The organism is Marivita sp. NO-S04 (assembly GCF_059070475.1).
Map to the genome: position 1 here is coordinate 3007924 of NZ_CM180980.1, position 57025 is coordinate 3064948.

Annotated in this window: 53 protein-coding genes, 1 tRNA gene and 2 pseudogenes (2 of these 56 running past the window's edge); 21 read left to right on the forward strand and 35 right to left on the reverse strand. The window is 59.6% G+C overall.

Features of this window, described 5'->3' with window-relative positions; translation table 11 throughout:
• Positions 1-911, reverse strand: the 5' portion of a protein-coding gene (gltX, locus tag ACK3EW_RS15370; RefSeq protein ID WP_493806871.1) for a glutamate--tRNA ligase. It extends 427 nt beyond the left edge of the window; the window shows 911 of its 1338 coding nt (coding positions 1-911); it begins with the start codon at positions 909-911; the stop codon falls past the left edge of the window.
• Positions 912-1078: 167 nt separating this feature from the next.
• On the opposite strand from gltX, the gene ACK3EW_RS15375 reads away from it, so the two are divergent.
• Positions 1079-2005, forward strand: coding sequence for an MBL fold metallo-hydrolase (locus tag ACK3EW_RS15375; RefSeq protein ID WP_493806872.1), 927 nt, complete (start codon positions 1079-1081; stop codon positions 2003-2005).
• A 42-nt stretch (positions 2006-2047) separates the two neighbouring features.
• The gene (locus ACK3EW_RS15380; RefSeq protein ID WP_439119058.1) at positions 2048-2440 is read left to right on the forward strand and encodes a metallopeptidase family protein; all 393 of its coding nucleotides are present in this window, start codon (positions 2048-2050) and stop codon (positions 2438-2440) included.
• A gap of 48 nt (positions 2441-2488) precedes the next feature.
• Here the strand turns inward: ACK3EW_RS15380 and ACK3EW_RS15385 are convergent, their stop codons facing one another.
• Entirely contained in the window at positions 2489-3886 is a 1398-nt protein-coding gene (locus ACK3EW_RS15385; protein ID WP_439119057.1) for an MORN repeat-containing protein, read from the reverse strand.
• A gap of 155 nt (positions 3887-4041) precedes the next feature.
• On the opposite strand from ACK3EW_RS15385, the gene ACK3EW_RS15390 reads away from it, so the two are divergent.
• On the forward strand, positions 4042-5703 hold the full coding sequence (locus ACK3EW_RS15390; RefSeq protein WP_493806873.1) for an NAD+ synthase: 1662 nt from the start codon (positions 4042-4044) through the stop codon (positions 5701-5703).
• A 17-nt stretch (positions 5704-5720) separates the two neighbouring features.
• Here ACK3EW_RS15390 and hppD read toward each other — a convergent pair whose 3' ends face one another.
• Positions 5721-6815, reverse strand: coding sequence for a 4-hydroxyphenylpyruvate dioxygenase (hppD, locus tag ACK3EW_RS15395; RefSeq protein WP_493806874.1), 1095 nt, complete (start codon positions 6813-6815; stop codon positions 5721-5723).
• A gap of 126 nt (positions 6816-6941) precedes the next feature.
• Between hppD and ACK3EW_RS15400 the strand changes: the two are divergent.
• Positions 6942-7409: pseudogene (locus tag ACK3EW_RS15400) on the forward strand (Lrp/AsnC family transcriptional regulator).
• A gap of 84 nt (positions 7410-7493) precedes the next feature.
• On the opposite strand, the gene ACK3EW_RS15405 reads toward ACK3EW_RS15400, so the two are convergent.
• Entirely contained in the window at positions 7494-8306 is an 813-nt protein-coding gene (locus ACK3EW_RS15405; RefSeq protein WP_493806875.1) for a trypsin-like serine peptidase, read from the reverse strand.
• Positions 8307-8391: 85 nt separating this feature from the next.
• Positions 8392-9153 carry an NAD kinase gene (locus tag ACK3EW_RS15410; RefSeq protein ID WP_085628255.1) on the reverse strand — a complete coding sequence of 254 codons (762 nt, stop codon included), beginning with the start codon at positions 9151-9153 and terminating at the stop codon, positions 8392-8394.
• A 170-nt stretch (positions 9154-9323) separates the two neighbouring features.
• Here ACK3EW_RS15410 and glyA point away from each other — a divergent pair, with 170 nt between their 5' ends.
• On the forward strand, positions 9324-10619 hold the full coding sequence (glyA, locus tag ACK3EW_RS15415; protein WP_493806876.1) for a serine hydroxymethyltransferase: 1296 nt from the start codon (positions 9324-9326) through the stop codon (positions 10617-10619).
• A 316-nt stretch (positions 10620-10935) separates the two neighbouring features.
• Positions 10936-12498, forward strand: a complete 1563-nt coding sequence (locus ACK3EW_RS15420; protein ID WP_493806877.1) for a 2-isopropylmalate synthase — start codon at positions 10936-10938, stop codon at positions 12496-12498.
• 72 nt (positions 12499-12570) lie between these two features.
• Here the strand turns inward: ACK3EW_RS15420 and ACK3EW_RS15425 are convergent, their stop codons facing one another.
• Complete coding sequence (locus ACK3EW_RS15425; RefSeq protein ID WP_493806878.1) at positions 12571-15018, reverse strand: ligase-associated DNA damage response DEXH box helicase; 2448 nt, start codon at positions 15016-15018, stop codon at positions 12571-12573.
• A 101-nt stretch (positions 15019-15119) separates the two neighbouring features.
• On the opposite strand from ACK3EW_RS15425, the gene ACK3EW_RS15430 reads away from it, so the two are divergent.
• Positions 15120-16304 (forward strand): MFS transporter, encoded by a 1185-nt coding sequence (locus tag ACK3EW_RS15430; RefSeq protein WP_493806879.1) that lies wholly within the window; start codon positions 15120-15122, stop codon positions 16302-16304.
• A 25-nt stretch (positions 16305-16329) separates the two neighbouring features.
• Here ACK3EW_RS15430 and ACK3EW_RS15435 read toward each other — a convergent pair whose 3' ends face one another.
• On the reverse strand, positions 16330-16920 hold the full coding sequence (locus ACK3EW_RS15435; RefSeq protein ID WP_493806880.1) for a riboflavin synthase: 591 nt from the start codon (positions 16918-16920) through the stop codon (positions 16330-16332).
• A gap of 107 nt (positions 16921-17027) precedes the next feature.
• Between ACK3EW_RS15435 and ACK3EW_RS15440 the strand changes: the two genes are divergently transcribed.
• The 3 genes and pseudogenes from ACK3EW_RS15440 to ACK3EW_RS15450 all read left to right on the forward strand — a co-directional run bounded on the left by ACK3EW_RS15440 (position 17028) and on the right by ACK3EW_RS15450 (position 21616).
• The gene (locus ACK3EW_RS15440; protein WP_493806881.1) at positions 17028-18335 is read left to right on the forward strand and encodes a capsule polysaccharide biogenesis protein; all 1308 of its coding nucleotides are present in this window, start codon (positions 17028-17030) and stop codon (positions 18333-18335) included.
• 100 nt (positions 18336-18435) lie between these two features.
• Positions 18436-19584 carry a polysaccharide biosynthesis/export family protein gene (locus tag ACK3EW_RS15445; RefSeq protein WP_493806882.1) on the forward strand — a complete coding sequence of 383 codons (1149 nt, stop codon included), beginning with the start codon at positions 18436-18438 and terminating at the stop codon, positions 19582-19584.
• A 7-nt stretch (positions 19585-19591) separates the two neighbouring features.
• A pseudogene (locus ACK3EW_RS15450) lies at positions 19592-21616 on the forward strand (capsule polysaccharide biogenesis protein).
• Here the strand turns inward: ACK3EW_RS15450 and ribD are convergent.
• The 4 genes from ribD to ACK3EW_RS15470 all read right to left on the reverse strand — a co-directional run bounded on the left by ribD (position 21592) and on the right by ACK3EW_RS15470 (position 24548).
• Positions 21592-22704 carry a bifunctional diaminohydroxyphosphoribosylaminopyrimidine deaminase/5-amino-6-(5-phosphoribosylamino)uracil reductase RibD gene (ribD, locus tag ACK3EW_RS15455; protein ID WP_493806883.1) on the reverse strand — a complete coding sequence of 371 codons (1113 nt, stop codon included), beginning with the start codon at positions 22702-22704 and terminating at the stop codon, positions 21592-21594. The pseudogene ACK3EW_RS15450 and the gene ribD overlap by 25 nt on opposite strands.
• Before the next feature lie 9 nt (positions 22705-22713).
• On the reverse strand, positions 22714-23193 hold the full coding sequence (gene nrdR, locus ACK3EW_RS15460) for a transcriptional regulator NrdR (protein WP_085628265.1): 480 nt from the start codon (positions 23191-23193) through the stop codon (positions 22714-22716).
• 170 nt (positions 23194-23363) lie between these two features.
• Positions 23364-24068, reverse strand: a complete 705-nt coding sequence (locus ACK3EW_RS15465) for a DUF1353 domain-containing protein (RefSeq protein WP_493806884.1) — start codon at positions 24066-24068, stop codon at positions 23364-23366.
• A gap of 75 nt (positions 24069-24143) precedes the next feature.
• Positions 24144-24548: a secondary thiamine-phosphate synthase enzyme YjbQ gene (locus tag ACK3EW_RS15470; RefSeq protein WP_493806885.1), complete on the reverse strand. Its 405-nt coding sequence runs from the start codon at positions 24546-24548 to the stop codon at positions 24144-24146.
• Between the two features lie 83 nt (positions 24549-24631).
• On the opposite strand from ACK3EW_RS15470, the gene yghX reads away from it, so the two are divergent.
• The gene (yghX, locus tag ACK3EW_RS15475) at positions 24632-25537 is read left to right on the forward strand and encodes a YghX family hydrolase (protein ID WP_493806886.1); all 906 of its coding nucleotides are present in this window, start codon (positions 24632-24634) and stop codon (positions 25535-25537) included.
• An 80-nt stretch (positions 25538-25617) separates the two neighbouring features.
• Positions 25618-26292 (forward strand): SDR family oxidoreductase, encoded by a 675-nt coding sequence (locus ACK3EW_RS15480; protein WP_493806887.1) that lies wholly within the window; start codon positions 25618-25620, stop codon positions 26290-26292.
• A gap of 240 nt (positions 26293-26532) precedes the next feature.
• Here ACK3EW_RS15480 and ACK3EW_RS15485 read toward each other — a convergent pair whose 3' ends face one another.
• The 6 genes from ACK3EW_RS15485 to ACK3EW_RS15510 form a co-directional block, all read right to left on the reverse strand.
• A complete protein-coding gene (locus ACK3EW_RS15485; RefSeq protein ID WP_493806888.1) occupies positions 26533-26700 on the reverse strand; it encodes a hypothetical protein in 168 nt (55 codons plus the stop codon).
• A 113-nt stretch (positions 26701-26813) separates the two neighbouring features.
• Positions 26814-27095, reverse strand: coding sequence for an HlyU family transcriptional regulator (locus tag ACK3EW_RS15490; RefSeq protein ID WP_493806889.1), 282 nt, complete (start codon positions 27093-27095; stop codon positions 26814-26816).
• Between the two features lie 3 nt (positions 27096-27098).
• Positions 27099-29087 carry an RNA polymerase sigma factor RpoD gene (rpoD, locus tag ACK3EW_RS15495; protein ID WP_493806890.1) on the reverse strand — a complete coding sequence of 663 codons (1989 nt, stop codon included), beginning with the start codon at positions 29085-29087 and terminating at the stop codon, positions 27099-27101.
• Positions 29088-29199: 112 nt separating this feature from the next.
• Positions 29200-31146: a DNA primase gene (dnaG, locus tag ACK3EW_RS15500; RefSeq protein ID WP_493806891.1), complete on the reverse strand. Its 1947-nt coding sequence runs from the start codon at positions 31144-31146 to the stop codon at positions 29200-29202.
• A gap of 74 nt (positions 31147-31220) precedes the next feature.
• Positions 31221-31523, reverse strand: a complete 303-nt coding sequence (locus ACK3EW_RS15505) for a hypothetical protein (RefSeq protein ID WP_493806892.1) — start codon at positions 31521-31523, stop codon at positions 31221-31223.
• Between the two features lie 66 nt (positions 31524-31589).
• The gene (locus tag ACK3EW_RS15510) at positions 31590-33026 is read right to left on the reverse strand and encodes a Glu/Leu/Phe/Val family dehydrogenase (protein ID WP_439119909.1); all 1437 of its coding nucleotides are present in this window, start codon (positions 33024-33026) and stop codon (positions 31590-31592) included.
• 296 nt (positions 33027-33322) lie between these two features.
• On the opposite strand from ACK3EW_RS15510, the gene ACK3EW_RS15515 reads away from it, so the two are divergent.
• Positions 33323-34867, forward strand: a complete 1545-nt coding sequence (locus ACK3EW_RS15515) for a pilus assembly protein TadG-related protein (protein WP_493806893.1) — start codon at positions 33323-33325, stop codon at positions 34865-34867.
• Here the strand turns inward: ACK3EW_RS15515 and tnpC are convergent.
• The 3 genes from tnpC to tnpA form a co-directional block, all read right to left on the reverse strand.
• Positions 34794-36431: an IS66 family transposase gene (gene tnpC / locus ACK3EW_RS15520; RefSeq protein WP_493806894.1), complete on the reverse strand. Its 1638-nt coding sequence runs from the start codon at positions 36429-36431 to the stop codon at positions 34794-34796. The genes ACK3EW_RS15515 and tnpC overlap by 74 nt on opposite strands.
• A 62-nt stretch (positions 36432-36493) precedes the next feature.
• On the reverse strand, positions 36494-36841 hold the full coding sequence (gene tnpB, locus ACK3EW_RS15525) for an IS66 family insertion sequence element accessory protein TnpB (protein WP_037967155.1): 348 nt from the start codon (positions 36839-36841) through the stop codon (positions 36494-36496).
• The gene (gene tnpA / locus ACK3EW_RS15530) at positions 36838-37218 is read right to left on the reverse strand and encodes an IS66-like element accessory protein TnpA (RefSeq protein ID WP_493806895.1); all 381 of its coding nucleotides are present in this window, start codon (positions 37216-37218) and stop codon (positions 36838-36840) included. Before tnpA ends, tnpB begins: the two co-directional genes overlap by 4 nt.
• Positions 37219-37304: 86 nt before the next feature.
• Here tnpA and ACK3EW_RS15535 point away from each other — a divergent pair, with 86 nt between their 5' ends.
• The 3 genes from ACK3EW_RS15535 to ACK3EW_RS15545 are packed head-to-tail and all read left to right on the forward strand — an operon-like array spanning position 37305 to position 38838.
• Positions 37305-37550 (forward strand): hypothetical protein, encoded by a 246-nt coding sequence (locus tag ACK3EW_RS15535; protein ID WP_493806896.1) that lies wholly within the window; start codon positions 37305-37307, stop codon positions 37548-37550.
• Positions 37547-38086, forward strand: a complete 540-nt coding sequence (locus tag ACK3EW_RS15540; protein ID WP_493806897.1) for a TadE/TadG family type IV pilus assembly protein — start codon at positions 37547-37549, stop codon at positions 38084-38086. Before ACK3EW_RS15535 ends, ACK3EW_RS15540 begins: the two co-directional genes overlap by 4 nt.
• Positions 38086-38838 carry a TadE/TadG family type IV pilus assembly protein gene (locus tag ACK3EW_RS15545; protein WP_493806898.1) on the forward strand — a complete coding sequence of 251 codons (753 nt, stop codon included), beginning with the start codon at positions 38086-38088 and terminating at the stop codon, positions 38836-38838. Before ACK3EW_RS15540 ends, ACK3EW_RS15545 begins: the two co-directional genes overlap by 1 nt.
• Before the next feature lie 3 nt (positions 38839-38841).
• Here ACK3EW_RS15545 and ACK3EW_RS15550 read toward each other — a convergent pair whose 3' ends face one another.
• From ACK3EW_RS15550 to ACK3EW_RS15565, 4 genes are all read right to left on the reverse strand, one after another.
• Positions 38842-39318: a hypothetical protein gene (locus tag ACK3EW_RS15550; RefSeq protein ID WP_493806899.1), complete on the reverse strand. Its 477-nt coding sequence runs from the start codon at positions 39316-39318 to the stop codon at positions 38842-38844.
• Between the two features lie 46 nt (positions 39319-39364).
• Complete coding sequence (locus ACK3EW_RS15555) at positions 39365-40315, reverse strand: NAD(P)-dependent oxidoreductase (RefSeq protein WP_493806900.1); 951 nt, start codon at positions 40313-40315, stop codon at positions 39365-39367.
• A 98-nt stretch (positions 40316-40413) separates the two neighbouring features.
• A complete protein-coding gene (locus ACK3EW_RS15560; RefSeq protein WP_085628281.1) occupies positions 40414-42213 on the reverse strand; it encodes an ABC transporter transmembrane domain-containing protein in 1800 nt (599 codons plus the stop codon).
• 273 nt (positions 42214-42486) lie between these two features.
• Positions 42487-42560: transfer RNA gene (locus ACK3EW_RS15565), tRNA-Gly, on the reverse strand.
• 72 nt (positions 42561-42632) lie between these two features.
• Between ACK3EW_RS15565 and ACK3EW_RS15570 the strand changes: the two genes are divergently transcribed.
• Genes ACK3EW_RS15570 through ACK3EW_RS15585 form a run of 4 tightly spaced genes read left to right on the forward strand, consistent with a single transcriptional unit; the run spans position 42633 to position 44838 of the window.
• Entirely contained in the window at positions 42633-43328 is a 696-nt protein-coding gene (locus ACK3EW_RS15570) for an SDR family NAD(P)-dependent oxidoreductase (RefSeq protein ID WP_493806901.1), read from the forward strand.
• Positions 43329-43354: 26 nt separating this feature from the next.
• Positions 43355-43495 (forward strand): hypothetical protein, encoded by a 141-nt coding sequence (locus ACK3EW_RS15575; protein ID WP_493806902.1) that lies wholly within the window; start codon positions 43355-43357, stop codon positions 43493-43495.
• Positions 43496-43498: 3 nt separating this feature from the next.
• On the forward strand, positions 43499-43909 hold the full coding sequence (locus ACK3EW_RS15580) for a UPF0149 family protein (protein ID WP_493809744.1): 411 nt from the start codon (positions 43499-43501) through the stop codon (positions 43907-43909).
• Positions 43906-44838 (forward strand): IS5 family transposase, encoded by a 933-nt coding sequence (locus ACK3EW_RS15585; protein WP_493806415.1) that lies wholly within the window; start codon positions 43906-43908, stop codon positions 44836-44838. The genes ACK3EW_RS15580 and ACK3EW_RS15585 overlap by 4 nt, the downstream gene beginning before the upstream one ends.
• A gap of 21 nt (positions 44839-44859) precedes the next feature.
• On the opposite strand, the gene ACK3EW_RS15590 is transcribed toward ACK3EW_RS15585, so the two are convergent.
• From ACK3EW_RS15590 to ACK3EW_RS15620, 7 genes are all read right to left on the reverse strand, one after another.
• Entirely contained in the window at positions 44860-45621 is a 762-nt protein-coding gene (locus ACK3EW_RS15590; RefSeq protein ID WP_493806903.1) for a DUF6880 family protein, read from the reverse strand.
• Positions 45599-46279: a glutathione S-transferase gene (locus tag ACK3EW_RS15595; RefSeq protein WP_493806904.1), complete on the reverse strand. Its 681-nt coding sequence runs from the start codon at positions 46277-46279 to the stop codon at positions 45599-45601. Before ACK3EW_RS15595 ends, ACK3EW_RS15590 begins: the two co-directional genes overlap by 23 nt.
• Positions 46276-46668 (reverse strand): GFA family protein, encoded by a 393-nt coding sequence (locus tag ACK3EW_RS15600; protein WP_493806905.1) that lies wholly within the window; start codon positions 46666-46668, stop codon positions 46276-46278. The genes ACK3EW_RS15595 and ACK3EW_RS15600 overlap by 4 nt, the downstream gene beginning before the upstream one ends.
• A 240-nt stretch (positions 46669-46908) precedes the next feature.
• Positions 46909-47985: a tyrosine-type recombinase/integrase gene (locus ACK3EW_RS15605; RefSeq protein WP_493806906.1), complete on the reverse strand. Its 1077-nt coding sequence runs from the start codon at positions 47983-47985 to the stop codon at positions 46909-46911.
• A gap of 256 nt (positions 47986-48241) precedes the next feature.
• Positions 48242-48979 carry a maleate cis-trans isomerase family protein gene (locus ACK3EW_RS15610; protein ID WP_493806907.1) on the reverse strand — a complete coding sequence of 246 codons (738 nt, stop codon included), beginning with the start codon at positions 48977-48979 and terminating at the stop codon, positions 48242-48244.
• Positions 48979-50139, reverse strand: a complete 1161-nt coding sequence (locus ACK3EW_RS15615; protein WP_493806908.1) for a M24 family metallopeptidase — start codon at positions 50137-50139, stop codon at positions 48979-48981. Before ACK3EW_RS15615 ends, ACK3EW_RS15610 begins: the two co-directional genes overlap by 1 nt.
• Positions 50136-51179, reverse strand: a complete 1044-nt coding sequence (locus tag ACK3EW_RS15620) for a pyridoxal-phosphate dependent enzyme (RefSeq protein WP_493809745.1) — start codon at positions 51177-51179, stop codon at positions 50136-50138. The genes ACK3EW_RS15615 and ACK3EW_RS15620 overlap by 4 nt, the downstream gene beginning before the upstream one ends.
• A gap of 135 nt (positions 51180-51314) precedes the next feature.
• On the opposite strand from ACK3EW_RS15620, the gene ACK3EW_RS15625 reads away from it, so the two are divergent.
• Complete coding sequence (locus tag ACK3EW_RS15625) at positions 51315-52967, forward strand: thiamine pyrophosphate-binding protein (RefSeq protein ID WP_493806909.1); 1653 nt, start codon at positions 51315-51317, stop codon at positions 52965-52967.
• A 6-nt stretch (positions 52968-52973) separates the two neighbouring features.
• Here the strand turns inward: ACK3EW_RS15625 and ACK3EW_RS15630 are convergent, their stop codons facing one another.
• The 4 genes from ACK3EW_RS15630 to ACK3EW_RS15645 form a co-directional block, all read right to left on the reverse strand.
• Positions 52974-54185 (reverse strand): APC family permease, encoded by a 1212-nt coding sequence (locus ACK3EW_RS15630; protein WP_493806910.1) that lies wholly within the window; start codon positions 54183-54185, stop codon positions 52974-52976.
• Between the two features lie 117 nt (positions 54186-54302).
• Positions 54303-54929 (reverse strand): ABC-type transport auxiliary lipoprotein family protein, encoded by a 627-nt coding sequence (locus ACK3EW_RS15635; RefSeq protein WP_493806911.1) that lies wholly within the window; start codon positions 54927-54929, stop codon positions 54303-54305.
• Entirely contained in the window at positions 54926-56665 is a 1740-nt protein-coding gene (locus ACK3EW_RS15640; RefSeq protein ID WP_493806912.1) for an MlaD family protein, read from the reverse strand. The genes ACK3EW_RS15635 and ACK3EW_RS15640 overlap by 4 nt, the downstream gene beginning before the upstream one ends.
• Before the next feature lies 1 nt (position 56666).
• Positions 56667-57025: the end of an ABC transporter ATP-binding protein gene (locus ACK3EW_RS15645; protein WP_439119897.1), read on the reverse strand. 424 nt of this gene lie beyond the right edge of the window; 359 of the gene's 783 nt are visible here — the last part of the coding sequence; its start codon lies off the right edge, out of view; it ends in the stop codon at positions 56667-56669.

Consider the following 57025-nt stretch of genomic DNA (forward strand, 5'->3'; position numbering starts at 1 on the left):
TCTTCGAAATCGAACTTCGTCGGCGCAGAGCCAAACTGGCTTAGGTCAAACCCATCCGAGATCTCTTCGAGCGACAATCGCAATTCCACCGGCTGCGACGAACCCAGCCGCGCCATCAGGCTCAGCAATGCCTCTGGCTCAATGCCCTGCTCGCGTAAATCGCGCAGCGCCAGTGTGCCCAGGCGCTTGGACAGCGACTCGCCCTGCGGCCCCGTCAGCAACGAATGGTGCGCAAAGGACGGCACGGTGCCACCCAGTGCGCGGATGATCTGAATCTGCGTTGCTGTGTTGGTCACGTGATCCGACCCGCGCACCACATGGGTCACACCCATTTCGGTGTCATCGACGACGGACGCAAGCGTATAGAGGATCTGCTTATCCGCCCGGATCAGCACCGGATCGCTGACGCTGGCCGCATCAATCGAAATGTCGCCAAGGATGCCATCGGTCCACTCGATCCGTTCCTGGTCCAGCTTGAAACGCCAGACGCCATCGCCCCGTTCGGCGCGCAGTTTGGCCTTTTCATCATCGGACAAGGCCAGCGCCGCACGATCATAAACCGGCGGTTTGCCCATGTTCAGCTGCTTCTTGCGCTTCAGGTCCAGTTCAGTCGGTGTCTCGAACGCCTCGTAGAAACGCCCCATCTCGCGCAGCGTGTCGGCTGCCGCGTGGTACTGATCCAACCGCTCGGACTGCCGCTCAACACGGTCCCATGTCAGGCCCAACCACTCCAGGTCATACTTGAGCGCATCGACATATTCTTCCTTTGACCGCTCCGGGTCCGTGTCGTCGATCCGCAGGATGAATGTCCCACCGGACTTGCGGGCGATAAGGTAGTTGAACAAGGCGGTGCGCAGGTTGCCGACATGGATGTAACCAGTGGGTGACGGGGCGAAACGGGTGGTTGTCATGGACTGTGTCTCCTGTTGACCGCGCTTTCACACAAAGGGATGCTTTTGTCCAGAAAGCCCCGCACCAATGCTCTGCACGATTGCACAATCACGAAGGCGTGAAGGAACAAGCTTTGGTCGGTTTTGCAGCTACACTTCTTTCCAGATTAAACAGGGGAGCGACCAATATGTCCGAATTTTCCATGTCACGCCGCAGCCTTCTTGCCGGGGCCGCCGCCCTTCCGATGGCAGCAGGTCTTGGCATCACAAAGGCAAGCGCCGCCGGTCACATGCAAGGGGCACAGATTCCCCGTGTAAACCGTTTCGGCGTCGGCGATTTCGAAGTCACCACGATGCTCGTCGGTAGCCGCACAGTGGAAGAACCGCAAACGATCTTCGGCATGAACGTCAGCGCCGAAGAATTCGCAGCCGCTTCTGCAGAAGCGCGCATTCCGATCGACAAGGCGCAGTTCTTTTTCACGCCGACTCTTGTCAACACAGGCTCCGAGCTGATCCTGTTCGACACCGGCCTCAATGGGGCAGCCACTGCACAAGCGGTCGAAATGGCAGGCTATACTGCCGATGCCGTCACCCATGTCGTTTTGACCCACATGCACGGTGACCACATTGGCGGCTTGATGACCGACGGTGCAGAGACTTTCAGCAACGCCGCCTACATCACCGGTCAGGCGGAATTCGACCACTGGTCGGGCACCGACAACGAAGGCTTTGCCAACAACGTCAAACCGCTGGCGGAAAAGATGTCCTTCCTTGGCGATGGCGACAGCGTCACCTCGGGCATCACGGCGATGGCCGCGTTCGGGCATACGCCGGGTCACATGACCTTCATGCTCGACAGCAATGACCAACAGCTTCTGATCCTTGCCGACCTGACCAACCATTATGTCTGGTCGCTGGCGCATCCCGATTGGGAAGTCCGCTTCGACATGGACAAAGCCGCTGCTGCTGCATCGCGCCGCAATGTGCTGGGCATGCTGGCCACCGATGCCGTGCCGTTCATCGGCTACCACATGCCCTTCCCGGGTGTGGGCTATGTCGAAACCCGCGGTGACGGCTTCCACTACGTGCCGCACAGCTACCAGCTTCTGCTCTGATCCTGGCTTGACGCGGTCGCCCAACGGAGTGCTGATGCACGGATGACCGCGCAAGACGACATCGACGACATCACACGCTATGCCGAGGCAGCCCTGAACGGGCTGCCTTTGCCGTTTCGCGACCTATGCCAAGACGTTCTTCTGCAGGTCACCGACTGGCCACCCGACGATGTTCTGGCCGATCTGGAGATCGACGATCCGCTGGAACTGACCGGGCTCTATGACGGCATCCCCCTGACCGAGAAATCCGCCGGTGATCCGTCGCCCTTTCCCGATCAGGTCTGGCTTTATGCCGAACCCATCCTTGCCGAATGGCGCGACCGAAAATCAGTGACGCTTCAGGATTTGGTAGCCCATATCGTCGTGCATGAAATTGCGCATCACTTTGGCTGGACCGATGACGAGATTGCCGAAGTGGACCGCTGGTGGGAATAGCGCCGCCACAGTTTGCAAACCCGCGCACCGAGTTTGCAAACCCTCACGTCACCCGTCGGTCAGCGCCCCGTTGACCCATTCACCAGTGGCGGTTTCACCCGAGCCATAGCGCATCGTGCCAGTGCCCTGACGTTTGCCGTCTAGGAACGTGCCCTCGTAGACATCGCCATTGGCATAGGTCGCGGTTCCCTGACCGCTGATCTCGCCATTTTGCCAGTCTCCGACGTACTTGAACCCGTCGGCCATGGTGATCTCGCCCTGCCCATGACGCTGCCCGTCCGCAAACTGGCCAACATAAACGGTGCCATCAGTGTAAGTCGCCGTGCCCTGCCCGTGGCGCTGCCCGTCCAGCCATTCGCCTTCGTATTTGTAGCCGTCAGGGTATGTCATGACGCCATAGCCGTGGTTGCGTGCGTTCTTGAAGTCGCCCTCGTACACAAGCCCATTGGCATAAACCGCACGGCCCTTGCCGTCGATCACACCATCGATCCAATCACCTTCGTAGGTCGACCCATCCGGATAGGTGATCTTGCCCTCACCATTGGCAAGATCGCCCCGGAACTGGCCTTCGTAGACAGAGCCATCGGGATAGGTGACCTTGCCGATCCCTTCGATCTGCCCAGCCACCCATGCGCCTTCGTAACGGTAGCCGTCGGTGCCAACGAACGTGCCTTGCCCGTGGCGGAGATCGTCCTTGAACTCGCCTTCGTAGACATCGCCGTTGGCATAGCGCACCGTTCCTTGCCCGTCGCGGCGTCCAGCGACAAGCTGGCCCTCGTAAACATCACCGTTGGATTGGGTCAGCGTGCCGACCCCATCGATCTGCCCGTCTTTCCACATTCCGTCATAGACCAAACCGTCTGGCATGGTCAGTTTACCCTGCCCTTCGCGGTCACCATCCGCGACGCGGCCCTTATAGGTCGACCCATCGGGATAGGTGATGGTCCCGTTGCCTTCCTTGACGCCGTTGATCCAGTCGCCTTCGTAGACATAGCCGCCCGGGCTTTGCATCGTGCCACGCCCATGATGCAGCGCATTGCGGAACGATCCCTCGTAGCGCACGCCATTGGCATAAAGCGCCACGCCCTGCCCGGTGATCTTGCCGTCGAGCCACGAACCTTGATAGGTCGACCCATCTGCAAACACGATCTTGCCGATCCCCTCGGGCTTGCCCTTGTTGAACTGGCCTTCATAGACCGAGCCGTTCGGGAACCGCGCCACACCGTCGCCGCGAATCTCGCCCTCGACCCAGTCACCGGTGTATTCATACCCGTTCGGCAAACGGTAGGTGCCGGTGCCATGTTGCAACCCGTTGAGGAACGTCCCCTCGTACACGCCGCCATCATCGTATTGCTTGGTCTGCACCTCGCCGTCCTGCGCCACAGCGCCCTGTGCGAGGATAAGTGCGACGGCCGCACCCAGAATGACTTTGCTGCCCGGTCTCATTTGTTCGCTATCCCACTCATGTCCGTTGCCATGACCCTGTCCCCGAAACCTATGCGAGCAGGCGGGGTCAGACAATGTCTTATCCCACAAGTGGCTTTCCCTCGCGCGGGGTTCTGCTATGTCACCCGCGATATCGGCAAAGGAAGGACCGCCCCATGTCGGATCGGTTTCGCATCACTCTGGCGCAGTTGAACCCCACCGTGGGCGATCTTGCCGGCAATGCCGCCAAGGCCCGCGCTGCGTGGGAAGAGGGCAAAGCCGCCGGGGCCGATCTTGTCGCGCTACCCGAGATGTTCCTGACCGGGTATCAGGCCCAAGACCTGATCGTGAAGCCCGCCTTCGTGGCCCATGTTCAATCTGAACTGACCGCACTGGCCGAGGCCTGCACAGACGGACCCGCACTTGCGATTGGAGGTCCAAGCGTTGGTGAAGATCTTAAGCTGCACAACAGCTACTTCGTCCTGCAGGGCGGCAAGATCGCTTCGGTCGTACACAAGTACTTCCTGCCGAATTTCAATGTCTTCGATGAAGTGCGCCTGTTTTCGCGCGACATGATGCAGGGACCGGTGGCGGTGAACGGTGTCCGGATCGGCATGCCGATTTGCGAGGACGCATGGTATCCAGACGTGGTCGAAGCGCATGAGGAAAGCGGCGCGGAATTCATCCTTGTGCCAAACGGCTCCCCCTATTTCCGCGACAAGTTCGAGACCCGCCTGAACCACATGGTCGCCCGCGTGGTCGAATGCGGACTGCCGCTGATTTACCTCAACATGGTCGGTGGACAAGACGATCAGGTCTTCGACGGCGGATCGTTTGTGCTGAACCCCGGCGGTGTGCCTGCAGTGCAATTGCCGACCTTCGACGAAGTCATCAGCCATGTCGACCTAGAGCGCACCGACAATGGCTGGCGCGCACTGGATGGCGATTTCACCCAGCATCCCGATGCGATGGAACAGGATTACCGCGTCATGGTCACCGCGCTGCGGGATTACATGGCAAAGACCGGATTCAAGAAGGTTTTGCTGGGCCTTTCCGGCGGGATCGACTCTGCCATTGTCGCGACAATCGCAGTAGATGCTCTGGGCGCAGAGAATGTGCGTTGCGTGATGCTGCCATCCGAATACACGTCGCAAGGATCTTTGGACGATGCAAAGGCAGTGGCCGAGAACTTGGGCTGCCGGTACGATTTTGTACCAATTGGTAAAACCCGCGATGCTGTCACCGAAACGCTCGGCCCATTGTTCGAAGGCACGAAGCCCGATCTGACCGAAGAGAACATCCAGTCCCGCATCCGGGGTCTGCTGTTGATGGCGCTCAGCAACAAGTTCGGTGAGATGTTGCTGACCACGGGCAACAAGTCCGAGGTCGCTGTGGGCTATGCCACGATTTATGGCGACATGGCGGGCGGCTATAATCCGATCAAGGACATGTACAAAACCCGCGTCTTCGACTGCTGCCGCTGGCGCAACGCCAACCATCGCGCTTGGATGATAGGGCCAGAGGGCGCTGTGATCCCCGAGGCGATCATCACCAAGCCACCTTCGGCCGAACTGCGCAAGGATCAGAAGGACAGCGACTCCCTGCCCGACTATCCGGTGCTGGACGGTATCCTGCAAATCCTCGTGGACGAAGACGGGTCCATCGCGGATTGCGTCGCCGCCGGGTACGACCGCGCGGATGCCAAGCGGATCGAGCATCTGCTGTATATCAGCGAATACAAGCGCTTCCAGTCCGCCCCAGGCGCGCGCCTGTCGAAACGCGCCTTCTGGCTGGACCGGCGCTATCCGATTGTAAACCGCTGGCGCGACCCAAGCTAAGGGCCGCGCCGCGTTGGTCAGCTTGCCTTGAGCACACCGCGTTCGATCTGGTCGGCTTCGATGCTTTCGAACAGGGCTTTGAAGTTGCCTTCGCCAAATCCGTCATCGCCCTTGCGCTGGATGAATTCGAAGAAGATCGGCCCAATCACGGTTTTCGAGAAGATCTGCAGCAAGATGCGAGTCTCGCCGCCACCGACCACGCCTTCGCCGTCGATCAAGATGCCGTGTTTCTGCATCCGGTCGATCGGCTCTTCATGGCCGACAACGCGAGACTTGCTGAGGTCGTAATAAGCCTCCGGCGGGGCCGGCATAAACTTGAGCCCGCGTGACGCGATCTCGTCCACCGCGTCGTAGATGTCGCGCGCACCAACCGCGATGTGCTGGATGCCTTCGCCCTTGTAGCGTTTGAGGTATTCCACGATCTGCCCGGTCTCGCCCCGGTCTTCGTTGATCGGAATACGGATGCGTCCGCAGGGCGAAGTCAGCGCGCGACTTAGGAGGCCGGAGAACTTGCCTTCGATGTCGAAGAAACGGATTTCCTTGAAGCCGAAGATTTTGCCGTAGAAGTCGAACCACGTGTCCATATTGCCCTTGTGGACATTGTGGGTCAGGTGATCGAGGTAATGGAATCCCACACCTTCGGGATTGGCGGTGGAGACCCAGTTGAATTCGTCATTATACGGGTTCTGGCCGTAGTATTTGTCGATGAAATAGATCAGCAACCCGCCAATGCCGACAATCGCAGGCACATCCATCGCCTTGTCGTTGCCGTCATAGGGCGTGGCGCCCAGCATCACTGCGCGGTCATAGGCGTGTTTCGCGTCCACGACACGCCATCCCATCGATGGGGCGCAGGGGCCGTGTTCTTCGACAAAACGCATGGCTTGGCTGCCAGGTTCGTTGTTCAGGATGTAGGTGATGTCGCCCTGCTGCCAAAGCTCGATCTGCTTGGTCTTGTGCGTGGCAGTGTGGGTGTAGCCCATCTTGGTAAAGAGCGCCCGGAGCGCGTCGGGGTCGGGGTGCGCGAATTCGACGAATTCGAACCCGTCGGTCCCGGCGGGGTTGTCGTTGGTGATCGTTGCTTTCGGCGCATTGTGCGGGAACGGACCCATGGCATCCTCCTTGTTTTCACATAGATTACGGCGTCAGACATGCGTCGTGCGCTCATAGTTGCACGCGCTTGATGTTAATTACGCGCTGATCTTGCATGATTTCATCAAAAGATGCAGATTTTGCGCATGAATTCGCTTGACCCCAAAGACATCAAACTTCTTGCCCGGTTGCAAAGGGACGGCCAAACTTCGGCGCAGGACTTGGCCGAAGACCTTGGCATGTCGGCATCCCAGATCAGCCGGCGACGTCAGCGCCTCGAAGCCGAAGGCTATATCATGGGCACGCCATGCCGTTTGAACCCCACACGGCTTGGCCTGACGGTGCAGGCGTTTATTCAGGTAGAGACACGCGCCCAGAGCAACGGCACTCATCAATCCATCAAACGACTGGTTGCCACGACACCCGAGATCGTCGCGGCGTGAACGCTGACCGGAGAGGCCGATTACATCTTCCGGGTTTATTGCTTGGACTTGTCCGCGCTCAACCGGTTGGTGCAGGAGGTTCTCTTGCCGCACGACTCGATCGGGCGGGTGCACAGCCAGATTGTGATGGATCAGGTTAAAGACGACACCGCTCTGCCCTTGCCGCGCTGACCGGGGTACGGGGCACGCCTTTTGCAAAAGGCGTAAAGGCTTTTTCGGAAAAGCCTTTCACGGCCTTTCGAAAGGCCGTGCGCGTCAATCCACTTTGATGAACCGCGTCCCGCCTGCGCGTTCGCCGACACTAACCCGCCGGGCCCCTGCGGTCACCGGCGCGCGCGCCGCGTCATTGCGCATGTCGCGCAGCAATGCTCCCACGGCAACGGGCAAAGACATACCAATGGCCTCTTTCTCGGTATTGGGCGCGGTGGACATCATCGACACCACCGACACGATGCGCAGCCGCCCCTGATCGTTCACAAAGACGGGCGCACCGGATGACCCGAAGGTGACATCACAGTCAAAGCTCATCAAACCACCCCGGTAGGTCTGCTTGTGGCGACAACCAGATTCACGCTGAAGCGACGTGTTTCGACCCCTGCCATAGGATACAAGGATCACAGAACCCGCGTCCATCGCGCGGTCGTGTATGCGAAATGGTTCGGCCTCGGTGCTGAAAATCGGACTGTCGAGACGCAGCAGCGCAAGATCGGTGCGCACCTGCTCGGTCAGGGAAGCGTCCAGAGCCTCAAGGTAGCCGTGGGACAGAACAATTCGGGTGACTCCTCGGATAGCCGCTGTGAAGTCGTGGGTCAGGCCCGCACTAAAGCGCATGCGGTCTATTGGCAGCACGGTACGGGTGGCCTTATCAACCACGCAATGTGCCGCCGTGAGAACCAAGTCGCGGGCGATGAGCGTGCCGGTGCAGGTGCCGATTGACGTGTCCAGCCGACCAACGCCTTCCCATCCCAAGACCTCGCCCCGGTGATCCAGACGGTCGCGTTCCTGCGCTGCAGCTGCGGTGGGAAGACACATCAGCGCCGCCATAAACAGAATGTGAAGACCCCGCATGTTCCATGCCTTTCGCCGTTGACCCGTGTGCAAGGTAGCGACCGGAGATGGCACAAGATGGGCGGTTTTGCGACGCGGGTGGGCCTTAGACGAACTGCTCGCGGATCAGCCGTTCCTCTAGCCCGTGGCCCGGATCGAACAGCACGCGGTGGGCGATCGAGGGTTCTGACCGGATTTCGACCCGCACCACGTCACGCACGGCACGGGCGTCGGCTTCGGCCATAACCGGGCGTTTGTCGGGATCAAGCACTTCAAAGGTGACTTCGGCAGTTTTTGGCAAAAGTGCCCCCCGCCAGCGCCGCGGGCGGAATGCGGCCATTGCGGTCAGTGCCAGAACGTCGGAGCCAATGGGCAGGATGGGACCGTGGGCGGAGTAGTTGTAGGCGGTGGATCCGGCTGGCGTTGCGACCAATGCGCCGTCACAGACCAGTTCGGACATGCGCACCTTGCCATCGACACTGATCCGCAGTCGCGCAGCCTGTGGCCCCGCCCGCAACAGCGAGACCTCGTTGATCGCAAGCGCCCGTTGTGTGCTGCCGTCCTGTCGCGTGGCCAACATCGAGAGCGGGTTGATCACCTCTTCCTGTGCCTGCTCAAGCCGCTCTTCCAGATCGTGTTCCGAGTATTCGTTCATCAGAAAGCCGACTGTGCCGCGATTCATCCCGTAGACCGGGGCGGGCAGGTCTTGTGTCCGGTGCAGGGTTGCCAGCATGAACCCGTCGCCGCCCAGTGCAACGATCACGTCCGCACCGTCTTCGTTGTGGTCGCCATAGCGGCGGGTCAGCCCCGCTTTGGCCGATTGGGCAATCGGAGCAGAGCTGGCGGCAAAGGCGATGCGCAGGGACATATGTTCGGGTTCCTATCGGGGTCGTGCCGTTCCGAAACAAGCACAAACACCTGCCGCACGCCAGACATGGCGCAGCTTTGTGTCGTGTGGTCGCTTTCCAACCTTTGCCTTTTGGCGCGACTCCTATACGTAACCGCCAAAGATTGACCCGCTTCAAGGAGGCCCTGCCCATGAACGCTCCGCACCGTGACACCGGATTTTTCTCGAAATCGCTGGCCGACAGCGACCCGGATCTGTTCAAATCGATCACCGATGAGCTGGGCCGCCAGCGCGACGAGATCGAGCTGATCGCCTCGGAAAACATCGTCAGCCGTGCCGTGATGGAAGCGCAGGGCTCGGTGATGACCAACAAATATGCCGAAGGCTATCCGGGCCGTCGCTACTATGGTGGATGCCAGTTTGTCGACGTGGCCGAAAACCTTGCCATTGAACGCGCATGCCAGCTGTTCGATTGTGGCTTTGCCAATGTGCAGCCGAACTCCGGCTCTCAGGCCAACCAGGGTGTGTTCACGGCGCTTCTGCAGCCGGGCGACACGATCCTTGGCATGAGCCTTGATGCCGGTGGTCACCTGACGCACGGCGCGGCGCCGAACCAGTCTGGCAAGTGGTTCAACGCCATCCAATACGGCGTGCGCCAGCAGGACAACATGCTGGATTACGATCAGGTTCAGGAACTGGCGAATGAGCACAAGCCCAAGCTGATCATCGCCGGTGGTTCCGCCATCCCGCGCCAGATCGACTTTGCCAAGATGCGCGAAATTGCCGACAGCGTGGGTGCGTACCTGCATGTGGACATGGCACACTTTGCCGGTCTGGTGGCAGCAGGCGAACACCCCAGCCCGTTCCCCCATGCCCACGTCGCGACAACAACCACACACAAGACCCTGCGCGGTCCGCGCGGTGGGATGATCCTGACCAATGACGAGGCACTGGCCAAGAAGTTTAATTCGGCCATTTTCCCCGGCATTCAGGGCGGTCCGCTGATGCATGTGATCGCCGCCAAGGCTGTGGCCTTTGGAGAGGCGCTCCGCCCCGATTTCAAGATCTACCAGCAGAACGTCATCCGCAACGCCCAAGCGCTGTCGGATCAGTTGATCAAGGGTGGTCTGGACACGGTGACCCACGGCACAGACACACATGTCGTGCTGGTTGACCTGCGCCCCAAGGGCGTGAAGGGCAACGCGACGGAAAAGGCACTGGGCCGCGCGCATATCACCTGCAACAAAAACGGTGTGCCGTTTGACCCGGAAAAGCCGACGATCACGTCCGGTATCCGTCTTGGGTCGCCCGCAGGCACGACACGGGGCTTTGGCGAGGCCGAGTTCCGCCAGATCGCAGATTGGATCATCGAGGTGACCGATGGTCTGGCTGCCAATGGCGAAGACGGAAATGGCGCTGTTGAGGACAAGGTCCGGGCCGAGGTCGCAGAGTTGTGCGCCCGTTTCCCGATCTATCCCGATCTCTAAAATTTACCGGGGCGCCTAAGTTCCTTCGTACGAAGACTCTTCGGCCAAACGGTGACTATTTCGATGACGAAAATGCGCAGCCCCCACAGCTGCGCATTTTTTCATTCGACGGGTTTTCTTTCAAAAATTGCTGCGTATAGTCGCCCGCATGACATGTTTGGCCCATATCGCAATCTGCACGCGCTTTTCCGCGCCTCTTGCGCTGGCCACCCGTCTTCTCCTAATCCGCCTCTGAGCGCGGCCTTTCCGGCGCGACCGCTCAGAGGATGACCGTGACGCGCCGACGGATTTGGACAAGACAAGAAAGACCCTAACCATGACAAGCACTGAAAAAGACCGCGTGGTGATCTTTGACACCACCTTGCGCGACGGCGAACAGTCTCCCGGCGCAACCATGACCCATGACGAAAAGCTCGAGATTGCCGAGCTTCTGGATGACATGGGTGTGGACATCATCGAGGCCGGGTTTCCGATTGCCTCGGAAGGCGATTTTCGCGCGGTGAGCGAGATCGCGCAGCGCTCTAAGAACGCGGTGATCTGCGGGCTCGCGCGGGCGCAACTGCCGGATATCGACCGCTGCTGGGAAGCTGTGCGCAACGCTGCAAAGCCGCGCATTCATACGTTCATCGGCACCTCGCCGCTGCACAGAGCGATCCCGAACCTCACGCAAGACGAGATGGCCGAGCGGATCGAACAGACTGTGACCCACGCCCGTAACCTTTGCGACAACGTGCAATGGTCGCCAATGGATGCCACACGCACAGAATGGGATTACCTGTGTCGGGTGGTTGAGATCGCGATCAAGGCGGGCGCGACCACGATCAATATCCCTGACACTGTTGGCTATACCGCGCCGGTGGAAAGCGCTGATCTGATCCGTCGCCTGATCGAAACCGTGCCGGGTGCCGATGATGTGGTCTTTGCCACCCACTGCCACAACGACCTTGGCATGGCGACGGCGAATGCTTTGGCCGCCGTGCAGGGTGGCGCGCGCCAGATCGAATGCACGATCAATGGGTTGGGCGAACGCGCGGGCAACACCGCTTTGGAAGAGGTGGTGATGGCGCTCAAGGTGCGGGGCGATATCATGCCCTACACCACCGGCATCGACACCAAGAAAATCATGCATATTTCCCGCCGCGTGGCGACGGTCTCGGGTTTCCCCGTGCAGTTCAACAAAGCGATTGTGGGCAAGAACGCATTTGCGCACGAGTCGGGCATCCACCAAGACGGGATGCTCAAGAACGCCGAAACGTTCGAGATCATGCGCCCCGAGGATGTGGGCATTGCGGGCACGTCCCTGCCCTTGGGCAAGCATTCGGGCCGTGCCGCGTTGCGCGCGAAGTTGCGGGAATTGGGCGTCGAAGTTGGAGACAACCAACTCAAGGACATCTTTGTTCGGTTCAAGGATCTCGCTGATCGCAAGAAAGAGGTGTTCGACGACGATATCCTCGCGCTGGTGACGGCAACGACCGAAGGCGATGACGCGCTCCAGCTTGTGAACCTCAAGGTGGTCTGCGGCACTGGTGGCCCGGCAGAGGCCACGCTTGAGATGGAGATCCACGGCGAGGACATGTCGGCGGTCAGCGAAGGCGACGGGCCGGTGGATGCGACCTTCAAGGCGATCCGTATGCTGCATCCGAACAAGGCGCGGCTGCAGCTTTATCAGGTGAACGCAGTGACCGAAGGCACCGACGCTCAGGCCACAGTCAGTGTGCGCCTTGAGGAAGACGGCATGATCGCCACCGGCCAGTCGGCTGATACGGATACGGTTGTGGCCTCGGCCAAGGCCTATATCCACGCGCTCAACCGGCTGATCGTGCGGCGGGGCAAGACCGGCAAGGACGTTAAGGAAATCTCGTATCGGGATGTGACCTGATGTGGGTGCCGGGCTAAAGCCCGGCATACTGCAACATATGGCGTAGGCCGGGCATCTGCCCGGCCTATGTTGTCAATAGGGCACCCGCCATTTCGGCTTGCTCGGTTGCGCCTCGACCTGCGCCAGACCGCTGGTCTCCATCAGTCGCGTGATCTCTTCTTCCAGCAACCGTTCGTCCGCCATCCCGCGCACCGGCACGCGCCCCGGTTCGAGGAACAGGGGGGCCGCCAGAGGTGTGACACGGTCCAGACGCAGCAAGTCAATCCGATCTCCAACCCGTTCCGCCATCTCGCGAATGCGGGCGAAATCGACCAACCCGCGCATCGCCTCTTCGCGGGTGATCTGCATCAGCAGGTGGTCCGGGTCGTATTTGAGCAGTGTGTCATACAAGATGTCGGACGACATCGTTGCTTGCCGCCCCGTCTTACGCTGCCCCCCCAGATTGCGTTCGATCAGCCCGGCGATGGTGGCCGACGCGCGGAAGGTGCGTTTCATCACGGCATTGCCCGCAAGCCAGCCTTCCAGTCCCGCCTCCAAAGCCGCCAGATCGAATAGCGGTGCGGGGTCGATCACCGCATCCAGCCCCCAGATCAGCACCGCATAATCGGTGGCAACGAATCCCATCGGCGCAAGGCCTTCCTCCTCCATCCGCTTGGTCAGCAAAAGCCCAAGCGTCTGCATCGCGTTGCGCCCGGCAAAGCCGTAGGCCACGAGCTGTTCACGGCCATCATGCGGGAAACTTTCAATCAGTAACCGCCCTGGTTCGGGAAGGCGACTGACACGCCGCTGCATCTGCAGCCAGTCCCGCGTGTGACGCGGTAGATCTGGCCAGTCGTCCTGTTGGAACATCCCGAGGATACGATTCGACAATTGCGTAGACGTGGCGAATTTGGTGCCCATGAACGTGGCGATCTTGGGTTTGCGTCCGGGGTCGCGGGTGACTTCGACCGTTAGTTCCCGCAGGCCCTCGTAGCGTACAATCTGACCGCCAATCAGAAAGGTATCGCCACGGGTCAGGGTCGCTGCAAACCCTTCTTCGATCTCGCCCAGTGGCGCGCCACCCCGGCCCCGCCATTTGACCTTAAGCGTATCGGTGTCCTGAATCGTCCCGATATTTTGACGGATGCGCGCAGCAGAACGGGGATCGCGCAATTGCCAACTTCCGTCTGGAGATTGCTTGAGCCGTTGCCACTGGTCGTAGGCGCGCAGGGCATATCCACCTGTGGCACAGAAATTCAGGCAGGCGTCAAATTCTTCGCGGCTTAGATCAGCATAGGCCCCGGCAGCGGTCATCTCTGCAAAAAGCGCATCCGCGTCGAACGGGCCGGAACAAGCCGCGATCAGGATATGCTGGCACAGCACGTCACGCGGGCCGCGCCCGCGCCATTCGCCGTCCAGATCATGCGCCTTGACCGCCTCAAGAGCTGCAACGCATTCGACCACTTCAAACCGGTTGGCTGGCACCAAGAGCGCCTTGGACGGTGCGTTGTAACGGTGGTTTGCACGACCAATCCGCTGCACCAGACGTTTGACGTTCTTAGGCGCGCCGATCTGGATCACCAGATCCACATCACCCCAGTCGATACCAAGATCCAGACTTCCAGTGCAGACAATCGCCCGCAAGTCACCGCGCACCATCGCCGCTTCGACCTTTTCGCGCTGTTGCCGGTCGAGTGATCCGTGATGAATACCGATGGGCAAAGCGTCTTCATTAGCGAGCCACAGGTTGTGAAAAAAGATTTCGGCCTGCGCACGCGTGTTGTGAAAAATGAGCGTCGTCTTGTGCTGTTTCACCTGCTCCAAGACCGCAGGAATGCTGTATTTCGCGCCTCCACCAGACCAAGGCGGGGCTTCTTCAGTCACCAGCATGGAAATGTCAGGCTCTGGCCCCGGATCGGCGGCGATGATCTCACAGGGGTCGGGATGACGAGCCAAAAGCCGTGCAATGGCAGCCGGATCGTCGACCGTCGCCGACAACCCAACGCGGCGCAGGTCGGGGCACATGGCCTGCAACCGCGCCAGCGCCAACATCAGCTGATCGCCGCGTTTCGATTCCGCAAGCGCGTGGATTTCGTCGACCACCACTCGCTGCACGCCCTTGAACATGCGGGGCGCGTCTTCATAGCTGGTCAGCAGGGCAAGCGATTCAGGCGTGGTCAGCAAGATATGTGGCGGGTCTGCGCGTTGACGTTTCTTGATATGGGCAGAGGTGTCGCCGGTACGATCCTCGACCCGGATCGGCAGGCCTGCCTCGTCGATGGGGGTGCGCAGGTTGCGTTTGATGTCGGCGGCCAACGCTTTGAGCGGGCTGACATAGAGCGTGTGCAACCCGTCGCGCGGTTTCTGAGCGAGGTCGACAAGCGTCGGCAGGAACCCAGCCAGTGTCTTGCCGCCCCCCGTGGGCGCAATGAGCAGCAGGCAGGGATCGGACGCGCGGTCCAACATCTGTTTCTGGTGCGGATGGATCGCCCATCCGCGCGTGTCGAACCAGGTTTGAAGGGAGGCGGGCAAAGCGGTCATGCTTTCAACATATGCCGCCCCGGAGCAAAGAAAAACGCGGAACGCGCATTGCGGGCCGGATCGGCATCACAGATGGTGCGCTTAGTTCTGAAAGGTCCCCTATGCGCACCCCTCATCCGCTTTTGTTGACCTTGACGCTGTATCTGGCGGGACTTGGCGCAGCAGGGCAGTTTTCCAAACTGGCGGTGAGTTTCGTCACTCTGACACAGGTCTATCCGGGGAAAAGCGAGGCGATCCTTGGTCTTGCCGTATCGCTCATCAGCCTTGTCGGCCTCATCCTCGGGTTAGTGGCAGGGATTGTCGTGTCGCGCATCGGTGCGCGCCGGGCGCTGGTTGCAGCGCTGGCCTTGGGGGCGGCCATGTCGCTTTGGCAAGCCACCCTGCCAGATTTGTCGGTGCTGATGCTGAGCCGTGTTCTGGAAGGTGCGTCGCACCTTTTGATCGTGGTCGCCGCGCCAACCCTGATCGCCGAAGCGGTGCCAGACCAATATCGCCCTGCCGCGCTCACACTTTGGAGCACGTTCTTCGGGGTGGCCTTTGCGCTAACAGCGATCATCGCCCCTTGGGTGATCGCACATGGTGGATTGTCCCTGCTGATTGGGGCACACGGTGTGTGGATGGCCGTGGCCTGCGCAGCTATTCTACTGGTCTTGCCGCATCCCGTGATACCGCCCGCGCCAGCCGCGCGGATATCCGTACTGCGCCGTCATCTGACGGCCTATGCGACACCGGGCATTGCCACCCCGGCTTTGGCGTGGCTGTGTTATACCCTGACCTTCGTATCTGTCCTGACAGCGTTGCCGCTGCTGACCGGGGGTGCCGCCCCGACATGGCTGGCCGCGATAGCACCTTTGGTGTCCATCGCTGTCGCGCTGACAGTTGGGGTTGCCATCCTGTCGCGCCACCCGGCGCAGCCCGTTGTGACGCTGGGCTTCGCGCTGTGTGCGGGGGTGGCTGTGGCGATCCTGGGGGTGGGCTTTACGACGGTGACGGTATTGGCGCTCTTTGCAAGCATGGCCTTGGTGCAAAGCGCGGGCTTTGCTGTGGTGCCACAGATCAACGCCGATGCGCAGTCGCGGGCCATGGCGAACGGGGCGCTGGCGCAGATGGGAAACCTTGGGAACCTGAGTGGCACGCCGCTGCTGATTGCGCTGTACGAGGGGGCCCCGCTGTTCGGGCCGTTTCTGTTTCTGATCACGGCCTATGGTGGCGGTGTGATGATTACGTGGGTTCTGGGGCGCCGTGCTGTTGCGGCGATGGCCGAGGGGCGTGTTTCAGTCGACTGAACCACCGAAAGCGTCAACGCGTTCGTTACCCCTGCATTTCGGCAAGCCGCGCCACATAGCGCGCAAGAGTGTCGATCTCGAGGTTCACTTTGTCGCCCACCTTGGACGCACCCCAGGTCGTGACCTCTTGCGTGTGGGGAATGATGTTCACGCCAAACTGTGTATCCTCAACCTCGTTCACGGTCAGCGATGTGCCGTCCAACGCCACCGACCCCTTGGGTGCGATGAACCGCGCAAGGCTGCGAGGGGCATTGAACGTATAGCGGACGCTGTCGCCTTCGGCCCGCATCTCGACGATCTCGGCCAGACCATCGACATGACCCGACACGATATGCCCGCCCAGCTCGTCGCCCACTTTGAGCGCCCGTTCAAGGTTGATCTTCTGGCCCTCGACCCATTGGCCGATATTGGTCTTGTCGAGGGTTTCCGCGCTGATCTCGACATCAAACCAGTCAGGGCCAAGCTGCACCACGGTCAGGCAAACGCCGCTGCACGCGATAGAGGCACCGATGTCGATGCCTTGCGTGTCGTAGCGCGTCCCGATCCGGGCGCGCAGATCGCCGCGCCGTTCAAGACTGCGGACATCTCCGATGTCGGTCACGATCCCGGTAAACATGAACTCGCCCTCGCTGTCGTCACCCGCGCAAAATCTGGCGGATTTTGATTCTCAGAATGCTGCCTGTTGTGTTAGTCTTCAGGTAGTCCGAGGGATACTGCGCCGACATGACAAACACAACGGGCAAGCCCAAGACCACCCAACCGCGCGTCTTTCTGTTTTTGCAAGGACCGCACGGTCCGTTCTTCAGCGAATTGGCCAATCGGCTGCGCGAGACCTGTGCCACCTGTTTTCGGGTGGCATTCAACGCAGGCGATGCGTCACGCTGGAAAGATGCGGGTTCGCTGCTGGTGTTCCACGATCCGATCCCCGCGTGGCGCGATCAGCTCACGCGCTGGATTGATGAAACACAGGCCTCCGATCTGGTCCTTTACGGCGATGTCCGCAGGCATCATGCCGAGGCGATCCAAATCGCCAAAGCGGCCGGTTTGACCATTCACGTGTTCGAGGAAGGCTATCTTCGCCCCTATTGGGCCACATATGAACGGGATGGGTCAAACGGCAATTCGAAGCTGATGCAGATCAGTCTGGAGCAGATGACAAACGCTCTGACCCGCACCGCGGATGTACCGGCGGTCCCGCCGGATCGCTGGGGTGACTTGCGGATGCACATGATCCACGGCGCGCTGTACCATTGGCATGTTCTGTTTCGAAACCAGCAGTTTCCGCACTACCAGCCACACCGCGATCAAACAGTTGCCGAAGAATTTCGTCTTCAGGTTCTGCGGCTTTTGCGGCGGCCGCGGCACATGGTGGGACGCTGGATCACAACCCGGCGCATCCGGGCTGGTGGCCGTCCCTACCACGTCGTACTGCTGCAATTGGAACATGACGCCAGCTTTCGGGCTTTTTCCGATTTTGCGTCGCAGACCGAATTTGTCGACATGGTCATTGCGGGGTTCGCCGACGGTGCGCCACAGCATCATCGGCTGGTGTTCAAAGCACATCCTCTGGAAGACGGGCGCGCGCCGCTGGACCGGACCATTCGCGATACCGCACGAGCACGCGGCGTATCGAACCGCGTGCATTTCGTGCGCGGCGGCAAGCTGGCCTACCTCCTGCAAGCTGCACGCTCTGCGGTGACGGTGAATTCGACTTCGGCGCATCAGGCCTTATGGCGCGGACTTCCTGTGCGCAGTTTTGGTGTCAGTGTTTATGACAAGCCTGGCCTCGTGTCGGGCCAGCCCTTGCCCGAATTCTTCGCTGATCCCATGCCGCCAGACCCGAATGCCTATGCGATCTACCGGCAATTCCTTCTGGAGACGAGCCAGCTTCCTGGCGGGTATTATTCATCGAAAGGCCGCGCCCAGCTGCTTCGGCACGTGGTGGATCGGATGGTGTCGACCAATGACCCCTATGATCTGAGGTTGCAGTCACGCGAGACCGCAGCGCAACAGTTGCGTGTCGTTCGCTGAAAAGCACCAGCCCTAGTACTGGCCAAACTCACTGGATTCCGGTAACTTACCGCAAAAATATAAACCGAGGCAGTCAATAACTGGTCGAGGAGACCAAGCAGTGTTCAGTTCGAAATTCCGGTGGGCGCGGCCCATCGCTGTGGTGCTTTCGGCATCGGTCCTCGCGTCCTGCGGCTTGCCGGGTGTGGGTCCTACGAAAAACCAGATCTTCGCAGGCTCCGTGCAGCGTGAAGGCGATGCGTTCGTTGTGGCGATCAATGATCGCGTGACCAGAGCGACCGCCTTTGTTCCGGCCCTTGGATTTTCAGATAAGCTGAAGACTGCAGGCATCCAAAGCGCCGATATCATCCGCCCCGGCGACGTGCTTGGGCTGACAATCTGGGAAAACGTGGATGACGGGCTTTTGGCCGGGCCTACCTCCAATGCAACTGCATTGGAGAACGTCCAGGTCGACGGATCAGGCTTCATCTTCGTGCCCTATGCCGGGCGGATCAAGGCAGCGGGCAACACACCCGAGGCCATCCGTCGGATCATTACGGAAAAACTTGAGGACCAGACTCCTGACCCGCAGGTAGAAGTTCGCAGGACCGCTGGCGACGGGGCCAACGTGTCGATCCTTGGTTCCGCCGGCGTGCAGGGCATCTATCCGATCACCCGCCCGACCCGTACGCTTGCCGCCATGCTGGCCAATGCCGGAGGGGTTGGCGAAGTGGCCGAGATTGCACAGATCACGCTCACACGTGGCAACGTCAGCGAAACAATCTGGTTCGAAGACCTGTATGACCATCCTGAATTGGATATCGCCCTGCGCGATGGTGACCGCATTCTGATCCAAGCGGATCAACGGTCGTTCACGGCGCTTGGTGCAGCTGGCGCGCAAACCCGCCTGACCTTCGAGTCGCAGACCCTGTCGCTGGTCGAAGCACTTGCGCAGCTTGGTGGATTGAGCGCGAGCACTGCCGATCCGACCGGTGTCTTCGTGTTCCGCAATGAACCTGCCGAGATCGCGAACGCGGTGCTGGGCCGGACCGATCTCGTCGGTGCGCAGCGGTTGATTTATGTGATGGACCTGACCGAGCCGAACGGGTTGTTCATGGCGCGCGACTTCCTGATCCGCGATCAAGATACGATCTACGTAACCGAAGCTCCCATCGTTCAATGGAACCGCACGATCGCATCGCTCACGGGCACTCTGAGCGGCGCGCAGAGTTTGGGAAGCGTGGCGACAGGCGGAACTGTCACCGAGTAACGGGGCGATGAAACCTCCGAGTTCACTGGAAAACGCCGGGGCAGAGATGTCCCGGCGTTTGTATGTCTACAATTCCGGCTTTCTGACCCAAGCCCGCGTCAAACGAATTTTGCAGCTTGCGGGATGGTCAGTGACACTCGGGCGACCGTCAAAGGAAGACTGGGTCGGCGTTTGGGGAGCGGCGCCCAGTGCAGAGCGTGGCCTTGCCGTGGCAGATGGCCGGGAGGCCCAGGTCCTTCGGGTATAGGACGCGTTCCTGCGATCGCTTCATCCAGGTCGTATATCCGGCGAACCACCACTTGGACTGGTTCTGGACCGAACCGGGCTACACTTTGATGCTTCCCGCCCGTCCGATCTCGAGACGCTGCTCATCAACGATCCGTTGGACGATAGCGCGCTCTTGAATTCTGCACGGGATATGATGGCGCGCTGGCAACGGGCGCGATTGTCCAAATACAGCGCTAATGACCCCGACCTGCCGCTTCCCGAGCCGGGGTACGTGCTGGTGATAGATCAGGCCGAGGGGGATGCCTCGGTTCTTGCGTCGGTGCCGGGGCCTGACATGGCGCGCGCCAGATTTGCCGAGATGCTGTATTTTGCACAGACCGAGCATCCCACTGCGCGCATTCTTATCCGCTCGCATCCGGAAACGCAGGCCGGGAAACGGGCCGGGCATTATTCCAAAGATCAGGCACAGGGTCGCGTTTCCTTTGTCGACGGGGCGTTTGCACCCATGGATCTTTTGGACGGCGCAATCGCCGTCTACACCCTGTCGTCGCAAATGGGATTCGAAGCGATCCTTGCAGGCCACAAACCGCGCGTGTTCGGAACGCCGTTTTACGCAGGATGGGGGCTAAGCGAGGACGAACATCAGCTGATCCGCCGCCAGCGCAAGCTGACCCGCGCGCAGCTTTTTGCAGGCGCAATGCTGCGCTATCCGGTCTGGTACGATCCCTATCACGACCGCCTGTGTGAACTGGAGCGCGTCATCGGCACGCTGGAAGCAACCCAGCGCGCTTGGATCGAGGATCGCCACGGCTGGGTCGGACGCAACATCCGTCTTTGGAAACGTCCGCACATGCAAGCGATGTTCGGGCACCAGAAACCCATGCGGTTCGGGACTGCGCAATCGAAAGCCGATGTTCGGGTGATGGCGTGGGGCCGTGCCGCGCAGAAGGGCGACGTATGCGTCGAGGACGGATTCATCCGTTCGCAAGGTTTGGGAGCAAACCTTGTGCCCCCGCTGTCACTGGTTCTCGATGAAACGGGCATCTATTTTGACCCGACGCGGTTGTCACAGCTTGAGACCCTGATTGCAAAAAGCACTTCGCTGCCGGACCATGCGCTTGCGCGGGCACGACAGATCATGCGCCGCCTCGTGTCCGAACGAGTCACCAAATACGCATCCGGCGCGCAAGGTCCGCAGCTTGAGCCTTCTGACAAAAGGCCTGTGCTGCTGGTTCCGGGGCAGGTGGAAGACGATGCGTCGGTTGTCCTTGGCAGCCCCGAAATCCAGACCAATGCGGCGCTTCTCAAACGGGTGCGGGATGCCAATGCGGACGCCATGATCCTGTACAAACCGCATCCCGATGTCGTCGCAGGTCTGCGGCCCGGCGTTGTCGAAGACGCCCTCCAATGGGCCGACAGGGTCATCACAGACATCCCGATGGCCAGTCTGCTACCACAGGTAAATGCGGTCTGGACCATGACCTCACTTGCAGGGTTCGAAGCATTGCTGCGTGACGTACCGGTGACAACGCTCGGTTTGCCGTTTTATGCTGGATGGGGTTTGACGACCGACTTGTGCCCGACGCCGACGCGCCGCGGTCAGGTGGTCTCGCTCGAGATGTTGGTACATGCGACGTTGATCGACTACCCGCGCTATTTCGATCCTGTTACGGGACAGGCCTGCCCTATCGAAATTGTGCTGGACAGGCTGCGCGATGGCGACGTGCCCAGCGCCAAAGGATTGCGGCTTCTGGCCAAGGCACAGGGGATACTGGCCAGTTACGCGTCGCTCTGGCGGCGCTGACGCATCCAGCTTTGCACAACGTCATCGCCACTTTGCCGAACGGATTTCAGCGCGAAACGCGGAGCTTCCGACAATCGGTCAAGGCCAAGCGCACCCAGCGCCGGCCGCCCCTCTGCGCCGATCACGACACCGCCCATATGCAAATCCAACTGGTCGACAACATCCGCCGACAGCAGGCTGGCTGCCAATTCGCCGCCACCTTCGCAAAAGACGCGTGTTAAGCCCTGAGCGCCCAGCGCCTGCATCAGTGCCGGAATTTCCACTTGTCTGCCTTGCAAGGGCACACGGATCAGCTTTGCGCCCCGCGTTGTCCATGCTTCCCGAAGGTCGTCGGGCGCATCATCTGCGTGACACAACCAAAGTGGAGCGATGTCGAGGGTACGCGCCAGATTGCCATCCACCGGAAAATCCAACTTACGGGACACCACGATGCGGACAGGTTGCCGAGGCACATCAAACCCGCGCACCGTCAGCAGCGGATCATCCGCGCGCACCGTTCCTGCACCGACCATCACCGCATCATGTGTTGCGCGCAGGCGATGCACAAAAGCACGGGTCTCAGCGCCCGTGATCCATTGACTGTCCCCACTGGCGGTTGCGATCCTGCCGTCGAGGCTTGTTGCAAGCTTGAGTGTCAGTGAGGGCCGTCCGGTTTCGATACGACAGAAGAACCCGGCATGATCATCCGCCGCGTCATCGGCACAGACACCCGTTACCACCTCGACACCCGCAGCGCGGAGGTGATCAAAACCTTGACCGGACACGCGGGGATCAATGTCGGAAAACGGGGCCACGACGCGCACGATGCCCGCCGCGATCAACGCATTTGTGCAGGGTGGGGTCAGCCCGTGATGCGAACAGGGCTCCAGCGTCACATACGCGGTTCCGCCGCGTGCCGCCTCGCCCGCCTGCGCCAATGCTTCGGTTTCGGCATGTGGACGACCGCCGGGTTGGGTCCAACCTTCTCCAACCACGACGTCGCCGTTGACTATGACGCAGCCCACCGCCGGGTTGGGCCACGTATTTCCAATTCCGCGGCGGCCCAATTCCAGCGCCCGGTGCATATGGCGCGCATCATCCGGGCGCATGGTGCAATGTCACTCTTCGGATTTAGGTTTGTCTTTTTCGTTTGGCCGCAATTCGCTGACGAACTTGTCGAAATCGTCGGCTTCCTGAAAGTTCTTGTAAACGCTTGCAAAGCGCACATAGGCAACCGTGTCGATCCGGGCAAGTGTCTCCATCACGATCTCGCCGATCTGTTTGGACGCAATGTCGGTTTCCCCGAGACTCTCAAGGCGCCGCACAATCCCCGAAATCATCTGGTCGATGCGTTCCGGTTCGATCGGGCGCTTCTGCATCGCCATCCGGATCGAGCGCTCCAGCTTGTCGCGGTCGAAATCCTCGCGCCTGCCGTTGGACTTGATGACCACGAGGTCGCGCAACTGCACGCGCTCGTAAGTCGTGAAACGGCCTCCACAGGCCGGGCAGAAGCGTCTGCGCCGAATGGCTACATGATCTTCAGCCGGGCGACTGTCCTTCACCTGTGTGTCGATGTTTCCACAAAACGGGCAGCGCATTGGCCGTTCCCCTCTTTTTATCTCTGCCTCAAACTGTGGGTTTTCCCCACTTATCCACAGCCACTATAGGTCAGCAGCGAGGTTTTGGGTAGAGGGGAATTCAGGCCGCAAACTGTGGTGGTGCAGAAGCGCCAAGGCGGGGAATTTCCCTGATGTTTCAGGGGATCGGCTTACAAGACCGGGGCAATGGACGTGCCTGCGATCAGGTTGGCTTCGCGGTTTTGCATCCACGTCTTAATCTCATCCACTGTAGGATTTGTCGCGTCGATCCATTCGGCACACCACTGCAATTCACGAAGCAGATCACTGTTCGGAACATTGTCCAGCGCACGCTTGGGATCATCCCAGCGTGGGCCACCCAGATAGACGGCCGCGAACATCAGCTTGGCCTTCTGCGGCGGCGTCCCAGATGCAATGAGCGCCTCAAAGAACATGCGGTGCACATCTTCCCATGCACGGGTCTGAAACGTTGACAACGCTTCGTTCCCTACGCCGCAGAACGCGTCATGCAAAGCCGCCGCCAAAAGGTAGTCGCGGCTTTGGCGATCGCCGATGATGGGCTCGAAAATCGTGGGAATGGACGCGCCGTCGGTCAGCGTTTTGACCGGAGCTGTCCAGACATCCCCACGCGAGTCGATAAAGGTCAGCTCCTTGGAGGTCGGCAGAAAGGCATGGGCGAACTTCTCGACAAAGACAGGCGATCCGGCCATCTCAAGCGGTGCCCCCACGAACTTGCATCGCTCTGACGTCTCGCGAAGGGTCAGGCAACTGCCACCCTCGGTCGCCGCGTGTCTGGACAGGTAGAACGGCACCACGGTCACGGCGGTGAAAAGTACCCCCACACCAAGCAGTCCTGTCCAGATCAGTTTGCGCATCGTTTGACCCGTGTCTTGTTATCGGTCTGCCAGCAGCCGACCAGAGGAGCGAAACACCGCATTACAGTATCTTGGTCAAGACACATGCGCTACCACTCGCCTAGTATGCGGTGCTGACCGGTGTTCGAATAGGTAGATACCCTGCCACGTTCCAAGCGCCAACTGCCCGTTCGAAACTGGGATCGACAGGCTCACCGGCAGCAGCGCCGCTTTGATATGTGCAGGCATGTCGTCGGGCCCTTCATAGGTGTGGGTTAGGTAGGACATGGACGGATCGGCGCTCGGTGGCACGAGACGGTGGAAGAATTCGGTCAAATCAGTCCGAACTTCGGGATCGGCGTTTTCTTGCACCAAAAGGCTTGCCGATGTGTGCTGCACAAAAAGAGTGAGCAGCCCTGTACCCGTCACCCAACCCGCAACCGAACGGGTGAATTCGTACAGCCCCGACCCATTTGTGTGAATTTGAAAAACGGTCTGCATAAACGAACAATAGCCACACGCCGCAAGAGCGCTATCCTAATTCACATCGCTGCCGATGCGGCGGCCTGACAGGGAGCAAAGACATGAACGAGATTACCCCGACTAAGCGAATGACGGCCAAGGATTTCGATCAGGAACTGCTTGAGCTGTATGACTATTACGCCCATGGCCGGATCACCAAGCGCGAATTCCTTGACCGCGCGGGCAAGTTTGCGGTGGGCGGTCTCACCGCTGCAGCGCTGCTGAACATGATGTCGCCGAATTATGCGCTGGCCGAACAAGTCAGCTTTAACGACCCCGACATCCTGCCGGAGTACATTATGTACCCGTCCCCGAACGGACATGGCGAAGTCCGTGGCTACCTTGTGAAGCCTGCCAACCTGACAGGTCCGGCACCAGCAGTGGTTGTCATTCACGAAAACCGCGGCCTCAACCCCTATATCGAAGACGTGGCACGCCGTGTCGCGAAGGCGGGTTTTATCGCTCTGGCTCCAGATGGTCTGACCAGCGTCGGTGGCTATCCCGGCAACGATGCGGAAGGCCGCGAACTGCAGCGTACGGTCGATGGTGAAAAGTTGATGAACGACTTTTTCGCTGCCTACGAATTCCTTGCCGATCACTCCGACACCACAGGCAAGGTCGGCTGTGTCAGCTTCTGCTATGGCGGCGGCGTCTGCAACGCGATGGCGGTGGCCTATCCCGAATTGGGCGCATCGGTGCCGTTCTATGGCCGACAGGCCAGCGCGGCGGATGTACCAAAAATCCAAGCTCCTTTGCTGATCCATTATGCCGAGCTCGACGAACGGATCAACGAAGGCTGGCCCGCCTACGAGGCAGCGCTGCAAGAGCATGGTAAAACCTATACCGCGCACATCTATCCCGGTGTGAACCACGGGTTCCACAATGACAGCACACCCCGCTATGACGAAGCGGCGGCAGATCTCGCTTGGGATCGCACTATTGCGTTTTTCAACGAGCATTTGAGCTGACCTAACGGTTCCGGGGGAACCCGGACCAACCCCTTCTGCGTTGGTGGTCTGACATCAGACATCAACGCAGAGGACATTTCATGACCCGCAAGACACTCTTCATCACCGGCGCCTCCACTGGCATCGGAGCAGCAACAGCGCGCGCAGCCGTGGAAAAGGGTTGGAATGTCGGCCTCTTTGCCCGGTCCGAAGACAAGCTAGCCAAGCTGGCCCAAGAATTCGGCGATCACGCACTGGCCCTTCCCGGTGACGCAACCGATCTCGCCTCTCAGACCGATGCACTGGCAAAGTTGGCGGATAAATTTGGCGCGGTCGATGCAGCCTTTGCCAATGCGGGCACAGGCCTGAGCGCGTCCGGGACCGAGGCGGGCGACCCCGACGAATGGCACAGCATGGTGCAACTGAACATCATGGGGTTGCTCTGGACGACAATGGCAGCGATGCCGCACCTCAAGTCCGCCAAGGGTCACCTCCTGATGACCGGCTCCGCGGCGGGCCGTCGCCACATCAAAGGGTCGGTCTATGGCGCATCCAAGTGGTTCGTGCATGGCTATGGTGGGAACATCGCGGAAGAAATGCGCGAATGGGGCGGTCGCTGCACCGTGATCGCGCCCGGCATGGTGGACACCCCGTTCTTTGACGACGCCAAGCCTGACAAGCTTAAGCCTGAAGACGTGGCACGGTCGGTGCTCTTTGCACTGAACGCAGACCCACGTGCGACCATTCAGGAAGTCTTTGTGATGCCCACGAATTAAGGAGCGAATAATGACAGCGGAAAACGCAGATCCAAAAACCGGACCCGGTTCTACATCGGATCCAAACCAAGCCGATCGCACCGGTTTTCCTTGGCCCGACAAATACAAGGACGTGCCAAAAACGTCGGACAGTCCGAAACAGACAAACCCGGACCCGAAAACAGGCCCGGGTACGACAAGCGATCCCAATCAGGCGGATCGCACGTAAGAAAAAGGCGCGCTCAGGGCGCGCCTTTTGCGTCAGGATGTGCCTGTCGGGGTCGTGGCCACCACCGGGCCGGTCGATGGCTGCGGCAGAACAGTGTCCACAATATCTCCGGCACTTTGACCGTTCGGAACGTTTTGGTCAGGATACGCCAAGGCAGATACCGGCAAGAGCAGGAGCAAAGCAGTCAAGGTGTGTTTCATCTGAGTGTCCTTTCATGACGCTCAGATGTGCATTCCCCACCTTCACAAAAACGCATATTCGCGCAGAGCCATTGTGCGGGATGGCGCTGTCACGTCTGTGTGAGTTTCGAGGGTTACCTGAAAATACTGTCGCCTTGCTGGTCCACAAACATCCGCGCTTTATTCAAAGAGGCTGCACATGCCTCATCAAAGCTCTGCAAGGTATCTGCACGCATCATGAAGTGCGATTTGACCTCGCCATCGATTTCTTTCTCGATGCGTGCACCAATGCGCCACGTGCCGCCGTCTTTGACCGGCTCGGGGTACAGCGTGTAACCGTTGTGAACTTCGGCAGGGGTCGAAGGCGGTGTGCTTGATCCACCGCCTCCGCCAAAAAGTTTCTTCAGAAACGACATCGCTTACTGATCCAAGAACGACCGCAGCTTGCGCGACCGGCTCGGGTGCTTGAGCTTGCGCAGCGCCTTGGCTTCGATCTGACGGATACGTTCACGCGTCACGCTGAACTGCTGACCCACTTCTTCAAGCGTGTGGTCGGTGTTCATGCCGATGCCAAAGCGCATCCGCAGAACACGTTCCTCGCGCGGGGTGAGCGACGACAGAACCCGTGTGGTGGTTTCCTTGAGGTTTTCCTGAATGGCGCTGTCCAAAGGCAGCACAGCATTCTTGTCCTCAATGAAATCGCCGAGCTGGCTGTCTTCCTCGTCGCCAATCGGCGTTTCCAGCGAGATCGGTTCTTTGGCAATCTTCATCACCTTTCGAACCTTCTCCAAAGGCATCTGGAGCTTTTCGGCCAGTTCTTCCGGCGTCGGTTCGCGACCGATCTCGTGCAGCATCTGGCGACCGGTGCGGACCAGCTTGTTGATCGTTTCGATCATATGCACCGGAATACGGATGGTGCGCGCCTGATCCGCGATAGAGCGTGTGATCGCCTGACGGATCCACCATGTCGCATAGGTCGAGAACTTGTAACCACGACGATATTCGAACTTATCGACCGCCTTCATCAGGCCGATGTTGCCTTCCTGAATGAGGTCAAGGAACTGCAAACCACGGTTGGTGTACTTTTTGGCGATCGAAATCACGAGGCGCAGGTTTGCCTCGACCATTTCCTTTTTCGCCTGACGGGCTTCTTTCTCGCCCTTCTGGACCTGCTGCACGATGCGGCGGAATTCGCTGATATCCAGACCGACATATTGGCCAACTTGCGCCATGTCGGCGCGCAGTTCTTCGGCCTTGTCCAGCGAGCGTTCGATGAACATCTGCCAGCCGCGACCAGCCTTCTCGGCCATCTCATCAAGCCAGTTGGGGTCAAGCTCGCGGCCACGATAGGCATCGATGAATTCGCGGCGGTTGATGCGGGCCTGATCGGCCAGCTTCACCATCGCGGAATCGATCGACATGATGCGCTTGTTGATCCCGTAGAGCTGGTCGATCAGCGCTTCGATCCGGTTGTTGTGCAGGTGCAGTTCGTTCACCAGAACAACGATTTCAGAACGCAGTTTCTGATACCGCTGTTCGTCGCCTTTGCTGAAGGATCCGTCTTCGTTCAACGTAGCCGAGATGCGGTTGTCCTGCATGCTGGCCAGTTCTTCGTAGTCCTGAGCGATGCGGTCCAACGTTTCAAGCACGCGCGGCTTGAGCGCGGCTTCCATCGCGGCAAGCGACATGTTCGCCTGTTCGTCCTCGTCATCATCGTCTTCGCGACGAATAGGGTTTCCATCCGCGTCGTATTCTTCGGTCTCGTTTTTTTCCTTCTCGGACGAAGACACCTCTGTCCCAGCAACAACGCTTGATGCGACATCTTCCTCATCGCCCATCTGGTTGCCGAATGTGGTCTCAAGGTCGATCACATCGCGCAGCAGGATGTCTTCACTCAGAAGTTCTTCGCGCCAAATGGTGATCGCCTGAAAGGTCAACGGGCTTTCGCACAAGCCCGCAATCATTGTGTTTCGACCGGCCTCAATCCGCTTTGCGATCGCGATTTCGCCTTCGCGGCTCAGCAGTTCTACACTGCCCATCTCCCGAAGGTACATCCGGACGGGATCATCGGTGCGATCCAGTTTTTCCGAAGTACCGGATGCAAGGGCAACCTCGCCAGGCCGTGCTGTCTGAACGAGGTCTGTCGAACCCTTGTCTTCGTCTTCGTCGGACTCTTCATCATCCTCGGTGACCTGAATGCCCATTTCGGACAACATCGACATAACGTCTTCGATCTGGTCGGAACTGACCTGATCGGGCGGCAATACGTCGTTCAGCTGATCATATGTGATGTAGCCGCGCTCACGCGCCTCGGCGATCATCTTTTTGACCGCAGCTTGGCTCATGTCGAGGCTGACATCATCCTCGCGGTCTTCGGTCTTGGCGTCGTCGTTATCTTTGGCGGCCATGGATGCTCCTGTCGAGGCGGGGCGATTCGATTGACCCGAATCAATAGCGCGAATTAGTGATTCGCACACCCGTTTACCCTGTTTCGTTTACGCTTTCCTTAGCAAAACACCGTCAACCCCGGGGTTTCTCGAAGCGAATGGTTTCCATCAAAGCGGCAAATGCGCTGCGTTCTTCTCGATTGATCGCGGCCCCGTTCGGGCCAAGATCGTATTCAGCCTTGTCTTCGGACTGCGCCTTTTGCGCAATTTGCCGTGCTGCTGCTGCCTGACTCAGTCGCCATGTCAGCGATTCATCTGCAGCACCGTACAAGTCTTCGGCTGCATCGGCAATTTCGGCATCCAGCCCAATCCCTGCTTCCAGTTTTGCCAACTCTTCGGCGATGGTGAGCCGGGCCAAGTCACGGTCGCCTGCATTGCGGATACACGGTGTGATCGCGACATGGCGTGCGCGACACAGCTTTTCAAGGGCCGGTTCGCCAAGTAGCGCGTCGGCAGTGGCCTGCACCACGTCCGCCGTTTGGCCCACATTCTGCAACAGGCAGGTCCTGAGAACGGCATGATCAGGATCGACGCAGGGCAGGTCTTCAAGCTGAGCTTCGAACTCTGCGATCAACTCAGGCGTGGCTAGAAGCGCGGCAAGGATCACCGCTTCACGCAAACGGGTTTCGACACCCTTGCCTCCCGCAACAAGCAAGGAAGCGCGCGTCCCTTCTGACGGTTTCGTGGGCAAAGGCGAACCAAAGCGCCTTGTGGTTGCCCGGCCCGGTTGCGCAGGTGCGCGGAACAGCCCCCACCTCAGACGTTTGATGTCTTCGCCATAATGGCTGCGCAGTGACGGGTCCTTAATGGTCCTCAGCTTTTCGCGCAGCGTCTTGTCCAGCGCTGCCTTGCGTTCAGGGCTGTCGAACACCCGGCCTTCGGTTTCGCGACGCCAGAGCAACTGAACCATCGGTTGCGCCGTATCCAGCAGGCTGCGCATGGCATCCCGACCTTCCGAGCGGATCAGATCATCAGGATCTTTACCCTCGGGCAAAAGAACAAAGCGCAGAGATTTCCCAGCCTCAAGAAGTGGCAGCGCCGTATCAATCACGCGGTACGCCGCGCTCAACCCGGCCTTGTCGCCGTCCAAAGCCATGATCGGTTCGTCCGTGATCCGCCACAGCATCTGCAACTGGGTCTCGGTCACCGCCGTGCCCAATGGCGCAACCGCCGCCTCGAACCCGCCCGAGGCCAAAGCGATTACGTCCATATACCCTTCGGCAACGATCAACGGCTGACCTTTGCCCGCGGCCTCACGCGCCGGACCCTGATTGTATAGTGTCCGGCTTTTGTCGAAGAGCGGTGTTTCTGGGCTATTGAGATACTTGGCGTTGTCATCCGGGTCCATCGCCCGACCACCAAAGGCAATCGTCCGCCCGCGCGCGTCGCGGATCGGGAACATGATACGGTTGCGGAACGTGTCGTAGGGTTTGCCGCCTTTTTGCGACGGCTTGGCAAGCCCTACCTCAATGATCTTTTCCGGCGCGATCCCCTGCCCGGTCAGATGGTCCCAGAGTGTTTGCCAGCCCGGTGCCGCAAAGCCGATATCGAACCGGTCCTGCGTGGCCTCATCCAAACCGCGCCGTGTGAGGTACTCACGTGCGTCCGATCCGGCCCCACTGCGCAACTGAAGGCGGAAAAAGCGCACGGCTTTTTCCATGACCTCGACCAGCTCGGTGCGATGATCCGCCTTTTCCTGCGCCTTTGGATCCCGGGCGGGCATAGGCATCCCGGCCTCGGTCGCAAGAATCTCGACCGCTTCCATGAAACCTACGTTTTCGGTTTCACGGACAAATGAGATGGCATCGCCTTTGGCGTGACAGCCAAAGCAATAGTAATACCCCTTGCGATCATCGACGTGGAAACTGGCTGATTTTTCCTGATGAAACGGGCATGGCGCCCACATGTCACCCTTGGCCTGATTGGACTTGCGCGTGTCCCACAGCACCTTGCGCCCCACCACCTGTGACAGGCTGATGCGGGTCCGCAAATCGTCCAGAAAATTGGGTGGCAGGCTCATGCCAAGAATATCGGGTTTCGATCGCCGAGAGTCCAGTGGGCCAACGACGCAACTGAACTAAGAGGACAAGCGCGCTATTGCGACAGGCAGGTTTGGTAAAGCGCGTTGCTGACCTCTGGTGTCAATTGCTCTTCCGGCAACGAATAAATCCAGTCGACCAATTGTACGGCCAGCACTTCGTCATTCTTGGACTTGTTTGGAATGGCCCGGATCACGCGCCGTTCCGCGCGACGCACATTTGTACCGTTCTTCCGTTCGGCCATGATGTTCGTGGCAATCTGACCGATTTTGCGACACTCGGCTTCCTTATCTTGCGCCATTGCCGGGACGGACAGGCTGAAGATGAGGGGAACGGAGGCAAGCAGAGCGCGGATCATGGATGTTCTCGTGAATTGGGCCGGGTCAGGCCAACACCTAACCCAGCCCAATCGGAATGTCATCCGTCAGAGACCTTTGGCCCGATAGCTTGCTGCGACCTTGGTGATCGCAACGATATAGGCCGCCGTCCGCAGATCGCTGACGTCTTCGCGCCCGTGCCAAACTTCGCGCATGGACTGGTAAGCAATGCGCATCGTGTCATCGAGACCAGAGCGCACCAGTTCCAGTTCATCCGCACCGCGCAGATACCTGTCTTTGAAGTCAGGCGTCATTGACCATTTGTCCCCCATCATGTCGTCAAGGCGCTGCAATTCGTCAATGACCAACTGGTGCCGCGCTTCTTCCTGACGGCGCTGCATGCGGCCAAAGCGGATATGGCTCAGGTTCTTGACCCATTCGAAGTACGACACCGTCACACCACCCGCGTTGGCATACATGTCCGGGATCACGACCGTTCCTTTGGCACGCAGAATGTCATCCGCACCGGCCGTGATCGGGCCGTTCGCTGCTTCGATGATCAGCGGAGCCTTGATCCGGCTGGCATTGGTCAGGTTGATGACACCTTCAAGCGCAGCCGGGATCAGGATGTCACAATCCGCCTCGAGCACTTCTGGTCCGTCTGCCGTGTGGCGGGCATCGGGATACCCACTGACACCACCATGTGAGACGATCCAGTTGCGGACGGCATCCACATCAAGACCGTTTTCATTGTAAAGCGCGCCATCACGTTCGATGATTCCGATGATCTTGCAGCCGTCTTCAGAGCCAAGGAATTTGGCGGCGTGGTAGCCCACATTGCCCAAGCCCTGAACAACCACGCGTTTGCCATCGAGTGTCCCTGTCATGCGGGCGGCTTTGACATCTTCAGGATGACGGAAGAATTCCCGCAGCGCATATTGCACGCCGCGTCCCGTCGCCTCGACCCGTCCAGCGATACCGCCATTGTTGATCGGCTTGCCGGTTACGCAGGCCCGCGCGTTGATGTCAGTTGTATTCATCCGCGCGTATTGGTCCGCGATCCACGACATCTCGCGTTCGCCGGTGCCCATATCGGGGGCGGGCACGTTCTGGGCCGGATGGATCAGGTCACGCTTTGCCAGTTCATAGGCAAAACGTCGGGTGATCTGTTCCAGTTCGTATTCGTCGTATTCACGCGGGTCGATCCGCAATCCGCCCTTCGATCCGCCAAACGGCGCTTCGACCAAGGCGCATTTATACGTCATGAGCGCAGCAAGCGCTTCGACCTCGTCCTGATGGACGGAGGGCGCATAACGGATGCCGCCCTTGACGGGTTCCATATGTTCCGAGTGCACGGATCGGTAGCCAGTGAACGTTTTGATCTGGCCCCGCAGTCGCACGCCGAACCGCACCGTGTAGGTCGCGTTGCAGACGCGGATCTTTTCCTCAAGGCCGGGCGGGAGGTCCATCAGCGCAACAGCGCGATTGAACATCAGATCAACTGATTCCCGAAACGTCGGTTCATTGGCTGGTATCGTGCTCATTTGTCCCTCCCAAGTTTGCGGGCACTTCGCCCTTATTCCACCAGCCTATGACAGCTTAGTTAATTTCATAACGTTTAATCTTGGGCACAGTTTAGCAAACGAAACCTCAAAATACGCCAGACTGTTTCGGCCAAGGCATCAATAAGGCCTTGAGATCCAAAATTATCCATAAAAAACAATACACTCCTTATTTTCTCCATAATTGCAGCCGTAATCCCGCCGCGTTTCGCCTTCATATCTCCCAAAATCTAAGTGGGGTGTCAGTCCGTCCTGAAAGGGCGGGAAAGAGGTAACAAATGATCGGACTAAGCAACCTTCTGCCAAGGGTGCGGACCGAGACACGGGGCAAGTCGAAGTTGCGGTCCAGCGCCGCCTCGATCCTGTCCCGCTACACTCGGGAAACCGATGGCAACATGACCATCTTCGGACTTACTGGTGTGTTCATCATGTTGGTCTACGGCGGGATCGGGATCGACATGATCTATTCCGAAGTGGAGCGGACACGTCTGCAAAACACGCTTGACCGCGCTGTTCTGGCGGCGGCCGACCTTGAACAGCAGATCGACCCGCAAACACTTGTTCAGGATTATCTGACCAAGATGAACCTGGAGGACACACTTGCGAACGTGAACATCTCGGTTGATTCGGGTTTGAATTACCGGACTGTCACCGCCGAAGCGCAGCGGACCTACAATTCGAACTTCCTGCACCTGCTCGGCTTTGACAAATTGCAATCGACCGGCCTCGCTGCTGCGGAAGAGCGGATCTCCAATATCGAGATTTCCATGATCCTCGATATCTCTGGTTCGATGGGCCAGAATTCGAAGATCGAAAACCTGCGGACCGCGGCAACCGAATTCGTCGATACGGTGATCAACAACGACGATGCGGGACTGACGACGATCAGCATTGTGCCGTACAACGCAACGGTGAGCCTTGGCCCAACGGTGTCGCAGTACTACACGCTGTCCGACGAGCACGACATCTCGAACTGCGCGATCTTCCCAGACAGCGCGTTCACGTCGCGTGCAATCTCAACCAGCGAGACACTGCAACGTCTGGCGCACTTTGATCCCTACACGCTTGATCAGAACACGATCGTCACACCTGATTCGTGGTGCCCGGTCGGGACCTACGGTTCGGTCATTGCGCACAGCTCCGACCGCGATCAGTTGGTCGACCACATCGCGTCCCTGAGTGCCGGCGGCAACACTGCGATCGACCTTGGGATGAAGTGGGGTGTTGCGTTGCTCGATCCGTCGGCGCGTCCGGTCGTCACTGGCCTGATCGGCGAAGGCGAAGTTGTACCCGAAGCCGCTGGTCGTCCCGCGGCCTATGATGCGCCGGATGCGCTTAAGATCGCAGTGGTCATGACCGACGGTATGAACACGACCCAGTTCGATCTTGCACCTGAATATGCCAGTGGCATGTCCAACATCTGGATCGACGATCGCGGCGACAACGATGCGACCAATGATCGTTTCTCGCACCGGGTCCGTGACTGGAGCGGAACCAGCAACGACGTCTATTTCTGGTCCCGGTTCGAATACAACAGCTGGAACGACAAGTATCGGACCACGCCCGACGGCGGCAACAACGCCCGCCGGATGAGCAACGCAGAAGTCTTTGCACGCTGGGGCACCCGTGCCTTTGGTCAGCGGTTCTTCCGCCGCCCGTACTTTGACGGCTGGGTGTCCTACAACCAGTACTACAACGCGTATTACTCGTATGTGCCGATCGTCGTAACCACGCCATTGATACCGCAGCTTACGCGGCTTGACTGTTCTTCACGGATGCGATCGGCGCCCAGTTCCAAGGCAGCAATTCATCAAGCCGGTTGATCTTGTGATCGTGGATGCGGTCGAGGATGTCAGCAAGATAGGCCAGCGGGTCAAGACCGTTCAGCTTGGCCGTTTCAATGACCGTCATCGCGCGCGCGAGGGTTTCCGCGCCGGTATCTGCGCCCGCGAAGAGCCAGTTTTTACGTCCTATTCCAATCGGGCGCAGGGCGCGTTCGGCCGGATTGTTGTCGATGGCCACACGCCCGTCGTTCAGGAACAGGCTGAAGGCCTCCTTCCGCGCGAGGCCATAGCGGAACGCCTTGGCTAGATCGCTTTTGCCGGGGATGCGCAGAAGCTGCTGTTCAGACCAAGCAAAGAAAGCCTCGACCTTGGGCTTGGTAAGTTTTTGACGTGCCGCATAGCGGACGTTGGCGGGCTGACCGTTGATATCGCGCTCGATGTCGTAGAATTTTCCGATCCGGTCGAGCGCCTCGCGAGCGATCTCGGATTTGGTTGAGGTCCAAAAGTCATGGAAGTCGCGCCGCAGATGCGCCCAACAGGCGGCCTCCCGCAAACGGGCTGTGCCGTCAGGCTCTGGCGCGTAAAGCTTGGCATACCCTTTGTAGCCGTCGGCCTGAAGAATGCCCTGCGCTGCGGACAGATGACTGAGGACGTGCTCTTCCTTCCAGTCTGGCGCAAAGCGATAGACAGCACCCGGTGGTGATGCCCCGGCCCAGGGTCGCTGATCACGCACATAGGCCCAGATCCGGCCCTGCTTGACACCCTTGCCAAGCCCTCTGTTGCGCATGCTGCGATCAAGCACCCGGATGGGGGTGTCGTCCGCATGCAGCAGGTCGCTGGCCATGATGTCCGCCTCGATCCGTACAATGAGCGGCTGTAAGGTCTTCATGGCTCGCCCGCACCAGCCAACAAGCGTGCTTTCGGGAATGTCTGCTCCCATGCGGGCGAAGATCTCGTGCTGGCGATATAACGGAAGGTGGTCGTCGAACTTCGAGACCAGCACATGGGCCAGCAAGTTCGGCCCTGCAATACTGCCGGGGATCGGACGGCTGGGTGCTGGTTCCTGCACCATCCGCTCACACCGGCGGCAGGATTTCTTGATCCGGGCAATCTGGATCACCTTCATCTGAGCGGCGATCATGTCCAGCAGTTCGCTGACATCCTCACCCACCACACGCAGATCGCCGCCACAGTCGGGGCAGCAGGCACCGGGGTCCAGTTCACGGCGTTCGCGCGGGGTCGCATCCGAGACACGTGGCTTGCGGCGCAAAGTGGGCGCATCGGCAGCTTCCGCTGATGGCTCATCCGGCCCTTCGTCGATTGGCGCTTCATCGTCTTCGGCCACGGCAACCAGCAGGTCTTCAAGCGCCAGTTCCAGCTGTTCGATCTCGCGCTCAATCTTTTCCGAGGATTTGCTGAAGGCCAGTTTCTGAAGCTTGGCGATCCGTAGGCGCAGGGCTTGCACCAGCTGGTCGTGAACCCGTAGCGTGGCCGATATCTTGGCGTTCTCTGCCGCGATCCGCAGGTTTTCAGCCTGTAGAGCAGCGATCATAGCGCGCAATTCAGCGGGATCATCAGGCAGGTTTTCAGCAGGTTCAGACATGCGCTTGACTACCAAAAAACAGGCTCAAGCGCCATATAAATAACGATAATTCGTGCGCAGAATTACCCCACGCGCGCTGGCGGAGCGCCCCAATCCGGACGTCTCCAGTCGATCCCCTCCCACAGCATCGCGAGCTGTGCTGATGTTAGCCGCATCGACCCATCCGCAGCATTCGGCCAGGGGAAGCGGCCACGCTCCAAGACTTTGTAGTAGAGACAAAACCCCTGGCCATCCCAGAACAGAAGCTTGATACGATCCCCGCGTCGCCCACGAAACGCAAATACCGCACCATTGGCTGGTTTCTGACGCAACACATCCTGCGCCAAAGCGGCCAGCCCCGCGATTCCCTTTCGCATATCCGTGACACCACACGCCAGATACACACGCACACCAGTGCCGGGACCGATCATGCGGCGTCCACCGCGCGGATCAGCACCGACAGTGCAGTCGGATCAATCGTGCTTTCAAAATGTAAACTACGGCCGCCACGCAAACGCAATTCAACCGCAACCGGTGGCGACGTTTCAGCGGCCGTATCCTGCGCTGTCGGCACTCCAGCCGCCACTGGCATATCCAAAGGGTAGAAAAGCGCCCCGGCCTCCGGCGACCACAGACCCTTCTTCTTCAGGTCGTGCCGCCAAGCGTAAATCTGCTGCCGCGTCACTTCATGGCGCTGCGCCACCTGCGTCACCGTTGTGCCACCAACCCCGACCGACATGATGATCTCGAGCTTGTCCTCATCACGCCAGAAGCGCCGCCGCTCCATCCCAAGAATTTCACCACGCATCAGGGACCCCGCATAAGACACGTCGCTAACGACGTAGTTAAACACGTGTCTTAGATCACCGCACCAACCTCAGGCAGGCGGTGCCAATGGCGCGGTTACCGATCGTCTCAGGCGACCAAGCCGATGACCGTCTGTCGACAATCTGTAGTGCGGCTCGTGATGCTGACATCACAGTTTTCGCTATCGGTTTCGAAGCACCCGATGCGGGTCAGGCCGCCATGCGTGACTGCGCCTCTTCTCCGGCTCACTATTTCCCGGTCGAAGGTCTCGAAATCTCCGACGCGTTCCAGGCGATTGCCCGGACCATTAACCAGCTGAGGTTGACACAATGATGCGGTTTACTCCTAAAAACATCCGCAGATTCCTGCGGGACGAAAGCGGCTCTGTCGTTACGATCCCCTTCGTCATCTGGCTGCCGGTCTTCCTTGGCTTGATCGTTGCGGGGATGGAAATCGGGGCACTCTCGGTCCGCCATACGCAACTCGAGCGTGGATTGGACCTCGCGGTTCGCGAAGTGCGTTTGGGGACTGGTGAGAACATTGATCATGACTCGCTCAAGACCATGATCTGCGAAAACACCACTCTGCTGACGGACTGCGAGAGCATGCTGCGCCTCGAAATGATCCCGCTCAGCCTTCGGGACTGGTCCGAGCCGTCTCGCGATGCGGACTGCTACGACTCGGCAGAACCCGTACGCCCGGCGCGCCAATTCGATCCGGGCCAGCCCAACGAACTGATGCTGCTGCGCGCCTGCTACAAGTACAAGCCAATCACTCCGGCTGGCAGTGTGGCGGCAGCGATGCCCAAAGACGCCGATGGTTACGCCGCAATCGTATCCTTCTCGGCCTTCGTACAGGAGCCTTACTAATGACTGCTCGTATTCATGAACGTGTGTCGCGGTTCATCCGCGACACCAAGGGCGATGCTTCGCTTGAGGCAATCATCATCCTTCCGGCTCTGATCGTGATCTTTGCAATCTCGTGGCTGTATTTCGACGTGTTTCGCCAGCAGGCCATCAACCAGAAAGCCAACTATACAATCGGTGACATCATCTCGCGGGAAACCGAGATCCTTGACGACGAGTATATCGACAACGCCCGCGACCTGTTGTTCCACCTTGCTCAGGCACAGGGTGACGACGTCGACCTGCGGATCTCAGTGGTCCAGTACAACAAGAAAGGTCAGGGCGTCAGCCAAGGCAACGAGACCTACGACCTTGTCTGGTCCGCGGCTCGTGGTGACTGGTCCGCCCTCACACAAGGCGACATGACCACGTATCGGCCACTTCTGCCGATCCTGGCTGTTGGCGACCAAACTATCCTTGTGGAAACACGCGATTGGTATCAGCCGCTGGTGCATCTGGCGAATGACGGCTTCGACATCGCGACCTATTCCTTCACACGGCCACGCTTTGCCTCGCAGGTGATCTTTGAAGGGGCCAACGATGGTTCCGGCAAGACCTGGCAGAACAACGGCTGGGGCAACGGTGACCAAGATGCGCCGGGCGGCTCGCTCTGCAACAACAACGCAGAGAACGCCGATGAAGGGGATGCCTCCGCCGAGTGCGCGTCTACCACGACCAAGCCGACCAACGGCAAAGGCAAGAAGAAGAATACCTGATCTTCAAGCCTGACGCCGGGCGATGATGATGGCGATAATATCAGCCATTGGGCGGGCCTGTGACCCCGGTGTCACCCCGCCCACCGCCACCCGGCGACCCAGACGCCACCACAAACCCGGCTGCCACGCCCGTGGCGCCGGGTTCTTCAATTTCAGGGTAAACCCATTCGACGGCTTCATTGCAAACGCCCCGCGATTGACCGCCAAGATATCCTCGACCCGAGCGATCACCGTGCCCTCGCTGTCGGTCAACGCCTCTTCCGTCAGAAAAAGCTTGCGCGTCGTCGCCACCTGCAGCTTGTACGCCATCCACAGCGAGACCAGACCCATACCGATCAGGAAGGCTTGCCAAAGCGGATTGGCGGGCGGCTGCAAGAACGCCAGATACAGCACAATACCGCCCAACATGAGCAGCATCCCGATACCGATGACACGACGGGGACCGCGTGGATCGACCTCGGCAAGGATCTCATCGTTCATGGCGTCTCTCCTGTGATGCAAAGACGCCGATAGCGCATTCATCGCATCAAGGCGAGACCGCTCTGCCGATCTCCGATCCGCGTTCCTCGGGTTCGTCGTCGATGAGTTCGGTCGGGAAGCCGGGTGCTGTGATCGAAAGCCCAGTCGCTTCCTCCAGCCGCTCGATCAACCGATCCGACTGCGCCCGGTCGCCGTACCGCGCTTGCCCGTCCTTGACGATGTCGATCAGCAAGGGTGACAGCTCCAGCGGCACGTTCTTGGCATCTGCCAGGGATTGGAAAAGCCCGATATCCTTGAGCACCAGATCCAGTGTAAAATCCACGTCGCGGTTGCCCGACAGGATCAACTGGCTTTCGGTTTCATGCACAAAGGATGTACCAGACGACGCCTTGATCGCCTCGTAAGTGGTGCCAAGGTCGATCCCGTGCGCGGCCATCGTCGTCATCGCTTCGCACAGGCTCGCCAGATGGATGGTGGCCAGATAATTGGTCATCACCTTCAGAACCGATGCGCTGCCCACATCGCCTGTGTGCAGCACACGGCGGCCCATATACGTCAAAAGCGGCAACACGGTTTCAAACGTCGCCCGGTCACAGCCCGCAAAAATCGAGATATTGCCCGTTGCCGCGCGGTGGCATCCACCCGAAACCGGCGTATCCGCTGCCTGCCCGCCCCTGTCCTGAACGGCCTTGGCCTGCACTTTGATCGCTTCAGGATCGGTGGTCGACATTTCGAGCCAAATTTTACCCGGTCCGATTTCGGGTAGAAGCTGATCAAGCACCGCTTGCGAGGCGGCCGGACTGGGCAGGCTTGTGATCACCACGTCACAATCACGCATGACTTGGGCAGGGCTTGTCCCCGCCTTGGCCTCTTTGGCCACCAGCAAGTCGATCCGAACGGGATCAAGGTCGAAGACGGTCAGGTCCACCCCGTTACGCGCGAGTGTGCCCGCCAGTTTGGCCCCGACAGCCCCCAATCCCACAAATCCAACCTGCATGGCCTTCTCCCTATTCGCCGTTTGGCATCAAGGTGCCGCTGCCGGAGTTGACCTGTCATGGTCAAAACCGACACTTGCCGACCTGCTTGTCGAAATTTCTACTCGGCCGCCATGCCGTCGGTGAATTGCAACCGCGCCAGACGGGCATAAAGACCGTCCTCAGATACCAGCGCATCATGCGCACCCGACGCGACAATGCGGCCCTGATCCATGACGATGATCCGATCCGCCTTTTTCACGGTCGCCAGACGATGCGCGACGATCACGGTCGTGCGGCCTTCGGACAATTCGTCCACCGCGTGCTGCACCGCCCGTTCGCTTTCTGCATCCAATGCACTGGTCGCCTCGTCCAACAACAGAACGGGTGCGTCCCGCAGGATGGCGCGGGCAATGGCGATCCGCTGTTTCTGACCACCCGACAGCATCACGCCGCGTTCGCCAAGATAGCTGTCATACCCATCTGGCAGCGCCTCGATAAAGTCATGCGCAGCCGCAGCCTGTGCCGCAACTTCGATCTCTGCATCGGTGGCATCCGGTCGCCCAAAGCGGATGTTTTCCCGCGCCGAGGCGGCAAAAATCACCGGGTCTTGGGGCACAAGCGCGATGTGCTTACGGAAGGCATCGCGCGTCAGCCCGTCAACGCGCATCCCATCCAGACAAATCGCGCCGGAATCAGGGTCGTAGAAGCGTTGAATCAACTGGATGATGGTCGTCTTGCCCGCTCCGCTGGGTCCAACAACAGCCACCGTTTCGCCCGGCGCGATCCGCAGATTGACGCCATCCAAAGCGGCCACACCGGGACGGCTTGGATAGGCGAAATGGACGTTTTCGAACGTGATCTCACCGCGAACCGGCTGCGGCAGCGAAAGCGGCGTTTCAGGGTCGTTAACCGTGTCCTCGGCATGCAGCAATTCGACAAGACGCTCAGTGGCACCCGCAGCACGCTGCAACTCGCCAAAGATCTCGGACAGCGCCGCCACAGACCCCGCGACCATCACCGAATAGATCACGAACTGAACCAGCTCGCCTGCGCTCATCAAGCCGTTGCGCACATCCGTAGCACCGATCCAGAGAACGCCGACGATACCGGTGAACACAAGAAAGATCACAATCGCAGTCATCTGCGCCCGCGTCCAAATCCGGCGGCGCGCGGCGTCAAAGCTCTTTTCCGTCACATCGCCAAACGCATTGCGCGAAATGTCCTCATGCGTGAACGCCTGCACGGTCTGAACAGACGACAATGCTTCGGACGCGTTGCCCGAAGAGGCCGCGATCCAGTCCTGGTTCTCGCGGCTCAGCTTGCGCATCTTGCGGCCCAGCACGAGGATCGGCACCACAACTGCAGGCACGATCAACAGCACCATCCCGGTCAGCTTGGCCGATGTGAACAGCATCAGGATCATGCCACCGAAGAACAGCAACACATTGCGCAGAGCGATGGAAATCGACGAACCCAGCACGCTTAGGATCAGGGTTGTGTCGGTGGTGATCCGACTCAGCACTTCACCTGTCATGACCCGTTCATAAAACGAGGGGCTTAGCCCGATCACGCGCCCAAACACGGCCTTGCGGATATCCGCAACAACCCGTTCACCCAACCGCGTGACCAGCGCGTAACGCAGCGCTGTTCCGATGGCGAGCAAACCCGCGATGCCCAGCGCCGCCGAGAAATAGAGATCCAGCAGCGCACCGTCAGATGTGTTGAAATTGTCGACCACCCGACGCACCGCCATCGGCAGGATCAAAGACACGCAGGCTGTCGCACTCAAAGCGAACAGCGCTGCGAACATCAGCAGCCTGTAGGGCAGGATGAATGGCCACAAGGCCGCCAGCGATCCGATCTTCTTGGATTTCTCGCGTTCTTCGTTCTTTGCCGGTATCGGTGTCGCGTCCGCCATCAGGTTCCCGTTTTTAGCTGCACTCGCTTAAACATTGGCCTGCCCGTAATGGTCAAGCCGAACGCGCAGCAAATGCCGATTTGCCGCGCTAAAGTCTTAGAAATTTCGAGGAAACACGAGGAGTTTGGGAAGATTTTGGAGCGGGCGGCGGGAATCGAACCCGCGTCATTAGCTTGGAAGACAGGTGCGTAAAATCAATAAAGACCAGTAATATTATGGATTTATCCGTCCCTCTCAGGCCGTTTTGTCGGCCATGTGTCGGAGAATAATTCTTGGAGCGGGCGACGGGAATCGAACCCGTATCATCAGCTTGGAAGGCTGAGGTCTTACCATTACACAACGCCCGCTCAACATGCTACGGGGTATTTCATGCTCGTTCGGAGGTCAAGTATCTGCTGAATAATGGGGAAGGAATTTCGATGACCAAACCTCAGGCTTTGATCATAGGGGTGGGCGACGGGCTGTCCGCTGCTTTGGCGCGAGAGTTGATGGCAGACTATTCTTTGACGCTGGCCGCACGCAGCGCGGACAACATGCAGTCTCTGGCTGACGAAACCGATGCCCGAATGGTTCTTATGGATGCGACGGATGAGAGCGCCGTCGCTGCTTTGTTCGATGGTCTGCCTGAAGCACCGAGGGTCGTGATTTACAACCCTTCGTCTCGGGTGCGCGGGCCAATTGCAGAGCTGTCTGCGGACGATGTGCGCAACGCGGTCGAGGTGACGGCGATCGGAGCGTTCCTTGCAGGCAAACATGCAGCCAGACACATGCTCGCTGCTGAACCAGTTGACGGGACGCGTGGCACCATCCTGTTCACAGGCGCCGCTGCAGGCGTCAAAGGCTTTCCTCAGTCAGCCCCCTTTGCCATGGGCAAGTTCGCCCAACGCGGTCTTGCGGAGAGTATGGCGAGAGAACTGCATCCACAGGGCATCCATGTGGCGTGGGTCAATATCGATGGCGGGATCCTGAACCCAGGGCGCGCGGAGCCAGAGGACAAACCCGGTTCCATGCTAAGGCCGGACGCCATCGCCCGCACCTATCGCCACCTGATCGAGCAGGATCGCAGTGCCTGGACCAATGAGGTTGCTGTCCGGCCCTGGGTCGAGCGGTTCTAGAGGCAACACGGCACTGGATTGGGTGAATGCTGAGCGACGATGAGTTGGACCGTCTGGACAAACTGCTGCTGTCCATTCCCATAGAGGCCGACGGCGTGCTCCTCAGCGAGTTCGACGGCTTCTGCGCGGGGCTTGTGGTCAGCCCCGAGATGATCCTGGCCGGATAATGGCTGCCCTGTGTCTGGGGCAGCAGCATGGAACACTTGGAAAGCCTTGACGACATACAAGGCATCACCAATCTAGTCATGCGGCACTACAACGATGTCGCGCTGTCACTCACCCCACCAGACATGGAATACGGCCCTCTTTATGACGAGGACACGCGCACGGGGGAAATCCTCTGGGAGACGTGGTGGTGTGGGTTCGAACGTGCAATGCGTCTGCGTCCGGACGCTTGGGAGCGCATTGTGGACAGCGATGACGAGGAAGCCGCGGCGTCGGTCAACATGATGCTGGCGCTCTACAACATCGCAGAAGGTCATAGCGACCTACCAAAAGCGTCGATCGCGGCGGCATTGTTGCAAAAGTCTGACGACGAAGGATTCACTTCGCGAATCCATGGCGTTAGACGCGGTGCATGAGCAAGCCATCTCCCGCCCGCTATCGCACGACGAACTGGTCCAGCTACAACGCGTCACTCAGGAAGCGGGGGTCTCTGCTCATCTGGGTCGACAAGGACATGACCTGGCGCGCGCCGCGTGACAGTCGACCCGGACGTCCGGCGGTGTTTTCCGATGCGGCCATACAGTTCTGCTTATCGATCAAAGTCCTGTTCAAGTTGCCGTTGCGCCAGACCGCCGGAATGGTGGCCAGCCTGCTGCGACTGGCCGGCCTGGACTGGCCCGTGCCGGACTTTTCCACGCTGTGCCGCAGGCAAAAGACCTTGGCCGTCCAGGTCCCGTATCGCCGTGCGGACGGCCCGCTGAACCTGCTGGTCGACAGCACCGGGATCAAGTTCCTCGGCGATGGCGAATGGCAGGCCCGCAAGCACGGGGTGCAAGGCCGACGCCAATGGCGCAAAGTCCATCTGGCCATGGACACCACCACCTCGGACATCCGGGCAGTCGAGTTCACCCCCAGCCGCGACGGCGACAGCCCCGTGCTGCCCGACCTGCTCGGCCAGATCCCGGCAGGTGAGCAGATAGGCACGGTCACCGCCGACGGCGCCTACGACACACGCCGCTGCCACAAGGCCATCATCGAACGCGACGCCGTTCCGATCATCCCGATCCGAAAGAACGGACGTCTCTGGAAAGAAGACTGCCCGGCTGCACGCGCCCGCAACGACACCCTGCGCGCGACGCGATACTACGGGCGGGCGTTCTGGAAACGCTGGACCGGATACCACGCCCGCAACCGGATCGAGGCGAAGATGCGCTGCCTGAAATCCTTCGGCGAGCGTATCATGGCAAGAGACCCCGACCGACAGACCGCCGAAATCCACATCCGCATCGCCCTCATGAACCGCTTCAACGCCCTCGGCACCGCCGAGATCGTCCGCGTGGCATAACGTCAGCGGGGTAAGGGGACGTCACGCCTCAGGCCGGGGTAATGCAACAACGCCCAGCCACGCATCCACATCGCCTTGAGCATCGGCAATGTCGGATAGGATCATCCGGAGCGTTCGGTCGCGGCTGTCTGTCGCCATCTCTAGGCGGCGTTCGGCACCTACAAAGAGCCCGAAATACTCGGTGTCATCAGGGGCAACCGGCGCACCCATTGCCGCTTCCGCACGCGCCTTGAGCGCAGTCAAACCCTGATCCCCAAGCGCCTCAGACAACGCGGGGATCATACCGTCAAATTCGCCGTCGCCGTTGTCTTGCAGGGCCTCAAACACCTGATCTGCAAGCAGTACGGGGTCACGATCGAGACGCGGGGCGAGAATATGAATTGCCTCCATCGCGGCATCCATGGCGTCCCCGATCGTGCCGTTGCTGTCGTCCGTGCGGGCATAGATGTCGGGGGCGAGCTCCAATAGTGACCAGAGCAGATCAAAGCCAAGGCACATGTCTTCAGGTGCGACACGCGTTGAAATAACGTCAATTAGGCCATTCAGTTCTTTGGCCAATGTGCGCTGCGCGCGCGCCGAGATCCAGCTTTTGGCCCGCCGGATTTGGGCCAAACGCTTGCGGATGTAAGTGGCGGCCTCTTTTGGGCTTTGTTCGGAGGATAGCGCCATTCGCACCCGCCGCTCCCGTGCCGCATCGCCCTTGACGGCCTCCATCAGCAGGTCGGCCAGAACGTCTGCGCCCAAGGCTTCCAAGTTTTTCTTATTGAGAGCTTTTCCTGCCATTGGCCCGAATTTCCGATGTGTTGCCAAAAATGTAGGGGCGCGCGCCGTCTTCCCAATCAGGGATTTTTGTCATGGCCGTCATAAAGGCGGCGCTCTTCAGAAAACCATCCAACCAAAGGATCACATGGGGCCAAGGCTGCGCAACAAACCAAGCACGGTCGATATGGGCGAATTGCCGGACGAATGGAAAAATCGCAAGATCGGCGAGGGTGCGCCGATCGCCCATCAGAAACGCTTGAGTGGCCAGTCGTGCGTCAAGAGACCGAATGAAGTCAGACGCTTTCGTCTGTTCCGCTTCAGGGTCCAGATCAGGATAGCGTACCGCGTATTTCGTACGATCAAGCGCGGTTTTAAAAGGCCCATCGTTCTGCGCAATCAGCGTTTGGCCGTTGTTCGGCATCCTCAACAACCCACGCGGATCATTTTGCCCAAGCGCCCAGAGCATGATGTCGAGGCTCTCGTCCAAGCACAAATCGCCCGCCTGAAGATTGGGCACCGTGGCCGAGGAGGAAGCACTTAGAAACGCCTGCGGCTTGTCCCTCAATTGGATCTCGCGCAGTTCCACCTCTATCCCTGCGCTGAGCAAAGCCATCCGCGCCCGTATCGCATAGGGGCAACGCCGAAAGGACCACAGGATGGGACGCGACGTGGACATCATGGTTTGCGGCCATCATATCTTGGCAGGCCGTCATTCAAAATGAGCCAAGTTACAAGCTCCGCCCAATGCACATGCGCGGTTGGCTTGAAGAGTGTCAGGTCATCCAAAGTCGCCGCAAATAGATGGATTTCTCCGGACCAGCGTGTGCTCATGTAATGCATTGGCGTGCCACATTGACCGCAAAATCCGCGTGTGACACCCGGCGAGGAATTGTAGAAGCTACGCGCGCCCTTCCATGCGACTTGTGCCCGACCGACGCCAAAGTAACTCGTCATGGGCGACCCGGTCGCCTTGCGGCAGCTTTCACAATGGCAGTGCGCGGCCAAAAAAGGTGAGCCCTTGACCGTATATCGGATAGCCCCGCAAGCGCAGCCACCATCAAACCCCATCAGCAATCGCCTCTCGCATCCAGAATTGTAGAAGTATGTTCTCGTCGGTTTGTTGCTCCATATCACACGCAAGTGACGGAAGAGGAACCCGGGCTACGCGTCCACTCACGACGAATGTGCCTGTCTCCTGACTATGCTCGCAAAGCAAACAAAGAGAAAGCGGGATGCAAGCACGGTCCTCAACGACGGCTTAGTGCCATTTCGGCCAATAGATACTCTGTACGCGGGCCGTGGCGTTACTTACTCCAGCGTTCTGGCGGCAAGCTCCTCACACACCGTTTCCATCGAGGGCCTGAGAGCATCCAGCGACGGCCGCGCATACCGCTGACCTGTGATCGAGAGCGGGGTATGGTTGAGCAGTCGCCCGACCACCTCTTCCAGCACCCCAGCCTCCATCGCAACGGTCGCAAACGTCCGGCGATGCATGTGCGGATTGTATTTCAAACGCGGTGGTCCAGTGATGTGGCCTGTCTTGGACTTGGGTGACGGAAACACCCATTGCCGACTCAGGCCGCGAACCGGCGCCAGTATTTCGTGATGCAGTTGCAGGATGGGCAGATCAAAGCTGCGGCCATTCTTCGTCATCGGTAAGTGGATGCGATCTTCATGGATGTGCTTCCACTCAAGTGTGAATGCTTCTGTCTTTCTCAATCCCGTGAACAAGAGAAGTTCATAGAACGCCCGATGGATCGGGTTTTCCAACCCGTCGATTGTGTGCCGCCAGTCTCGCAGGTCCTCGATGATCCGTCCGTCAGGCGCCTCCTCAAACCACTCGATCGCCATCGTCGGGCACTCAGGCAGATCATGGGTCCGGCGCGCGTGATTGTAGATCGCGCGAAAGGCCTTCAGCACGTGGTTGGCGCCGGATGGAGTTTTGGCCATGTCTTGATGCCGACGCACCACCATCGTTTTGGTGATCTCGTCCAGCGGTAGTCGCAACCAATCTTTCAGGTGCAACTGCACTTGCTGGCGCACAGATGTCTTGTGCGTTTCCGACCTGAGCTTGGGCCGTGCCAAATATCCATCCATCGCGACCTCCAGAGTCGGCGCTCCAATCTGGATGATCTTGCCAGCTCCCCTGCCCCACTCCAGGGCAAAGCCCATGGCTGTCTGCCGAGCTGCATCTGCGGAGATCACAGGATATCGACCAACCAAGACCCGGCGTGTCTGACCACCAACATCCTTCTGGAAGTACCAGGTCTTGGACCTCTTACCCACGAAGAGAACGAGGCCTTTGACCTCGCTGTCCCAGTACTTGTCGGTACCGGATTTTGTCTGCGGAACTTTGCGCGCGAAGGTCTCTGTAAGCTTTGGCATTTTGTCGGCTTTTTGTCGGGAACAGCATGATATGTGGTGCCACCCCATGCAACGCGATGCGATATAAAAGTCAACAAAAAGAAAGAGTAAGAAGCTTGACGAAACCCTTTGAAACTGAGCACATTTGATTGGAAGGCTAAGGTCTTACCACTACATAACGCTCGCTCAACGCCCTTGGACCTATGATATGGTCGGTGCGCCGTCAAGTGGGTCGGTTCGTCGGATCTCCGGAAAAAACAACCTTGGCATCAGCGCGTCACGCCGCGTCGAAAAGCCGTCCGATCCGGGTGCAGCGGCTGGAAAACCCCGCCAGCACCCCAAGATGCCATGCTAGAACCTGATTGCTAGACAGCGCGGGCACGCCCAGTTCAGCCTCGATCTCGTCAATCACCTCAAGCGCGCGCAGATTGGTGCAGGACAGGAACACCGCATCACACACACCGCTTCGCCCTAGATGGATGGCCGCATCCCGCACAGATTGTCTCGAAATACGCACCACGCGCTCTTCGAGCGGTTCATCGAAACTGCCAAACGATGTCACGCTGATCCCAGCCGCCTCAAGCCCTTGGATCAACCGGTCGCTGACTGAGGCGACATAGGGGCTGATCAACCCGATCCGGCCAATCCCGTGCGCCGTGCAAGCCGCGATCAACGACGTCAATGGATCGGACACATAAGGCGTGTCCGCGCCTTTCCGGATCAACTCTGCCACCCGGGCCGCGCCAATGGCCGCACTCGCCGAAGTACAACCATACCCAACCGCCGCCAGTTCTGCGCCGATCGGCAACAGCCGCGCAGACGCCGTCAGGCTGTCTTCCATCGCGCAAAGGCTGTCCAGCGAAACTGTTGCGCCAGACGGCACCCGGGACACCAAGAGTTCCACATCCGGTGGCAAGAGCATGCGGAAATCCCGCTCGATGGTTTCATCGCTTTGCAATGTCACCAACCCGATCTGCGTCGGGCGATGCGTGTCGATCGTATAAGGCAGCGCCATCAGATCACCCTCATATCGCGTGATTGCGGTTGCGACAGGAATGCGGCACCCGACTCGCGGATCACGATGTTCTCTTCATGTACAAGGATCTTGCCGGGAAGGACTGTCACGGACGGCTCCAGCGTAAGGACCATACCCGGCACAAGAACGGTATGATCCTGCGGAATGATCGACGGCCATTCCGTCAATTGCATCCCCAGACCATGCCCAAGACGCCCCGCCTCCATCGCCTCGCCTCCGGGATTCACCACGCCGTTCATAACATGAAAGAGGTCGGCAATCGTCACACCCGGTTTGGCGATCTCTGCCGCTGCATGCGTGGCGTCGATCAGTCGGGCATGGGCCCCCGCGACATCCGCCGAAGGCGCTCCGACACTGTAATTCCGATCGAAATCACAGAAATAGCCATCCCAGACCAACCCGGTGTCCAACATCAGGACATCACCTGACACAAGCGGAGTGTCCGTGGCAGGCGAGATCACGTCAGCATATCCCGACGCATCTGCCGCACCGGCCAGATACGGCACCCAATCCGCACCGTCTTCGAGGCACAGCATCTGAAACCTGCGGAACACGTCCGACAAGGGCATGCCAGGCGACACGTGGTCAGGCACTCGGTCAAACGCTCGGGTCGCGATTTGGGCGGCATATGCGATCTTCGCAATCTCCGCTTCGGATTTCACCATACGCAGACGCCGCGTGATCGTTGCATCCCCCACCAATCGGCGCGGCGCCAACGCCTGTTCCAACCGACGCAGGTCGGCCAGCGGCATGCGCACATGGCTTTCCATCTGGTCAGCGATCCCAATACGCCCGTCTTTCGGGACAGTCTCGGTCAGTGCGTCTGTGAGCAGGCCAATGCCGTCATCCGTATAGTCAGGCGCCGCCCATGTGCGGATATCAGTGATCCAGCTTTGCCCCATCAAATGCGCCCCAATAGAGGGGATCACCGCAATCGGATCACCCGACACAGGCAGGATCACGAACCAAGGCCGCGTCGGGCTTTCCCAGAACCGGGTCAGGAACCCGGTGTAGTAGCGAATTTCGGGCTCTGTCGTCAGCAACATCGTGGCTAGGCCCTGCTCGACCATCAAAGCCTGCGCGGCAGAGGTGCGCTGCCGAAACTCCGCAACATGGAAGCCGCGCGGCGGTGATGTCATGACGCCTGCTCGCTGAGGATCACCAAGACACGCGACTCCGCTGTCAGGCCCAAGTCAGCTCGCGATGTCCCTGCCGCAAGCAAACCGGCGACACCTGCACCGCCCGACGGTGTGGTAGGATATCCTGCATCGGCGCAGGCATTGCTGCCTGCCGCCCCTTCTTCTTCAGAAATAAGCATGAAGTCGTCCGCATCCCGCGCCAAACCCTTAAGAGCGATCAACGACGGCTCTTTGCAATCCAGCCGCCCCATCGCAGATTCCGGCCCCTCGGTGACTTGCGCGGCCCCGGCTTTGATCGATGCATAAAGCGCCGGGGCGACTTCGGGTTCGACCACGATAATCCGCGGAGCATCGCCCCACGCAACCCGCGCATACGCGGCGCAAGCTGTGGCCAAACCACCAACACCTGCTTGCAGGAAAATGTGCGTCGGCAGCGAGGGCATCTGCGCGACCGCCTCCTGCATCAGGACCAGATAGCCCTCCATCAGAGTGTATGGCCGGTCGAGGTAACCCGGCCACGAACTGTCCGACAGCAGAGCCCAATCGTTATCCGTTGCAGCCTGCGCGGCACCTGCCATCGCCGCTTCATAGATCGCTCCGTGTCGGACAACTTCCGCACCAAAACTGCGCAGCCGGTCGGCGAAACCTTCGGGCACCGTATCGGCAAGGTAAACGACGGCGCGCGCGCCAAACGCCTGCGCGCCCGCCGCAACCGACAGTCCGTGGTTGCCCGCACTTGCGGTGACATAAGTTCTGCCTTTGGCGTTGCCGTCTTCAGCATCACGCGCAATCACATAGGCCGCACCCAACGCCTTGAAGCTGCCAAGCCCCATGCGCGCGCGTTCATCTTTGATATGCAGGTGCCCAACACCCGCCACCTTCGCCAAGGCAAGCGCATCGTGAAGCGGTGTCACACCGGCGGCAGGACACCGCGTCAGCAACGCCGCAGGGCGGTCAGCATCGACGCTGGGAAAAGGAATTTCTGCCAGTGTCGCAAGCACGGCATCTGCAAGGTCGGGGGTTTTGTGCAGCACGTTCATATCCGCACTGTGACAGCACATTGCCGCGTCTGTCACGCCAAGTCCGACATCCTCCGCGCCTGGACCGACCATCTGTTTGCTCTGCCTTTCGAACCGCTTTAGCGTTTGGACAAATCAAAGAAGGCCTTGTTCAGAATGACCCGTCCCAACACCACGATTCGCGCCGCAGACCACCTTGTCGACCTGCTTGTTGCCCAAGGCACAACAGCCGCCTTCGGGGTGCCCGGAGAAAGCTACTTGCCGGTGCTCGACGCGTTCTACGGGCGCGAGACGGACATCCGCTTTGTCACCTGCCGGCAAGAGGGCGGTGCAGCGATGGCCGCTGATGCCTATGGCAAGCTGACAGGCCGCCCCGGCATCTGTTTTGCCACGCGCGGTCCCGGTGCCACCAATGCCAGTGCCGGGGTCCATGTGGCCTATCAGGATTCGACCCCGATGATCCTGTTCCTAGGTCAGGTCGCGCGAGACATGGTCGACCGCGAGGCATTTCAGGAAATCGACTACCGCCGCATGTTCGGCCAGATGGCCAAATGGGTTGCACAGATCGACGATGCCTCGCGACTTCAGGAATACATCTCCCGCGCCTTCAGAACGTCCATGTCGGGGCGTCCCGGCCCGGTGGTGCTCGCACTGCCCGAGGACATGCTTTACGACGAGATCACGCAGCCGACACCGCCGGCGCGGATCGAGACTCCTCGTTTTTTACCATCTGGTAAAATTATGGATGACCTCAAATCCCGGATCGCCAATGCCCAACGCCCGCTGGTCATGGCGGGGGGTGGTGGCTGGACCAAAACCGGGATCGCAGCCTTGCAACGTTTTGCAGAAACGCAAAGCCTGCCCGTCGCCGTGTCCCTGCGATGCCAAGGACTAATGGACAACCGCCATCCGAATTACATCGGCCATTACGGCGTCGGCACCCCGCCCTACCTCAAGGACATCATGGCCGAGACCGACCTGCTCATCGCAATCGGCCCACGTCTGGGGGAAATGACCACCGCCGGTTATTCGATCCTGACACCGCCGGTGCCTGACCAATCGCTGGTGCATGTCTTTCCCGAACCCGAGGAAATCGGCCGCGTCTACGAGCCAGAAATCGCACTGGTGGCGGATACCGAAAGCTTCTGTACGGCTGTCGCTGACTGGGATCCAATCGCGCCTGACAGCTTTTCGAACCGTACGAAAGACCTGCACGAACAGTACGTTTCGTTCAGCGACCCGGCGTCGGTCGGAGATGATCCGCTCGCCCCCTATTTCGCACATCTGGCCGAGGTGCTGCCCGACGATGCGATCCTGTGCAATGGTGCGGGAAACTATGCGGGCTGGCTGCACCGCTTCTACAAGTACCGCGCACCGGGATCGCAGCTTGCCCCAACGTCAGGCTCTATGGGCTACGGCCTGCCTGCTGCCATCGGGGCCGCAATCTGCGAACCAGAACGCGAGATTTTCGCCATCGCAGGCGACGGGTGTTTCATGATGACCTGTCAGGAAATGGCCACCGCCGTGCATCACGATCTGAACCTGACTGTGATCATCATCGACAACGCCCGCTACGGCACGATCCGCGCGCATCAGGAACGCGAATATCCCGACCGGGTGTCCGGCACGGTTCTGACCAATCCCGATTTCAGTGACTTCGCACGGTCCTTTGGCGCGCACGCTGCCAAGGCACCAGACTACGAGAGCTTTGTCGCGGCCTTGGCCGAAGCGCGGTCGCGAAAAGGGGTCAAGCTGATTGAGGTGAAGGCCGATCCGAACTTCTTGTCACCGGGAAAGCGTTTGTCTTGAGCAAGCTCATAAGAGGCCCGTTGCGAGCAGCAACAGGCTTGTTCCAACTCCCAGCACTGGCACAGCCATCGGCACGCGGAAATGCTGGTCAGCAGGTGCGCCGGCCAGCTTGATCCGGATCAAGGCGAGGTTCACAAGGACGAACACGAACAAAACGACCTGCGAGGTGCGTTCGGCCAGCGCATCAATGGGGAAGGTCAGCGCCAGCAGCAGGATCGCCAAGCCGACGACCAAGGTGGCCACCACCGGGGTCTGGGTTTTTGGTGAGATATAGGCCAAAGGCTTGGGCAGATGCCCCCGGTCCGCAAGACCGTAAAGGACGCGTGACGCCATGATCATCTGGATCAGAACGCCATTTACCGTTGCAACGATTGCCACAAGGCTGAACCCCTGTTGCAACGGGGCCGGAGCGTCCGCGAAGACCAGCAACAAAGGTGCCGCCGATGCGGACAGCGTTTCAAGCGGAACCGCCATCAAGACTGCAGTTGTCGTTCCGATATAAAGCACTGTCGCCAAAACAAGCGTCCAAAGGATCGCGCGGGGCATGGTGTGGAGAGGGTCTTTGACCTCTTCCGCGACGTTGGCCATATCCTCGAACCCGACGAAGGCAAAGAACGCAAGCAGCGACGCCGTACCAATCCCGACCCAGTGCGGGCCGATCAGGGGCGGGATGATTTCAGGTAATGTCACGCCGGATGGGTCCGAAAAGACAAACCCCCAGAGCATCACCATCAAGAGGCCCGACACCTCGATGACCGTGATCACCGCGGCGACCGTGACCGACTGAGTGATTCCCCACAGAGCGATCACCGCCATGAGCGCCATAACGGCGACGGTCAGACCTCCGGTTGGCGCACCGGTCAACCCGTGCAGATAGGAGGCCGCACCAAGGGACACCGCCGCCGCAGACACCAAACCCGACAGCACCACGGCAAGCCCCACCACCGTGGCCAAGCTTGCAGACGAGAACCCCGCTTCGACATAAGCCGCCTCGCCCGCGCTAACGGGATAGCGAGTCGACAATTCGGCATAGGAAAAGGCGGTAAAGGCAACAACAACTGCTGCCACGACAAAGGACACAGGCGCGAATACCCCGGCCTCTGCTGCCGTTGCGCCGACCAACACATAAATCCCCGCACCCACGGTCACGCCAAGCCCGTAGAGCGTCAGTAAAGGCACGTTCAAAGCGCGGCGCAGTTTGTTTTCGTGGGTCACCATGGTGAAACCAGCCTGTCTATCAGGCGGCGCATGGGTGCCCGCCGTGTCACCCATGTTCTAGAGCGGATTGCGTTCATCCAAGATGATATGGGTCAACCCGCGCTTGGCTCCATCGGATCAGAGCGTCGAGCGAACCCATCCAGCAAAGGCGTCGAAAACCTGATCCGACGCTGTACTGAAGGCGTCGATCACGACCGAGGTCTCAGTCGTCGCAGCCGTAGCGGTTGCCGAGAACCGGCGACTGGCGATGATGCTGGCGTCCCTTTCGCGCACGATCCGCACGAGAAGAGTGATCTGCACATTGGCGGTATCGGTCGCGGGCACGACATCGGCCTGAAAGTCGATGACCTCGGTCACGACGGCGAAGTCCCCGCTCACCCCCAAAGGCTTGCGGCCAACATACCGCACCGCGCCGGTGGCCTCGATGGAACGCAGCATCAGGGTTTGGACCATCACGGGGGTCGGCTCGCTCCACCTGACGTCGGGAAGGTACTGCGCCTGCAAGGCGTTGGGCCGGATCATGATCCGATCAGTGGCCAAGGCCCCGCTTGTGGTGGGGATTTCGACAATCACATCGCGCGCCGATACGCGCCCGCCACTGGGCGTAATGCCGCCCGGGGCGCGCAATTCGTACACGTCCAGTGGCACCGCCGCATCACTGACGGCGGTGATCGCAGCACAGCCCGACAGCGCACCCAGACTTGCCGCCGCGATGATGCTCCGAAGGAGGGCCCATAGTGTCATCGTCTGAACTCCGGAGTTTCGCTGTCAAGGAAGAAGCGCGTCGGGTCTCGTTGTATCTGATCGGTCAAACGGTCGAGATTTGCAATCAATGCACGGCTTTCCTGCGCCAGCCGGGAATAGAGCGGCAGCGCGGTCGTGGTGAATTCGCGGATCGACGGCGACGCGGCGCTGGTCAGGCTGCGCAGCTCGGCAAAGGTGTCAGACGCTGCCTGACTGGCAGCACGCAGATCGGCGGACATGCCGGGGATGTCTTCAGACACCTGAGCGATGGCCGCATCAAGGCTGCCCAACGACGTTTCCAACCCGGTGATGATGCCATCCAGATCTTCGTTGATGACACGATCCGCACCGGTGAAGGCGCGTTCTGCCGCGCCAAGAGCACGGTCGCCAGTTTCCAGCGCGTCGTTGATTGCAGCCAGCGTCGTGTTGGCATTGGCAAAGGACACCCGCGCGTCTTCAAGCGTTACCCGCGCCGTGTCCAACACCGCCTCGGCGGATTGGCTGGAGGCGGTCAGGTTGCCCCCGACTTCGGTGGCAACAGTGCGGAAGGTTTCGGCGGTCTGGCGAATATCGGCGATGATGACGGGCAGATCGGTGTTGGCGATGGTTGCAACCGATGCGATGGCGCGATCCGCCTCGGCTACCATCGCACGGGTTTCCGACAAAAGCGGCGCGCCTTCGTCGCGGATCAACGTGTCAATGCTGCCTGCGGTTTCGGTCACGGCCTCGGCAGTGCCATCAAGCCGGGCGATCAGCGCATCAGTGGCTTGCAAGGTCGTCTGCGCCTCTTGCAGACGCGCGGTTGCTGTTTCGCCGGTTGTGTTCAATGTCGCCATCAGCGCGCGCGCGTCGGCAGAGAGCGCGGTGAGTTCGCTTTGCAATGCGGCAGTGGTGGCCCGCAAATCAGCGGTGGCTTGGGTAAGATCGGTGGCGATATAGGATTCCGTCCGGTCGATGGCGGATCGCGCGCTGGTCAGGGTTTCGGCCCCAGTTGTCAGCACACCTTTGCCTTGTTCAGAGAGTTCGCCAATCGACACGAGTGTGGCATCAGCGGTTTGCAACACACCCGTAAGATCGCCGGTCAGCGTGTTCAGCGTTTCGTTAAAGCGGTTGATCTGCTCGGCAAAGTCGTTGACCGTTTCAGAGACCGCCGAAAACCCATCCAGCGTTTCGGCAAAATCGGCAGAGGCCGTTTCGACATTGGCGATGATGCTGTTGATCCGCGCGCGGTTTTCATCCCCCAGCAGTTCCCCCACATCCGACACCAATTGCAGGGATTCCTGCAAAAGCTGCGGAGCGTCCTCGGACAGGCTTTGCAGCGTAGAGCGTCCTGCAGTGATCTCGGGCACGGGCTGGTCTTCGGTCGGCTCCAGCAAGGCGGCATCGGGTGATCCCGGCCCGATACCGACGAAGGACACGCCGGTCACGCCCTGTGCCTCGATGGTGGCGATGCTGTCAGAGCGCACGGGTGTTTCGGCATCCACCTCGACCCGAACAAGGATTGTGCCATCCTGATTGGGGGACAGGCGCACATCGACCACCTGCCCGACGGGCAAGCCACTGAAGCGCACGTCAGACGCGTTGCTGAGGCCCGAGACCGAGGAAAAGCGGATGTCGTAATAGTCGAACTGGCGGTCCAGCTCGACTTGGGCAAACCAAAGGAAGAACCCAAGGATGCCCAGCAACCCCGCAAGGGTGAACGCGCCAATCAGGACAAAATTTGCCTTGGTTTCCAAGTCAGTCGCCTTTCGTCTTGTCAGGCACAGCGGCGCGGGCGCGGGGGCCGTGGAAATATTCGTGCACCCAAGGGTGATCCACCTCAAGCATATCCGCCATGCTGCCGGTCACCAGTACCTTTCGTTCCGCCAACACCGCGATGCGGTCACAGGTCGCGTGCAGCGTGTCGAGATCGTGGGTCACAAGGAACACCGTCAGACCAAGAGAATGGCTCAGGCCCCGGATCAGTTGGTCAAAGGCGGCAGCTCCAATAGGGTCCAGTCCCGCGGTCGGCTCGTCGAGAAAAACGATATCAGGATCAAGCGCGAGCGCCCGTGCAAGGCCCGCCCGCTTGCGCATCCCGCCCGAAAGTTCGGACG

Bases quoted from the DNA above. Each gene is read 5' to 3' on its own strand.
- rpoD (WP_493806890.1), bottom strand. From the start codon at position 29,087: ATGGCCGCCAAAGATAACGACGACGCCAAGACCGAAGACCGCGAGGAT.
- ACK3EW_RS15610 (WP_493806907.1), bottom strand. From the start codon at position 48,979: ATGGCGCTGCCTTATACGATCGACACGCATCGCCCGACGCAGATCGGG.
- ACK3EW_RS15385 (WP_439119057.1), bottom strand. From the start codon at position 3,886: ATGAGACCGGGCAGCAAAGTCATTCTGGGTGCGGCCGTCGCACTTATC.
- ACK3EW_RS15390 (WP_493806873.1), top strand. From the start codon at position 4,042: ATGTCGGATCGGTTTCGCATCACTCTGGCGCAGTTGAACCCCACCGTG.
- ACK3EW_RS15425 (WP_493806878.1), bottom strand. From the start codon at position 15,018: ATGACCGCTTTGCCCGCCTCCCTTCAAACCTGGTTCGACACGCGCGGA.
- ACK3EW_RS15540 (WP_493806897.1), top strand. From the start codon at position 37,547: ATGATGCGGTTTACTCCTAAAAACATCCGCAGATTCCTGCGGGACGAA.
- ACK3EW_RS15380 (WP_439119058.1), top strand. From the start codon at position 2,048: ATGACCGCGCAAGACGACATCGACGACATCACACGCTATGCCGAGGCA.
- ACK3EW_RS15430 (WP_493806879.1), top strand. From the start codon at position 15,120: ATGCGCACCCCTCATCCGCTTTTGTTGACCTTGACGCTGTATCTGGCG.
- ACK3EW_RS15560 (WP_085628281.1), bottom strand. From the start codon at position 42,213: ATGGCGGACGCGACACCGATACCGGCAAAGAACGAAGAACGCGAGAAA.
- ACK3EW_RS15625 (WP_493806909.1), top strand. From the start codon at position 51,315: ATGACCCGTCCCAACACCACGATTCGCGCCGCAGACCACCTTGTCGAC.
- glyA (WP_493806876.1), top strand. From the start codon at position 9,324: ATGAACGCTCCGCACCGTGACACCGGATTTTTCTCGAAATCGCTGGCC.
- ACK3EW_RS15605 (WP_493806906.1), bottom strand. From the start codon at position 47,985: ATGCCAAAGCTTACAGAGACCTTCGCGCGCAAAGTTCCGCAGACAAAA.
- ACK3EW_RS15420 (WP_493806877.1), top strand. From the start codon at position 10,936: ATGACAAGCACTGAAAAAGACCGCGTGGTGATCTTTGACACCACCTTG.
- ACK3EW_RS15555 (WP_493806900.1), bottom strand. From the start codon at position 40,315: ATGCAGGTTGGATTTGTGGGATTGGGGGCTGTCGGGGCCAAACTGGCG.
- hppD (WP_493806874.1), bottom strand. From the start codon at position 6,815: ATGGGTCCGTTCCCGCACAATGCGCCGAAAGCAACGATCACCAACGAC.
- tnpA (WP_493806895.1), bottom strand. From the start codon at position 37,218: ATGCGTGGTGAAATTCTTGGGATGGAGCGGCGGCGCTTCTGGCGTGAT.
- ribD (WP_493806883.1), bottom strand. From the start codon at position 22,704: ATGCGCCCGGATGATGCGCGCCATATGCACCGGGCGCTGGAATTGGGC.
- nrdR (WP_085628265.1), bottom strand. From the start codon at position 23,193: ATGCGCTGCCCGTTTTGTGGAAACATCGACACACAGGTGAAGGACAGT.
- yghX (WP_493806886.1), top strand. From the start codon at position 24,632: ATGAACGAGATTACCCCGACTAAGCGAATGACGGCCAAGGATTTCGAT.
- ACK3EW_RS15585 (WP_493806415.1), top strand. From the start codon at position 43,906: ATGAGCAAGCCATCTCCCGCCCGCTATCGCACGACGAACTGGTCCAGC.
- ACK3EW_RS15630 (WP_493806910.1), bottom strand. From the start codon at position 54,185: ATGGTGACCCACGAAAACAAACTGCGCCGCGCTTTGAACGTGCCTTTA.
- ACK3EW_RS15515 (WP_493806893.1), top strand. From the start codon at position 33,323: ATGATCGGACTAAGCAACCTTCTGCCAAGGGTGCGGACCGAGACACGG.
- ACK3EW_RS15590 (WP_493806903.1), bottom strand. From the start codon at position 45,621: ATGGCAGGAAAAGCTCTCAATAAGAAAAACTTGGAAGCCTTGGGCGCA.
- tnpB (WP_037967155.1), bottom strand. From the start codon at position 36,841: ATGATCGGTCCCGGCACTGGTGTGCGTGTGTATCTGGCGTGTGGTGTC.
- ACK3EW_RS15535 (WP_493806896.1), top strand. From the start codon at position 37,305: ATGGCGCGGTTACCGATCGTCTCAGGCGACCAAGCCGATGACCGTCTG.
- ACK3EW_RS15575 (WP_493806902.1), top strand. From the start codon at position 43,355: ATGCTGAGCGACGATGAGTTGGACCGTCTGGACAAACTGCTGCTGTCC.
- ACK3EW_RS15635 (WP_493806911.1), bottom strand. From the start codon at position 54,929: ATGACACTATGGGCCCTCCTTCGGAGCATCATCGCGGCGGCAAGTCTG.
- ACK3EW_RS15615 (WP_493806908.1), bottom strand. From the start codon at position 50,139: ATGACATCACCGCCGCGCGGCTTCCATGTTGCGGAGTTTCGGCAGCGC.
- ACK3EW_RS15440 (WP_493806881.1), top strand. From the start codon at position 17,028: ATGACAAACACAACGGGCAAGCCCAAGACCACCCAACCGCGCGTCTTT.
- ACK3EW_RS15465 (WP_493806884.1), bottom strand. From the start codon at position 24,068: ATGCGCAAACTGATCTGGACAGGACTGCTTGGTGTGGGGGTACTTTTC.
- tnpC (WP_493806894.1), bottom strand. From the start codon at position 36,431: ATGTCTGAACCTGCTGAAAACCTGCCTGATGATCCCGCTGAATTGCGC.
- ACK3EW_RS15570 (WP_493806901.1), top strand. From the start codon at position 42,633: ATGACCAAACCTCAGGCTTTGATCATAGGGGTGGGCGACGGGCTGTCC.
- ACK3EW_RS15435 (WP_493806880.1), bottom strand. From the start codon at position 16,920: ATGTTTACCGGGATCGTGACCGACATCGGAGATGTCCGCAGTCTTGAA.
- ACK3EW_RS15470 (WP_493806885.1), bottom strand. From the start codon at position 24,548: ATGCAGACCGTTTTTCAAATTCACACAAATGGGTCGGGGCTGTACGAA.
- ACK3EW_RS15490 (WP_493806889.1), bottom strand. From the start codon at position 27,095: ATGTCGTTTCTGAAGAAACTTTTTGGCGGAGGCGGTGGATCAAGCACA.
- ACK3EW_RS15375 (WP_493806872.1), top strand. From the start codon at position 1,079: ATGTCCGAATTTTCCATGTCACGCCGCAGCCTTCTTGCCGGGGCCGCC.
- ACK3EW_RS15545 (WP_493806898.1), top strand. From the start codon at position 38,086: ATGACTGCTCGTATTCATGAACGTGTGTCGCGGTTCATCCGCGACACC.
- ACK3EW_RS15595 (WP_493806904.1), bottom strand. From the start codon at position 46,279: ATGATGTCCACGTCGCGTCCCATCCTGTGGTCCTTTCGGCGTTGCCCC.
- ACK3EW_RS15405 (WP_493806875.1), bottom strand. From the start codon at position 8,306: ATGCGGGGTCTTCACATTCTGTTTATGGCGGCGCTGATGTGTCTTCCC.
- ACK3EW_RS15550 (WP_493806899.1), bottom strand. From the start codon at position 39,318: ATGAACGATGAGATCCTTGCCGAGGTCGATCCACGCGGTCCCCGTCGT.
- ACK3EW_RS15410 (WP_085628255.1), bottom strand. From the start codon at position 9,153: ATGTCCCTGCGCATCGCCTTTGCCGCCAGCTCTGCTCCGATTGCCCAA.
- dnaG (WP_493806891.1), bottom strand. From the start codon at position 31,146: ATGAGCCTGCCACCCAATTTTCTGGACGATTTGCGGACCCGCATCAGC.
- ACK3EW_RS15485 (WP_493806888.1), bottom strand. From the start codon at position 26,700: ATGAAACACACCTTGACTGCTTTGCTCCTGCTCTTGCCGGTATCTGCC.
- ACK3EW_RS15505 (WP_493806892.1), bottom strand. From the start codon at position 31,523: ATGATCCGCGCTCTGCTTGCCTCCGTTCCCCTCATCTTCAGCCTGTCC.
- ACK3EW_RS15600 (WP_493806905.1), bottom strand. From the start codon at position 46,668: ATGGGGTTTGATGGTGGCTGCGCTTGCGGGGCTATCCGATATACGGTC.
- ACK3EW_RS15510 (WP_439119909.1), bottom strand. From the start codon at position 33,026: ATGAGCACGATACCAGCCAATGAACCGACGTTTCGGGAATCAGTTGAT.
- ACK3EW_RS15620 (WP_493809745.1), bottom strand. From the start codon at position 51,179: ATGAACGTGCTGCACAAAACCCCCGACCTTGCAGATGCCGTGCTTGCG.
- ACK3EW_RS15480 (WP_493806887.1), top strand. From the start codon at position 25,618: ATGACCCGCAAGACACTCTTCATCACCGGCGCCTCCACTGGCATCGGA.